This is a genomic window from Arthrobacter tecti, assembly GCF_054511355.1.
The window spans coordinates 55,456-112,641 of record NZ_JBTNCT010000010.1 but is presented as its reverse complement, the minus strand read 5'-3'; the positions used below and the strand labels follow the sequence as shown (position 1 = coordinate 112,641).

Sequence of the window (57,186 nt, the reverse complement as noted above, 5' to 3'; positions counted from 1 at the left end):
ATACCCATCGCCAGGAAGTGGTCCCTTTCGAGCGCGCTGACTGCTCCTGCATCGGAAGATCGCATCGCTTCAAGCAACTTGGAGCCCTCCCATCTCGACGCCGTCAATCGTGATCCCCTCGAAGACGCTCTCGAACACGTGTTCAGGGAATGCGACTGAGTACACTCCGTCCGGGCCGCCATCACGGCCGTAATGCGGCCCGCTGAGAAAGTTGGCGAAGCGGAGTTCCTCAATGGCCCTCGCGCATTTGAAACGGCTAAGTTTTGTCCCGCGTTTCGCCGACTTCAGGGAAATCAATGGCGCCTTCAGGAAGTTGCTCGATCGCTGGTGTAAGTGGCAAGCCACCGCGAACGCATCGTCGCTCACATTCGCTCCCGCCACTTTCCCGCGCCAAAGATCCAAAACGCTGATCCGAACGGGTGGTCTATTGCTGTCCTCGGTCGATTTGAGGATCAAGTACATGGAATACCTTTCAAGTGTTGATGCGAGAAACCGCGGTTCATTTGACGTGCCGCCAGCGACGGCGTGCGAGAACCAGATGAATGATTGATTGGGCGACCCCATACTGTTCGGCTAAGGTGCGTTGGCTGATGTGGCCGGGAACGTACGCAGCCCTAATCTCCCTGACCAGGTCGTCGGTCAGCTTGTGGGCATGATGCTGCTCCCCTCGGAATGCGGGCATGCGAAAATCCTTCTTTGGTGAATCGGTGTGAGGCGCTGACTGGGATCGCACGCCAAAGGTGGTCAAAGGCTTTCAAAGGTGATCAGTTGCGGAGGCCGCATAAGGACGTACTGAGCCATCCGTATGCGGCGCGCAGGCATAGCAAACAAGCCCCAGTGTGGGACTATCGAACTGACTATTGCGGCTCTCTCACGTCGTTGACGGGTATTGCCAGCACAGCGAAAAGAAGAAAGCCCGTAGGAATTTCAACCGGCGCGGACACCACGAGGAGGACGGCGTGGCCTACACCAAGAATGCATCTGACGGGACGCGAGGCTGACGCCTCGCTGGCCTTGACCGGATGAAGAAGCCTTCACCGAACCAAAGAACCTGAAGTAGTTAACGTGTTGCTGTAGTTGACACCTTGGAGGGGCCTTCGGCCCCCAAAAGCTTTCTACCCGTAAACGCGTCAACTAGTTGAAGTAGTTACTGCGTCAACACAGTAGAAGCTCGCTAACGCTCGCTTTGAGTCAACAGGTTGCCGGCGTCAACGCGTTAACTGTTCTCACAAGAACTAAGGATGTGAGTTTCACGGGTCTGCTCACATCAGGGCTGAGTGGCCTTCGTCACTTCTACCAATAGGGTCGAGTAGTTACTGCGTCAACACAGTAGAAGCTCGCTGACGCTCGCTTTAGTGTTAACACGTTGCTGCGTCAACACTCTTGCTCCCCCTCCTTAAGGTTCCCCCTCAACTTGCTCTCATAAGAACTGAGGGTGCAAGAACTGGCACTTCCTTGCTCGTCCCAAATGTGGCCTTCGTTACTGCGCTGAAAGTGTCAACTCGTTAACTAGTTCTATACGAACTAAGGGTGTCCATTTTCTGGAAGTCGGACATGGCCCGGAAGTGGTCTTCCTCACGCGCAGTAGTAGCGGTCGATAGGGTGATGAGATGAATGAGTTGCTGCCTGCGCTGGTTGGGCTCGCTGGCGTTGTGGTAGGTGGCACCATCCAGGTCATATTCGCTGGCCGCCAAGCGCGCGATCAACATGCGCGCGAAATCCGCCGTGAGGTTGCTGAGTTTTCGGCAGCGGTCAGCAACTACCTGAATGCACTCGATAGTGCGACCGAGTATCAATCCCGTGAGCACTCAGATGGCCCATCAAAGGAGCGAGTCAAGGAAGCCCAGGCCGAGATTGCGGAGATGCGCAAAGAAGCCCTGATTCGGGGGAACGAAGCTCGCAACTGTTGGGGATTGGCGTGTCGCGGATCAAACTTCGAATGTGGTGCACGAGTTGCATGAGCTTGCTGCCAGCCTGCAGTTCATGTTCATCCGGCCTGAACCCGCCCTCGATCGGCGCGAAGTGTCTCGCTGGGAAGAAGGAAATCATCTACGCCTTTAACATCTTACTGGCGATGGTGGCTCCCAGACGACTAGACAGGTTCGTGCGTTTCCGCTCGGCAGCATCTGCTGACAGGCACCTCGATAACGCGGCAAAACGAAGGCGATGATGCCCAGTCGTACATCTCCTCGAAGGTCATCTCCTCCTGCCACCTTGATGGTCGCCGACCAACCTTACTCAGGTGACGAAAAAGTGACGAAGAGGTGTAGAAATATGGGTATATCGTGGTGATACATAGAGAATAGTGTTTGTCAATCACTGCCCGCTATTCATCCAAAGAAGGCCGCTACTCCCTTGCAAATACAGGGAAGTAGCGGCCATTAGTCGAGTGGAGCTTAGGGGAATCGAACCCCTGACCTTTTCATTGCGAACGAAACGCTCTACCAACTGAGCTAAAGCCCCGCAGAGTCAAAGATACCTCAGCCCCACCTCCGGGAACCAAATGTCGGAGCCCGGTTGTACGCTCGAACCATGCAATCCGCCGCCCCAGAAATCCGCGCGTGGCCGGCACTCTGGTCCCTCGTCATCGGGTTCTTCATGATCCTGGTTGACTCCACCATAGTGTCCGTCGCTACCCCGGCCATCATGGAGGGACTCAACGCGGATATCGACAACGCGATCTGGGTCACCAGCGCCTACCTGCTGGCCTACGCGGTACCACTACTCATCACAGGACGCCTCGGGGACCGCTTCGGCCCGCGACGCATCTACCTCGCCGGCCTGACCGTCTTCACCCTCTCAAGTGCGCTCTGCGGGTTCGCCGGAACCATCGAACTGCTGATCCTCGCCCGCGTCCTCCAGGGCCTTGGCGCCGCCCTGATGACACCGCAGACCATGTCCGTCATTACCCGCATCTTCCCGCCGGATCGCCGCGGTTCGGCCATGGGGCTTTGGGGCTCCGTGGCGGGCATCGCCACCCTCGTCGGACCGGTCCTCGGCGGCCTGCTCGTGGACTCCCTCGGCTGGGAGTGGATCTTCTTCGTGAACGTGCCTGTCGGCGTCGTCGGCTTCTTCCTTGCCTACCGCCTGGTGCCGAAGCTGAGCACCACCAGCCACAGCTTCGATCTCCTCGGCGTGGTTCTCAGCGCAGCCGGCATGTTCTGCCTGGTCTTCGGTCTCCAGGAGGCCGAGAGTTACAACTGGGGCACCATCGCCGGACCCATCTCCGTATGGTCGCTGATCATCACCGGGGCGGTGCTGTTCACCGCATTCATCGTGTGGCAGCGCTACAACCGCAAGGAACCACTGGTTCCGCTCAGGCTGTTCAGGGACCGGAACTTCTCGCTCGCCAATACCGCGATCTCCGCCATGGGGTTCACGATCACCACCATCAGCCTGCCGCTCATGCTGTACGCGCAGAACGTCCGCGGCCTCTCCCCCACGGAAGCGGCGCTCCTGCTGACGCCGATGGCCGTGATTTCGGGCGCACTGGCACCGTTCGTAGGCAAGCTCGTACAGCGGGGAAACCCGAAGTACATGGCCATCTTCGGGTTCGCCGGCATGGCAACAGCACTCTTCTGGCTGGGGCTCATTCTCGCCCCGGACACTCCTATCTGGCTCCTCCTCCTGCCGATCGCGCTCGTCGGCCTGTCCAGCGCCGGCATCTGGGCGCCCGTCTCGCTCACCGCCACACGCAACCTCGCGCCGTCGCTCGCCGGCGCCGGATCCGGGGTGTACAACACCACCCGCCAGGTCGGCGCCGTCATCGGCAGCGCCGGTATTGCCGCCATGATGCAGGCACGGCTGGCCGCCAACGCCGCCACTGAGAACGCCGACAATGCCGCAGGCTACTCCGCGGCAATGGGGCAGGCACTTCTGTTGCCCGCCGCCATAGTGCTAATCGGCCTCCTCGCCGCACTGTTCTTCGCCCGCCCCGAACAACACCAGGAATGGGCTGCGGACAGGGAACCCGCCGGCTCAGTATCCGGACAAGGGTAGTTGCCTGCTACAACCACCGGTACGCTCAAACCATGGCTGACAAATTCGCAACCGAAGACACCACCACCGAGAAGACAGAGCCCGACGCCGTCAAGGAAGTCAGCGACGACTTCGTCGCCCGGCAGCACACGGCACCATCCGGCCTCGCCTACACCACCACCACGGGGCGGCTGGTGCTGCGTCGCGAGGAGATCAAGGACGGCAAGTCCGAAGGATTCAAGCCCAAGGCGGAGATCTTCGTAGTCGCCTATACCAAGGACGACGCCGAACAGAACCGCCCGGTAACGTTCGCCTTCAACGGCGGGCCGGGCTCATCCTCGGTATGGCTGCACCTCGGCCTCCTCGGTCCGCGCCTGGTCAACTCCGGCGACGTCGGCTCCATGACGCCCCCGCCCTTCGGTCTGGTCGACAACCCCGAATCCCTCCTCGAACACAGCGACCTCGTGCTGATCGACCCGGTCAGCACCGGCTTCTCCCGCGTCATCGAAGGCGAAAAACCCGACGAATTCCACGCCTTCATCGAGGACCGCGACCTCGTGGCCGAAGTGATCCGCCTCTGGACCACACGCAACAACCGCTGGCTCTCCCCTAAGTACCTGGTCGGCGAATCCTACGGAACCCTTCGTGCCGTGGCGGTTGCCGGCCGACTCTTCGACGCCTACGGCATGGCCGTCAACGGGCTGGGCCTCATCTCCACGGTCCTCAACATGTCCACGCTCCGTTTCTTCCCCGGCAGCGACACACCCTACGCACTCCATGTACCCACCTACGCAGCCATCGCCCACTACCACGGGCGCCACCCGGGGAGGGAACTGACCGACGTCGTACGCGAAGCCGAGGAGTTCGCGGCCCGGGACTTCGGGTATGCGCTCAGCCAGGGAGCGCGACTCACCGAAACAGAGTACGACGACGTCGTCGCACGCCTGAGCGCCCTCACCACCCTCGATGAGGCATTCATCCGGCGTACCAACCTGCGCTGGGCCTACCACGAATTCGCGGCGGAACTACTTCGCGCGGACGGCCTGGTGGTCGGCCGGATCGACGGCCGGTTCACGGCACCGCCAGCGAACCTGCAGTCGTCGTCGTCAAATGATGACCCGAGTATGCGCGCCATCACCGGCCCCTTCGCCGCAGCGATCAACCACTACCTTCGGGCGGAGCTCGGTTACGAGAATGATCTCCCCTACGAGATCCTGACCGCCCGGGTTCACCCATGGAGCTACCGCACGTTCGAGGGAGCACCGGTTGACGTAAGCGAGGTGCTGGAGCGGCTCATGGTCCACAACCCGGCCCTCCGCGTCCACGTTGACTACGGTTACCAGGACGGAGCCACCCCTCACTTCGCCGCAGAGTACGTCTTCGCGCACATGAAACTCGACGAGCAAGCGCGTGCACGGATCTCGCACCACTACCACGAAGCCGGTCACATGATGTACCTGAAACCCGAGTGCCGGCTCGCCCAACTCGAGGCCCTGAAGGAATTCGTCACCGCCTGAGTCGCCAGGATGATAATCAGCGTGCTTACTATAGAGGTGGAATACCTCAATGAAAGGCGGACATCATGCTGAAGAAAATCCTTTGGGCACTGGCATCGGTAATCGCGTCGAAGGTTCTCGGCAAGCGTCGGAACGGCCAGACCAACACCAAGTACTCACGCGGCAAGTCGTACGGCAAGAAGCGGCGTTAGCGGCTTCCCTGTAGCGGGTCAGCGCGTGGCGAAATGCGTCCACACCGCAAGAATCCACGCGCTGCCCGCTATGCACGCGAGCACCAGTTCCACCAGGATGCCCACACCCATGGCCTTCAGGGCCTCGCCACTTGATGTGACCGCCGCGCGAAAGTCCCGCAGCCGCGCCGACTCACTCAGGACCAGGCCGACCACGAAGCCCACTACCAGCCCCACCACGGGAATGACGAACATCCCAATCACGCCAAGAATCAGACCCACAGTGATGGACCGTCCCGGAATCCTGCGCTGACGCAACTTCCTCCCGGTCAGGATGGTCCCGGCGAGCAACCCCACCAGTGCGCTTACTCCCCCGACGCCGAGCGCCACCCATCCGGCAGCGCTTTGCACCGTCAACGCCCAACCCAACAGCGCCGCGATTATCAGGATGCTCCCGGGCAGGATCGGAATCACCACTCCCGCAACTCCAACACCGATCGCAAGCCCACTCAGCACGGTGACGACAATCTCCCAATCCATGCTCCCAGTCTGCCACCGCGAGTTGAACGCCCTTGTGACCTGCACAGGTGAATACTAAGGTTACTTATGAATTCGCCTTCGGGCCTGACATCAGGGAGGCATCAATGAGCACGCCAGCAACAGGGAACAACGATCGGGATAATCACCCGAAACACGTCGATGAATCGGCCGCGCCGGACGCCGGGACCCCGCGTGACGCGAACCGGCCGGACGCCGGAACCCCGCGTGACGCGAACCGGCCGGACGCCGGAACCCCGCGTGACGCGAACCGGCCGGACGCCGGAACCCCGCGTGACGCGAACCGGCCGGACGCCGGAAGCCCGCGTGACGCGAACCGGCCGGACGCCCGCGACTCGAACGATCGCGACCACAATCCGGACCGTACGGAAACCCGCGCGATGAATGTCAACAGGAACGACGACGACGCCACCCGCCAGCACACCGCAGCGGTACCGGTTTCACACTCCAAGGATGCCGATGGCCACCACGCGAGGGACCGGCGCCTGGATCCTGACCGGGACGACCGGGACCGCGACCGCGACATCACGCCAGTACCTGCGGGCGCGCAACGGGACGCACTCCACCAGCGTGAGAAGGAAACGTTCGGCGGCATGAAGTTCGGCGCTGCGTTCTTCGGGTGGCTGACTGCGACAGGCATGGCTGTCATCCTCACGGCGCTGGTCGCTGCAGCGGGTGCGGCGTTCGGCCTTTCGACTAACACCAATATCAACGAAGCAACCGACCAGGCAGCACAGGACCCACAAACCGTGGGAATCACCAGCGCAATCATCCTGCTCGTGATCCTGCTGCTCGCCTATTACGCGGGCGGTTATGTGGCCGGGCGGATGGCCCGCTTCAACGGCGCGAAGCAGGGCATCGCCGTCTGGCTGTGGGCAATCATCATGGCAATCGTCGTGGCGGTCCTTGGCATCATCTTCGGCGCGCAGTTCGACGTCCTTGCCAACCTGAACAGCTTCCCCCGGCTGCCCGTCAACGAAGGCACGCTGACCACGGCAGGGGTCATCGCCGTCGTCGTCGCTTTGCTTGCGGCGCTGGCAGGCGCTGTCCTCGGCGGCCTGGCCGGTATGCGGTACCACCGCAAGATCGACCGCGCCGATTACGAGGCAGTCGACAACACCCGCTAGCCAAAACGGGAAGTTTCGTGCGGGTCTGGTGGGCTTCAACGGCGGGAAGTCGCCAGATCTGCACGAAAAATCCTAAGTGACCAGGGCCTGGGTTGAGTTGACCTTCAGCATCGCGTTAGCCCACCGCATCTGTCGCAGCGTCTGCGGGTGACACTGCTTGGTCACCTCGAGCAGGTCGGTGTGCTTGATCCCCTGCGCCGCCTGCGCCAGCATCTCCCAGTCCGCCGAAACCCCTGAAGCTTTCATATAAATCTCGCGTAGATCCCGGAGCATCAGCAGAGCCGGAGTGCCGCGCCGCCCAATGAGGTCACTGCCCTTCTCGCGGAGCTTCTCGGCAAGATTCAGCTCGTGTTTGGGTTCAGGATCGAGGTCCTGTCCGTACTGCTTCCCGATCTCAGCGATCTCCCGGACATGATCCTGCGACCACTTCGCGAGGTCCCGTCCCAGGTGGTAGATCTCGTGATCCACCTTGTTCCGTTCGGAGACCTGGAGCAGCTCGATCCCGAGGTCATTCTCCGATCGGTGCAGTTCGTGAAGTACCAGGCCCAGCTTCATCGTTTTCCTCCTGCTTCCCCGCCGTTCAGGCTTTCCTGTACCTCGGCATTGCGCGAGCCCTTGGTTTCCCTGCCGATCGGGCGAATAGGGGCGGACGCCGTCGTCGTTGGTGCCGCTGATGGCCCCTTGCCGGACTTGAGCCGCTTGATGCTGGCCGCGGCCGTCTTGAAGATGGGCTGTTTCGACGCCGGGTCCCAGTCCGTGATGGTCAGCTCGTTTGCTGCCCTCCCGGCCTTTCCCGGTTTGTGCCCTCCCTTGGTGTCCCAGTACCCGTAGTGGAACGGCATGAAAAGTACACCGTTTCGGATGCCACTGATACGCACGTGTGCCTCGACGGCGCCGCGGGGCGTGGCCACCCTTGCGAGGTCGCCCTCCTTGATGCCGTACGCCTCCGCGTCCGCCTCGGACATCTCCACCCAGACTTCCGGTGCGGCGTCCTGGAGCTGCGGCGCCCTGCCGGTCTTGGTACGGGTATGGAAGTGGTACAGCGTGCGGCCGGTGATGAGCTGCAGCGGGAAGTCCTGGCTCGGGATCTCGTGCGGCGGCAGGTAACCGGCTGCCTTGATCACCGCCTTGCCGGATGGGTTCATGGCCTTGTACTCGTCCGGTTCCAGCGGAGCGCCCGTCACCAGGTCCCGCCCGTAGCTTTCGCAGTACTCCGGTGAGCTCCAGAACCGGCCATCGACGTAGATGCGCTCGGTTCCCTCGGGGTTCTCCTCGTTGCAGGGCCACTGGATTCCGGAGCCGCCGCGGAGCATTTCGTAAGTCATGCCTGAGTAATCGCACGGGCGGCCCTTCGAGCATTCCTTCCACGCCTCGAACGCCGATTCGGGGTCATTCCACTTGATCAGCGGCTGGCCGTCCTTGTCCCGAAGGTCCAGGCGGCGGGCGTAGTCCAGGAAGATATCGAGGTCCGGCTTCGCGTCGCCGGGCGGATCCACCGCCTTCTCCGACAGGTGGACGGTGCGGTCCACGTTGGTGAACGTGCCGGTCTTTTCGCCCCAGGTTGCGGCGGGAAGTACGACGTCGGCCAGTTGCGCGGTCTCGGACAGGAAGATGTCCTGGACCACCAGGAACAACCGGTCCTGCTCGAGGATTGACCGGACGCGCTGCAACTCCGGTAATGATACGGCCGGGTTGGTACCGCTGACCCACAACATTCGGATGGAGCCGTCCTCCACATATCGCATCATCTGCATCAGGTGGGTGGGCGGCGAATAGTGCGGGATCTCCATCGGATCCACGTTCCACACCCGCGCGAGGTCCTCGACATGGGCGTCATTGGACCAGTTCCGGAAGCCCGGGAAGTCGCCGTCGCCGCCGCATTCGCGCGTGTTCTGCGCGGTCGGTTGGCCGTTCATCTGCAGGATCCCGCAGCCGGGTTTGCCCAGCATGCCGCGGATGATGTTGACGTTGTTCACCTGAACGGCAGCTGCTGTTGCCTGGTTCGACTGGTAGAAGCCCTGCAGCACGGTAGAGAGCAGCCGCTCCGCGTTGCCGATAATCCGGGCCGCCTCCCGGAGCTGTTCAGCCGGCACGTCGCAGATAGTCTCGACCACCTCCGGCGGATACTCCTTGACCCGCTTCTGAAGTTCGCTGTAGCCGACAGTGTGCGCTTCGATGTACTCCGGATCAACCCAGCCGTTCTCGATGATCTCGTGCAGCAGCCCGTTCATCAGCGCAACGTTGGTTCCCGGCCGCGGCGCCAGGTGAACCGTCGCCGCCTTCGCCACCGGGGTCAGCCGGGGGTCAACGCAGATGATCTGCGGAGGATTGGGGCCGGCGAGGCGGTCCAGGACGCGTGTCCAGAGCACAGTCTGCGTTTCTGCCATGTTGTGCCCATAGAGGGCGATGACGTCTGCGTGGTCGATATCCGTGTAGGAACCGGGCTGCCCGTCACTGGCGAAGGACTCCTTGAGGGCTGCCGCGGCGGTCGCCGTGCACAGCCGGGTGTTGCCATCCACGTGGTTGGTGCCGAGGCCGCCGTGCGCCAAGACGCCGAGGGTGTAGTACTCCTCCGCGAACAGCTGCCCGGTCGTGTAGAACCCGATGGCGCTCGAACCCTGCTCATCGAGGAGGTCCTTCGTGCGTCCGACGATGCGCTCCATCGCGGTATCCCAGTCCGTTTCCACGAGCTTCCCGCGTTTACGGATGAGCGGTTTCGTCAGCCGATCAGGGGACGAGTTCGCCTGCCAGCCATAGAGGTCCTTCGGCCCCAACCGGCCATGGTTCACGCGGTCTTCGGCCCTTCCGCGCACGCCCGCGATGCGGTCGCCCTTCACCGCGATGTCCAGCGCGTCACCGTTCGAATGCAAAATGGATGCGGTCTGCACCCACCGGTCCACGTCCGCCGGTTTGAGGCCCTCCTCCAGGTGCATATCCACCCGTACGGGCCAGCTTTCCCCTGACCCGTACGGGGTGCGTGTCCCCCACGGCTCGGCTATCCGGTCCTTGCTGCTCATGCAATCGCCTCCAGTTCGTCAGTAACTCAGTGACTCAGTGGTGTTCGCTGGCTGGAACCAGCGCCGTCGGTTGGTGGATCCTTTTCGACCGTATCGGAGCGCTCTGGGCGGAACAAGGGACCTCCGTGCCGCCAGAGAGCCGGGATCCCGCATGTTTCCGCCTGAGCACCCGCAGCGAATGCCCCGCCGTCGCGAGCTTCGATCCGGCGTACGGAACCCCGCCGGTCAATCGCAGTCCCAGCGCCAGCCACACAGTGACCGCACGCTCGAGCACCCACCCCGGTGCCCACAGCGCGGAGGTCGCCGGATAGACTGCCCGGCCGCCCCGTCGTCGTCGTCCGTGTTCCGCCAGCGCCACTGCAGCGAGCGCCGCATACGCAAGCAGGGCACGACGACGGCGGGCAGCCAGCGCGAGCAGCGGAAGGAAGCTCAGCTCGAGCAGGAGTCGGGGCGGTTGCGCGAGATCGTCGTAGGCGTGGCGGACGCGTTGGCGCAGGAAGTGGCGCGGGGAACAGGGGAGCCGGCCGACGAATACGTCGTCCGCCCGAACCTCGACCCCGCCCACCGCGCGCACGGTTCGCAGCAGCTCAAGGTTCTCGAAGAGAACGTCGCCGTCATAACCGCCGGTGGCCATCAGTGTGGACCGCCGCACGGCCAGTGTGCCGGGATAGTCGGAGCCGAGCGCCCGGTTCAGCAGCGAGCGCGCCGTGTCCCAGCGGGCATGCCACGGCAAGGCGAGGAAGTAGTTCTGCGGGCGTACGACGTCGGCGCTGTCCAGGAGGGCGACCACCTTGCGGAGGGTGGCGGCGTCGTAGCGGACGTCGTCGTCGGCTATCACCACGCGCTCGCGCGAAGTGTGCTCGAGTCCCGTCAGCACGCCGGCAACCTTCCCGTTGCGGCAGGAGAACACGGGCCGCAGATGATGCACCCCCGGCGGGAAGGCGGCCGCGTGACGGGTAAAGAGTTCCCCGAGCGACCCGTCCACCACCACGACCTCCGCCTCGAGAACCATCACCCCCAGGTAGGCGGCGAGGTTGTCCAGACCCGAGTCCTCCGTCCAGCGGAGGGGGAGGAGGTAGGCCGCCGGTTCGGTCATGCCGCGGCGGTTTGCCGTGTCCGCAAGGAAGACCCGCCCTTTTCCCAGGCGTCCAGGAGCTGCGTTCCCAGCATGCCGTCCACCGCGAGGGCGGCAGCGGCTCCGAAGTAGACGTCCTCGAGCAGTTCCGGTTCGGCCTCCACGAGTCCGCCGGCGAGGTCACGTCCGGCGATCTGCTCGTGCACTGCGTCAGCCTCGACGTGCTCGTCGAAGTACCAGGTGACGTCCTCATCGAAGCCCAGGCGACGGAAGCCGTTGCCATAGAGGCGGTTGGGTTGCGAGGACGTCATTTCGTACGCGGCGAGGTGGCCCACGATCGCACCGCGGAGCCGCCGGTTCAGGCCGAACAGCGACATCATGTTGTTGTTCGCGAGGGTGAGGGCGGGGACGGCGTCCAGGTAGTAGCCGTAGCGGTCCTCAAGCCCGACGCCGCGCATGGTCTGCGCGAACAGGGCGGAGTGCATGCGGTCCGGGCGGCCGCCGCCGTACTCGTCCGCCTGGATCTCGACCATCGCGGCTTTGGCGCGCCCGCGCAGGCGCGGGATGGCCCAGGTATGCGGGTCGCCTTCCTTGAGCTGGTAGATGGACTTGTGGATGAGCCACTCGTGAGCCTGCTCAAGCGTGGCCTTCTTGGCAAGGAATCGCGAGACACTCGGCCCGTTATCCGCCGCGGTGAGTTCGAAGAGGACCGAGGCAACGCCGTCGCTGTCCCGCGGCTCCAACGGTGGCAGTTCGACGGCGGCGCGGAGGGCGGCCTCGAAGTCGCGTTCAATGTCACGCCTAACGCCAATGAGCGCCGGCTCCCACTCCCATTCGGGATCAGCGCCGTCGATGCCGCTGTAGTGCAGTTCATACAGGCAGAAGAGGGTCAGCTGCAGATCCTCATCGGACAGGATGTTGGGTGTGGATTCGAGGGCCTGATGGACTGCGGCACGCAACGTGGCGACGTCGTCGTCGTTCGGCGCTTTCGGCAGGATACTAAGGAGCGCCTCGCTGGCAGCGCCTCGCGCTTGGGGACTCTTCATGGCTGTACCTTCCTACCCGGGACAACGTCGTCGTCCTCGTTCTGCTTCGATACTAAGCCTACTGTGTATCGGGTCGCCTGTGGTCGGAACGTTCTCCGGACGATTCGATGCAGGTTTGGGTTGAGAATCGGCCGGAACATCGGCGTGGCGCATCCGACACGCTGCGCAAAGGCCCCAATCCTGCACAGAATCGCCGGGACCACTGACTTCGACCGCACAAACCCGTCGGCGCCACCCCTACGGCAGCAATCAGCCCGCCGCACCTGGGGCACGGCGGGCTGTCTGTGACGAAGCGCTTACTCCTTCTTCAGTTTGTCCTGCACACTCCCTGCCATCTTCTCCATCTTGTTTGGAAGCTCCGTTGTTCCGTAGAACCGGGAGTCCGGGTGCGTAGGCGGCGGCATCGGGGCGCTCGTGGTGGGGCCCTCATGGTAGCTGAACTCGCCGAGCCCATCCGGGGTTGGCCCGGAGGCCCAGGAACCTTCGGATGCAGCCTTGCCGTCGGAGAAGTTCTGGTACTGGTAGGCCACGCTCCGTTCCTCCTTCTTGAGCGGGAAGTTACTCGGCACCGGCAGGTTCTCCGAGCCTTCCTCCTGCAGCTCGCGCGCCGCGGCCAGCCACTGGTTCTGGTGCATGGTGTCCCGTGCGAGCAGGAAGGAGAGCATGTCCCGAATCCCGTGGTCGTCGGTCATGTGGTAGAGCCGTGCCACCTGGAGGCGGCCCTGCATTTCCGCATTTGCGTTGGCTGTGAAGTCGGCCAGCAGGTTGCCGCTCGCGGTGATGTAGCTGCCGGACCACGGGTTGCCCATGCTGTCCACCGGCCGCGCCCCGGCGCCGGCCACGATGGCCTGCTGCATGTCGGTACCACCGACGACGGCGGCAATCGCCGGGTCGGACTGGACGGCGTCGTCGGTAATCCCGACAGGGGCCTTCTCAAGCAGCTGCGCGATCATGGTCGCGAGCATCTCGACGTGGCCGAACTCTTCGGAACCGATTCCGAAGAGGAGGTCCCGGTACTTGCCGGGAATGTGGGTGTTCCATGCCTGGAAGCTGTACTGCATGGCAACAGTGATTTCACCGTACTGGCCGCCGAGGACTTCCTGTAGCTTCCTGGCGTAGACGGCATCCGGCTTATCCGGAGTGGACTTGAACTGCAATTCCTGTTTGTGAAAGAACACGGATAAACCTCCGCAATCATGGTTCCAGCCCTGGATAAGCCAACTCATCTGTACGGGCTGGGGAGCATGGAACCGTTGTCTTTCGACGCTAACTTCGCTACCCCTCAAATGGGAAGTAATAAGCCAGCTTATTTTTTTCCGGGTGGGTTCCAAGTTATTTCGAAGGTCTCTCAGCGATTGTGGAAGCAGCAGGAAGGACGGCCCGAGACCACCGTTCCAACCCGCTGGCGCTGGCATTGCCGGAGCCCCCCGAGCGGGACCGTCCGTTTCCCCGACTGAGGCGGTCCCGCCCGGGAATTACTCCCGGGCGAATACCCCCTACCACGCGCTGCGCCTGGCACGCGTCGAGCGGGCGCTGAGCAACGCATTTTCCGCGCTAGGGGCGTCGCCGGCGCCCGCTCGATTACGTAGAAGAGTCAAGGCGTGGGACTGCCCCCGTTGACGTTGAGCGTCTCCCCCACCACGTAGCTCGATTCCGATGACGCGAGGAACACGTACGCCGGCGCCAGCTCGGTTGGCTGGCCGGCGCGGCCAAGCGGCGTGTCCTTGCCGAACTCAGGCAGCGCATCCTTCGGCTGTCCGTCAGAGACCTGCAGCGGCGTCCAGAACGGACCCGGAGCAACAGCGTTCACCCGGATTCCGCGCGGTGCCAACTGCTGCGCAAGGCCCTTGGTGAAGTTGTTGATCGCGGCCTTGGTGCTTGCGTAGTCGAGCAGGGTCGGCGAGGGCTGGTACGCCTGGATCGATGTCGTGTTGATGATGCTCGAACCCGTCGGGAGATGTCCAAGCGCCTCACGGGTGATCCGGAAGAACGAGTAGATGTTCGTCTTGAACGTGTGGTCCAGTTGCTCGTCATCAAGGTCCTCGAGCTTCTCCACGGCAATCTGCTTGCCAGCGTTGTTCACGAGGATGTCGAGCCCGCCAAGCCCGTCCACTGCCTGCTTCACGAGGTCCTTGCAGAACTGGGCGTCCTTGATGTCGCCGGGCACCTTAACCGCCTTGCGGCCGCAATCCTCGATCAGCTGGACAATCTCGTCGGCGTCAGCCTCTTCCTCGGGAAGGTAGGAAAGTGCGACGTCGGCTCCCTCGCGTGCGAAGCCGATCGCCACGGCAGCACCAATGCCGGAATCGGCGCCGGTGATGAGGGCCTTGCGGCCCTCAAGCCGACCGGTGCCGCGGTAGGACTGCTCACCGCGGTCGCTTTGCGGGGTCAGATCACGGTCAAGGCCCGGTTCGGGCTGGTCCTGCTTCGGTGGGGAGATCTCCGGGAATCGCGTCACCGGATTCTGGAAGGTGTACTGATCGCTCATGCGTTCCTCCTGCTGCTTGTTGTTCACCCTTGAGGGCAATCTGCTGTACAGCTAGGCTCTGTGCTATTCCTAAGCCTGCTTATCACACTAGAGCGGACGGGCCGAGGCCTCAAGGGCCTTGAGCCGGCACCGAATGGAAAGGCTCGCCCATGACCACGACCATTGGTTTCCACGCATCGCACGAACAGATACCGCCGGGCCAACTACTTGCCGACGTGCAGCTGGCTGAGCAGGCCGGGTTCGACGCCGCGATGTGCTCGGACCACTTCGAACCCTGGTCCGCAACGCAGGGCTATTCCGGGTTCGCCTGGTCCTGGCTGGGAGCCGCGCTGGCCACCACAAACCTTCGCTTCGGCGTCGTAACCGCCCCCGGCCAGCGTTACCACCCGGCGATCATCGCCCAGGCGAGCGGCACCCTGGCGAGTATGTTCCCTGGAAGGTTCTGGGCTGCGCTAGGCAGTGGAGAGAACTTGAATGAGCACATCACCGGCGATGCGTGGCCGGAGAAGGCGGAGCGGCAGCAGCGCATCGAGGAATGTGCGGACATCATCCGGAGAATGCACGACGGCGAGGAAGTCACCCACGATGGGCTGGTCACCGTGCATCAGGCACGGCTATGGGACGCGCCGGAGGTCAAGCCGCCGCTCATCGCTCCCGCGGTGAGCGTGGAGACGGCGGCGCGCAGCGCCCGCTGGGCAGATGGACTCGTGACCGTCAACCAGCCGCACGAGAAACTCACCGAGATGATCCACGCCTACCGCGAGAACGGCGGGAAAGGAAAGCTCATCCTTCAGGTCCACCTTTCGTGGGCGCCAAGCGAGGATGAGGCGCTGGATCTGGCGCGGACCCAGTGGGCCTCGAACTGCGTGACACCGCCGACCACCTGGGACCTGACCCGGCCCTCGGACTTCGAGAACGCTACGAAAAGCCTCGACGAGGAGAAACTGCGGGCAACTGTCCAGATATCTTCGGACCTGTCGCAGCACGCACAGCAACTGCGGGAGTACGTCGACCTCGGCTTCGACGAGTTGTACCTCCACTTCGTCGGCACAGAGCAGAAACCGTTCATCGAAGCGTTCGCCGAGCACGTTCTGCCTGAGGTCCGCTGATGCGCATCACCGACACAGCTGACCTCTGGTGGAAGAACGCGGTCATCTACTGCCTGGACATTGAGACCTTCTGCGATTCCGACGGCGACGGCGTGGGCGACTTCTCCGGCGCCGCCCAGCGCATGGACTACCTGGCCGAGCTCGGTGTGACCTGCGTCTGGCTCATGCCGTTCTATCCTTCACCGCAGAAGGACGACGGGTATGACGTCATGGACTTCTACGGTGTCGACGGCCGGCTCGGCACCCTTGGGGACCTGGTGGAGTTCATCCGCATCGCGAAGGACCGGGGCATGCGGGTGATTGCGGACATCGTGGTGAACCACACCTCGGACCAGCACCCCTGGTTCCAGCAGGCGCGCTCCTCCAAGGACAATCCGTACCGCGACTTCTACGTCTGGCGCTCGGAGGAACCGCCCGATACGTCCAAGGAGGTTGTCTTCCCCGACAAGGAGAACTCGATCTGGAACAAGGACGAGAAAACCGGGGAGTGGTACCTGCACCGCTTCTACTCGCATCAGCCGGACCTCAACGTCTCCAATCCAGCGGTTCGCGACGAGATCGCGAAGATGATGGGCTTCTGGATGGAGCTCGGACTTTCAGGTTTCCGGGTGGACGCCGTGCCCTTCTTCCTGGAGACCATGGGGACGCCCGAGGATGAAAGCGGAGATCCACACGACTACCTCCAGTCGCTGCGCCGCTTCCTTTCGAGGCGGTCCGGCGACGCCGTCCTTCTCGGCGAAGTGAACCTGCCATATGAGAAGCAGCTGGAGTTCTTCGGGGACGCTGCGGATGAACTGAACATGCAGTTCGACTTCATCGCCATGCAGCAGCTGTACCTCTCGCTCGCCCGCGGGGATGCACGGCCGCTCGCCTCCACCCTGGAGGCGCGGCCACCGATCGACCCGGACAACCAGTGGGCGACGTTCGTCCGCAACCATGACGAGCTGACCCTGGACAAGCTCAGCGATTCCGAGCGGGAGGAGGTGTTCGCGGCATTCGGGCCGGAAGAGCGGATGCAGGTCTTCGGCCGTGGCCTCAAGCGCCGTGTCCCGCCGATGATGGGCGGGGATCTGCAGCGCATCAAGATGGTCTACTCGCTGCTGTTCTCGCTCCCCGGGACGCCCGTGCTGTTCTACGGCGAGGAAATCGGGATGGGCGAGAATCTCGACATCGAAGGCCGGCTCGCGGTGCGCACGCCGATGCAGTGGACCGACGAAGACTCCGCCGGTTTCTCCTCTGCGCCGCCGGACAAACTGGTCGCCCCACTGGTCAGCGGGGAGTGCGGGCCCGCCAAAGTGAACGTTGCGGCGGCACGGCGGGATCCGGCGTCGCTCCTTGGTTTTATGGGAACGCTGATCCGCCGCTATCGCGAGTGCCCGGAGCTCGGCTGGGGCGAGTTCCAGCTCATCGACCAGCCGAATCCTGCCGTGCTGGCTCACCGATCCGTCTGGGAGGGCAACTCGGTGTTCCTGCTGCACAACTTCGCCGCGGAACCTGCGACCGTGACCCTTAATTTGGACGACGACGACGTCCCCGCCGAGGGCGGTCTACTCACCGATTTGCTGCAGGACAGCAGGCGCTCGATCTCACCCGGTGAGGATCTTGAGCTGGAGCTCGAACCCTACGGATTCCGTTGGCTCCGGGTACAGAAGCCCGGCACGGGACGGCTCTGGTGACTAGAAGATGGTGGCGAAGAAGCCGGCGCCGATACTGACTACGAGGGCGACGACGAGAAGCCAGACAATGGGCGTGCGGTACCTGTTGATGAAACGCATCATGATGAACCCAGTCTACGGGCGGGTTCCCGGTGAGGAGGAACGCTGATGAGTGAGAGCAACCTGGACGAGGTTTGGCCGGAGTGGAAGGAAGCGGTCAATATGACCGCTTCCCAGCTCGAGAATTGGTTGGATACGGATGAATCCAGGGAGGTGGGCCAGAAGGACGACGGCGGGGAATCCGTTGGTCACGCCTCCGGCCGGCGGATCATCGAGCTGCTGCACAAGAAGAAGGCGGATCTCACCGACTCGGACGTCGACCACATGCGGAAGGTGGTCGGGTATGTGCATCGGCACCTGGCGCAGAAGCCGTCCTCCGACATCGAGCACTCGAAGTGGCGTTACTCGCTGATGAACTGGGGGCATGACCCGCTCGAGTAGCGGGAGCCTGCCTTCGTCCTCCATGCACCTATCCAACGGTTCCGTTGCCTTCACGCGTGATCCGTAGGGTCGATCCAGCCCCATCTGCGGTAAGGCAACGGATCCGATGCCTCCCAGCGGGACGACGCCGTCGTCGTCGTACTAGTCCTGCCTGGCGAGGGAGTCCCGCTCAGCAGCCAGGCGCTTCAGCCCCTCAGCCGGGCGGATGGGTGTGGGCCAGCGGGGCTCGAGGTGGTCGCCGAGGGTTACGTTGCGGAGGCGCCGGCCGAACATCGGGATGACCCATTCGCGGAGCCAGACCGATTCCTGGTGCAGCCACTCGCGTGCGGTGACCGGAATCCGGGGATGCAGCGGCTTGGCGGTGAGGCTGTGGTCGACGCCGAGTACCCGCAGAACGTGGGCGGCCATGTTCTTGTGCCCGGCGGGTGACATGTGGAGGCGGTCGGCATCCCAGAACCGAGGGTCGTGGTATTCGTCGAAGCACCAATAGTCCACGAGAAGCGCACCGTAGTCCTCGGCGATGCGGCGGACGTGCTCGTTATAGGTCCAGTTCCGGCGGCGCATCGGCTCGAGCATAGGGTGCAGGCGAACATCGAACCCGGTGAACAGCAGCGGCCTCGCCCCGGCAGCCGCGATACGCGAAACCATCTCCTCATAGCGCTCCATGAGCGGAGTCAGGCTGGCACGCAGTTCGAGGATGTCGTTGCCGCCGGCATAGACGCTCACGACGGTCGGGTGCAGATCAAGCCCCCTTTGGAGCTGCTCGTCGATGATCTGCTGAAGCCGTTTGCTCCGGATAGCGAGGTTGGCGTATCGCCAGCCCGGGTCCTGTTTGCTCAGCTGCTTCGCAACGCGGTCCGCCCAACCGCGTACGTCGTTAGGGTAACGGGCATCCCAGTCCCCCACCCCTTCGGTGAAGGAATCCCCGATCGCGACAAACAGTCTGGACACGATTCAACGGTAGAAACGAAGAACGACGGCGATGCATCGCGCCCGCGTCTCGCGAGAGAAGTTGGGATGAATTTGAAACACCACCCATCCACGCCGCGTAGGTGTCCGAATTGCTCATGACACGGTCTCCGCGGCGCCCTCATTTTTGCGCCGCCTTTGTAGCAGGGGGTGAGCGATGCAGCACGGAAAACGTTCGCTGCCCGCTGCTTTCCGTGTCCTTTTTGCTTCTTTGACGGTCGCTTTCGGTTGGCTCCTGTTCGGAGCAGTGGCGGCAAATGCCGACGACGGCGGCGGCCTCCTCGGACCCCTTACATCGCAGGACTCTACGGCTGGCTCGTTGTTGTCGGACTCCCTGTTGGAGCCCGACACTTCATCCGAGACGAGCTCCAGCCTTGTCGGTGGCCTGCTTGAGCCGGTTGAAGAGACCCTGGGCGAAGTCACCGAGGTGACTGACGCCGTCGTCGAGCCCGTGGAATCCATTACCGCACCCGTAACCGACGTTGTAGCTGACGTCGCGGAGCCGCTCACACGCGTAGTTGGCCGTGTGACCGCGCCGGTGGTCGAAGTTGTGGAGGACCTTCCGGTTGTCGGATCGGTCACTGGGCCGGTTGTCGACGCTGTCACTGAGCTGCCGGTTGTTGGTCCCGTTGTTCCCCCGGTGGTCCAGCAACCGGCTCCAGTGATCCCCGCACCTGTTGCGCCGGCTCCTGTTGCGCCTGCGCCTGTTGCACCTGCTCCTGTTGCACCTGCTCCTGAAGTCGTTATTCCGGTTGAGCCCGTAACTCCCGCTCCCGTTGCGCCGGTGGAGGTTGCGCCGGCTGACGAATCCTTGGTTGATGAGCGCTCAACTGTTGCCCCCGGCGCCGAGCCGGTTCTTTCTGAAACTTTCATTCCGGCACCAAGCGTTCATGCAGCGAGCAGCACGGTTGCCGCTGACGTCGCTGATGATGTTGCGGCGATTCAGGCAGCAGTGAATGACCGACCTGGCTTCCCGATCGGAGATCCGGGCGCGACGCCCTCGGCCGCACCTGCCGGTTCTTCGTCGTCGTCGGGATCTTCGTTGCGCACGGCAGCAGATTCCGGTGGCAGCGCACCCGCAGACCTCCCGAACGGCTACTTCTCAGCTTCCATCGCAGGCAGTGCATCCAATGCCGCCGACGATGAAGATCTTCCCCATTCCCTAGCCTCGGAGCACGGCTTCTCCCCTGATTGATGTGGCCTCCGCTGCGCCTTTGTTGTGCAGCAGACGGTTTTTCCGATGCCATTTCCGGCATTCGGCACATCAATTCAGTAAGGGAAATAACCATGAACTCGTTTGTACGCAAGGGGCTTTGCAGCACCCTTTTTGCCGGCGGGATTCTGCTCTTCGGAGCGGGCGCCGCATCAGCTTTGGACCTCGACAGCGATCAGGGCCTCCTGGCCGATACGGGCATCAACCTCGAGGTCGGTGCCACGGTCGAGAGCGTTGTCGAAAGCGCTCTTGAGGGTGAGGATTCTTCCTCGGAGGGCAGCCTGACCTCGGATCTCGGCCTGGGACTGGCAGCTGACGCGAATGTCGACGCCGCACTCGAAAGCACCGTTGAAGGTGACGACAACTCCTCAGAAGGCAGTCTCACCTCAGACCTCGGCCTGGGACTCGCAGCTGACGCGAACGTTGACGCCGCACTGGAAGGCGCTCTCGAAGGCACCGTAGAAGGCGACGACAACAACACCGACAGCAACCTCACCTCAGACCTCGGCCTGGGACTCGCAGCTGACGCCAACGTCGACGCCGCACTCGAAGGCACCGTAGAAGGTGAGAATTCCTCCTCGGACTCCAGCCTGACCTCAGACCTCGGTCTCGGTGTCGCAGCTGACGCCAACGTTAACGCCGCACTCGAAGGCGCTCTCGAAGGCGACGACAACTCCTCAGAAGGCAGCCTCACCTCAGACCTCGGCCTGGGACTGGCAGCTGACGCCAACGTCGACGCCGCCGTCGAAAGCACCGTTGAAGGTGACGACAACTCCTCAGAAGGCAGCCTCACCTCAGACCTCGGCCTGGGACTGGCAGCTGACGCGAATGTCGACGCCGCACTCGAAGGCGCTCTCGAGGGTGAGGATTCTTCCTCGGAGGGCAGCCTGACCTCGGATCTCGGTCTCGGTGTCGCAGCTGACGCGAACGTCGACGCCGCCGTCGAAAGCACCGTTGAAGGTGACGACAACTCCTCAGAAGGCAGCCTCACCTCAGACCTCGGTCTCGGTGTCGCAGCTGACGCGAATGTCGACGCCGCACTCGAAGGCACCGTAGAAGGTGAGAATTCCTCCTCAGACTCCAGCCTGACCTCAGACCTCGGTCTCGGCGTCGCAGCTGACGCCAACGTCGACGCCGCCGTCGAAAGCACCGTTGAAGGTGACGACAACTCCTCAGAAGGCAGCCTCACCTCAGACCTCGGCCTGGGACTGGCAGCTGACGCCAACATCGACGCCGCACTCGAAGGCACCGTCGAAGGCGACGACAACAACACCGACAGCAACCTCACCTCAGACCTCGGCCTGGGACTCGCAGCTGACGCGAACGTCACCGGAGCAGTCGACGCCGCAACCGAAGGCGATGATGAGAGCAGCAACGAAGACCTCGACGACCTCCTCGATGAACTCGAGAACCTCTTCGATGAGCTGGAAGAGCTCTTCGAAGACTTCGAGCTCTTCTCCTAACCAGAGCGCATGATGTCGGGCCGGTGGGCAGCCACCGGCCCGACTCCGCGCGTTCAAGAAGTAGTGCGCGTTCGGGGAATAGCACCAACGATTACAGCGCTCCACCCTGCATGACTCTCCAATTGGCAATCACGGGTGCAACAGGACATGTTGGCGGAGAAGTGGCGCGCCGCCTGTCGGCGGCGGGCTTCGAACAGAAGCTCTTCGTGCGCGACCCGGCACGGGCGCCTCAGTTGTCAGGCGCCCGCATCGCGACAGGCAGTTATACGGACAAGCAGGCCGCGATCGATGCACTGCGCGGAAGCGAGATCCTCTTCATGGTCTCCGCCTCGGAAGCTGAAGACCGCGTCCACCAGCACCGCACCTTCATTGACGCCGCTGCAGAGGCCGGTGTCCAGCACATCGTGTACACGTCTTTCCTCGCCGCCGCGAAAGATTCAATCTTCACCCTCGGCCGCGACCACTGGGCCACAGAGGAGCACATCCGCCGCTCCGGCATGGACTTCACATTCCTGCGTGACAACCTCTACCTGGATTTCTTCCCGCTGTTCGCCGACGACGACGGCGTCATCCGCGGTCCCGCAGGTGACGGCCGGGTCGCTGCCGTGGCACGGACGGACGTGGCGCGCGCCGCCGTCGTCGTACTTCAAGACCCCGACGCGCACGGTGGGAAGACATATGATCTCACCGGCCCGGCGGCCCTCTCGCTCGAAGAGGCAGCGGCGACGATCACGAGCGTGACCGGCCGTAACCTTCGTTACGAGGAGGAGACGGTCGAGGAGGCCTACGCCTCGCGCGCCGATTACGGTGCGCCCTCATGGCAGCTCGACGCGTGGGTCAGCACCTACACCGCGATCGCCTCCGGCCAACTGGCGAGGACGACGACGGCGGTACGTGACCTGACGGGCTCGGCGCCCCTGACACTCGATGCACTATTGAGGCAGTAAGACGAAGCCGTAGTCACCCGGCTTCCGCGGCCGATGAGGGCGATCCGAAAATGTCGTAGGCGGGTGATTGACTCTTTCTATGAACAACGGAAGCGGAATGACCCTTGAGGATGCCTACGCCGAGGCGTCCCTACACTGGTCTGAGGTTCCGCTTGCGTATGTCTTGGATCCCGAAGGAGCCGAGGAACCGGATGCCTTCTCCCGCGAGCCAGCACAGGCTTCAGCCGAGAACGCTTCAGTGTTTGGGCTGGTGGGCAGGCTACATGACGTAGCCTTGTCTGATCAGCCCGAGAGCCTGTCGGACACGTTGGAACGGCTTCGGGCCGCAGACCGTTTGGAATCGTGGGCTGCCGCACGTAAAGCCGCGCTGATCGCACGGGTGTTTCATTCCGTGCGAGGTCACGAGCTCCGGACCGGGGACGCTGATCCTCGGTTTGCCTTCACCGTTGCGGCGCAGGAAATAGCGCCATTGCTGCGGGTGCCTGGACGGACAGCGCACAGGATGCTCGGGGAGGCGTTACGGTTGAGCGAGATCCTCCCGGGTACGTGGCAGGAGCTCGACCAAGGCAAAATCAGTGCAGTCCAGGCGCAGGTCATTGTGGAGGAATCCGGGTCCATTCCCGATGAGGCAGTGGCCACGTTCGAAGCGAGTGTCCTGCAAACCGCCGGGACCATGACGCGCCCCAAGCTGACCCGCGCATGCCGGCGGCTGCGCGAGGAACTGCACCCGGAATCGATCGCCGAGCGCCGGTCACGGGCGGTAAAGGACAGAACCGTAACCATTGCCCATGAACAGGACGGGATGGCATGGCTGGGCGCGTACCTGCCCGCTGAGCAAGCGCATGGAATTTTCAACCGGGTCGACTCCGCAGCACGCTCCCTCCAGGGCCCCGAGGAGCCCCGTACCCTGTCCCAGCTACGAGCTGACGTCTTCACCGACGTGCTTACCCACACGTGCACAGGCGATCCGAAGAACGGCACCGGCTTCCGCGGAATAGGCGCGAACGTGTTCGTTACCGTCCCGCTGATGACGCTGCTCGGCAAGAAACGAGCCGACTGGCAGGAGGCACGCGCTGGACACGTTCCAGACGACGTCCCCCTCAACGGCGCGCAGTCATACGACAACTGTTTAACCAGTGGCGGTTCAACCGGTGACAGGCCAGAGGGCGCCAGCGCGGAGACTCGCCCCAAGGACGCCGGTTACGGAAATACCAAGGTTGACGGCGGTACTGGTCCTGAGGGTGCACCTGATCTCGCCGGTTGTGTGAACGGATTGCTGGACGGTTACGGGCCGATCAGCCCGGAGACGGCACGCAACCTGGCCGCGCATGCACCGAGTTTCACCAGAATCCTTGTGCATCCGGAAACCGGCGCCGTCCTCAGTGTTGGAAGGGACAGATACCGGCCGCCCAAGCATCTGCAGGACTGGGTCCGGATCAATAATCCGACCTGCATTCATCCCGGATGCAACCGCTCATCCTGGTCGTCCGAACTTGATCACACCACCCCGTGGGCACACGGCGGGAAAACAGAACTCGGGAACCTCCTGCCCCGGTGCAAGCTCCATCACAAGTTGAAAACTGAAGGCATCTGGCTAGCGAGGCAGGGCAATCAAGGCGTACCGCATGTCACCTCACTCGGCGGAGAGACTTATACCGCCGTGCCCGAGCCACCGCCGCCTTTCTAGTGTGCCGAGTTCTAGCGGTGCCCAGTTCCAGCGGTGCCCAGATGAGCGATACGGTCCTACCGAAAAACGCTTGACACCATCAGCGAATCAGGTCTATCTTCTTAATCAACCAACTCGTTTATAAAGGATTAGGTTGATCATGAACGATGACGAGCTCCTCGACCGGGCCTTCCTGGCACTGGCCGACCCTGCCCGTCGACGCATCATCGCCCACCTCAGCCGGGGTCCTGCAACAGTCAACGAGCTGGCCGAACCATTCAGCATCACCAAACAGGCGATCTCCAGGCACATCGGGGTTCTGGAACAGGCGGGTCTGGTCACGCGTTCGCGCGATGCCCAGCGCCGTCCCGTGCACCTGAACCCCGCGAGGCTGGAGTCGCTGACGGCGTGGATTGACCAGTACAGACTTGTCCGTGAGAGTCAGTTCCGCGCGCTCGACAACCTACTCGAAACCAAAACAAGCACAGCCCGCGAGGGCCCTTCACGCAAGGATCAATCATGAGCAACGCACTCAAACTCTCAGTGCCGGAAGGCGCTCCCTTCATCGACTATGAGCGGGAGTTCGATTACCCGGTCGGGGCCGTCTTCGAGGCCCACAAAGACCCAGCGATGATCTCGCAGTGGCTCGGGCCGCGTGGGCTCCAGATGGAAATCGACCACTACGACTTCCGCACCGGCGGTAGCTACCGCTACATCCATACCGGGCCCGACGGCGCCGCGTACGGCTTCAGCGGTGTGTTCCACACCGTTCGGGAAAACGAGTTCGCAATCCAGACCTTCGAGTTCGACGGCTATCCCGACGTCGTCAGTATCGAATTCATGACGTTCGAGGATCTGGGCGGCGGGCGATCGAAGGTGGTCGGGCACTCGGTGTATCCCAGCCAGGAAGCCCGCGACGGCATGGCGCAATCCGGAATGGAGGGCGGAATGAGCGAAGGCTACGAGCGGCTGGACGAACTTCTTGCGAGCCGCACCTGACCCATCCGGTGCCAACACGTGCGTGCTTCTCCTCGGAAGACTGCAGCGAACCGGCAGTTACACCGGGGCATGGCACAACGCGGGACACGCTATGACAGCAGGAATGGCGCTGGGGGCGATCGGTTTCCTGGCTGAGCGCCAGTCCCGGGGAACGCATAGGCTCGAAGCATGCGCAAGGACTTTTCCCGGGATAGCTTTTCCGACGCCCAGTTCTATCAGCTACTGACCGCGACAGTGGTTCCGCGTCCCATTGCATGGGTCGCTTCACGCTCCGCTGCGGGCGTCGACAACCTCGCTCCCCACTCCTTCTACACAGTTGCTTCGGTAAAACCACCGGTCCTACAGTTCACGTCGGTCGGTTGCAAGGACACCCTGAACAACATCCGCGAAACCGGTGAATTCACGGTCAATCTCGCAACCGAGCGATTGTTCGAGAAGGTGAATGCCACCGGCACCGCTTTTGGCCGGGACGTAAGCGAGTTCGACGCCGTGAACCTCACCCGTGAACCCAGCCTCACGGTTGCAGTCCCGCGCGTGAAGGAATCGCCGGTCTCTGTTGAATGTCTGCTGAACCGGATAATCCCAGTTGGTGATTGCTTCATTGTCCTGGGCGAGGTGTTGCACGCCGCGGTCGACGAGGATGCACTTGAGGACAATCATCCTTTAATCGGAAAACTCCAGCCGCTTTCGCGTCTCGGTCGGGACGAGTGGGGCACAGCCGGCGAGATCCGCCGTATCGCCCGAATCCGGGCAGAGGAATGGCCGGGACACTTCCGCGGCTGAACAATCATCGCGGAAGTTCCCCGGCCTTTTTCCCGAGCGTGTGGAGTCGGATCAGCCGATTCCGAGCTGGACGAAAATGAACCACACCAGCAGCGGCACGACCGCGATCATCGCGATTGCCCAGAGCAGCAGCGCACGGAAGAACATCCGCTCGTCCTTCGGCTGAGCGCTGGCCATCAGCAGCGCACCGCTGGTGGACATCGGGCTGACGTCCACCACGGAGGAACTGATGGCGACGGCGGTGATAACGCCGATCGGGGTCAGCATGGGATCCATGGCAATCGGCGTGATCACCGGGCTGATGACGCCAAGCGTTCCGGTGGTCGACGCGAAGGCCGAAACCATACCGACAACGTAGCTGGTTACCAGTGCGGCAATGGATCCGTTGCCCAGGCTTTCAATGCCGGCCTGGAGCTCATCGAGGGCACCCATCGCTTCCAGCATGCCTACATAGGTGACGATCCCGGTGACCAGGATGATCGCGCTCCACGGCATGTTTTCCAAGGCCGGCTTCTGCACGCCCGGGTTCACGGCGATAAGAACAAGCGAAATGATCAACGATGCGACGCCGACGTCAATGCCGAACACGGTTGTCAGGACCAGGAGCGAAACCAACGCAACGAGGGTAAGGATTCGCATCGGCGTGACGGGCACCTTGGTGATCGTGCGTGTCTCCAGGCGGGTGGCCGTGAGCGTGCCGGTGCCTGCAGGTGATCCACCGCCGGCGGGCGCGCCGCCGTCGTCGTTCACGGATGGGGCGCTGCTGTTGCTCTCGCCGCGCTTGGCGGCGCGGCGCTTCATGATGGCCTGAATGAGCACATAGGCGATGACGGCGAGCAAGGCGTTGAAAAGGAAACAGTAGAGGAAGAGTTTCCCGGAATCGCCCGAGGCTCCAGCGCTGTCCAGCATCTGGTTCCCCAGTACACCGAACGGGTTCACCGGAGAAAAAGCTCCGGCGTTGGCGCCCTGAACAATGACGAGACCCATGGCGAGAGTGCTGATGCCAAAGCGCATGCCCAGCGCGAGCGCCACAGGCGCCACAATCGCAATCGCTGCCGGAGTGAAGGCCCCGGCGGCCGCCAATGCGGCGGTGAGCAGGAACATCAGGATCGGCACGAGAATCTTGCGGTCTCCGGCAAGCCGTTCGCACCAGTAGGCCATGAGGTCGATGGTGCCGGTCACGCGAACGATCGCGAAGAGCAGCGTTGCACCGACGAGGATGAAGAAGAGCCCGGCGGGGAAGGCGCCGATCACTTCCTTGATGTCGAGCCCGGCGACCAGCGGGCCGACGATGAATGCGGCGACAAGCGCGATCAGACCGGCGTTGACGCGGGTGAACGATCCCCATGCAAAGGCGGCGATCAGAACGAGGAAGGCGATGAGGGCAAGTGACATGATGTGGTCCTACTTCTTCGCCGGAACAAGGTCACCGGCGAGCAGACGCCCGGCACCCGAAATTGCCGGTGCATGGCCGAGAGCTTTGAGGATCTCATACGTCGTGGCGACGGCCGCCGTGATGACCGGAACCCCAAGCTGATCTTCGGCAGTCTGAACCGCGGCGAGCGACGGCATCTGCACACAAGCAGACAGAATGACGGCGTCGACGCCTTCCCGGTTGAGTGTCTGGGCGATCCCGGGGAGCTGCTGCGGGTCCAGACGGCCAACCTCGAGGTTGTTGTCAACGGACAGGGAAACCGAGTCGACTACCTCGATGCCGGCGCCTTCGATGTATTCGCACACCGTCTGGGTGAGCGCGGGAACGTATGGAGTAATCATCGCGATCCGGCGCGCGCCGATTTCCTGGAGGGTGCGCACCAGTGCGCCGGCGCTGCTGGTCACCTCGGCCGGGTGGCCATTATTGGCGGCAGCGCTGGAGATTGTTTCCTCCGATCCGACGTGGGCGTTCGTGCCCTGCGCCATGACGGCGACAAGGCATGCGTAGGCGATGACGTCGACGTCGGCGTCCGAAACGGAAGCGGCGCAATCAGCGGCCTTGCCCACCATGGCGGCAAGCTCTTCCCGGTTCACTTTCTTCATGCCGGCGCGTGCCGAGTGGAAGGTGTAACGGTGCCCGGTGGCCTCCGACTGGCGGCGGAACAGTTCCGGCAGTTCGGTTTCCATGGTGGTGTTCGAGCTCGGGACGATAAGCCCGACCCGGGAGGTGTTGGCCGGCGCCTGGACCGGTTCTGTTTCGCAGCATGCGGCAGCGGTGTTCATATGCGTCCTTCACGACGTTGTGTTTGTAAGCCCAGACTGCAAACCCGTCTGGTGGGTTGTTATCCCATAATGTGGGTTCCATCACGATATGTCAAAGTCTTCCTCGCTCCGCTACTACGATGGACGCGTCGATTCCCGCTCGAAAGGCCTCCTCAGTGGCAGCAGAAAGTTCCCGTGGCGCGGCACCAATCCTGGTGTTGCAGAAGATCAGTCAGATCCTCGACTGCTTCACACCCGAGTCGCCTGAGCCGACCCTGCAGCAACTCGCCCGGCAGACCGGGCTGCCCTCAAGCACCTGCCAGCGATTGGTGCAGAGCATGGTTCACGAGGGTTACCTGGACCGCGACGGCGACCGGTACCGGATCGGCATCCGCCTGGTTCGATGGGCTTCGACGGGAACCACTGGAATGGACATCGTCCAACTCACCAAACCGATCCTGCAGAACCTGCGTGATGAGACAGGCGAAACGGCGTGCCTGTACGTGCGCGACGGCTCCTTCCGGACGATCGTTTCAGTGGCGGAGACCAGGCATGTTGTCATGCGTCCGTTCACGGTCGGTATGGTGATGCCGATCCATGCCGGCGCACCCGGCAAAATTTTCCTCGCCTACGATCCTGAAGCCCGCCCGACCCTTGAGGGCAATGCACTCTCGAAGTTCACGCCTGACACCCCGGACAGTCTGGCTACGCTCGATCATCAGGTAAAACAAACGAGAGAGCAGGGATATTTCGCGGCGTTCGGCGAACGGCACAGCGACGTCGGCTCAATTGCCGCACCCGTGTTCAACGTCTCCGGGACTCTTGTGGCGGTACTTGGACTCGGGTTCCCGACGCAGCGGGTAACCATGGGGGATGTCGACCGGCTTGGCCCGCTCGTGGCTTCGGCAGCACGTGCCGCGAGTCATGCACTTGGCTTTGTTAGGTCTGCCTAGCAGCAGTGCGGCGTCGACAAGACCGTCAATCCTGCGCGAAGGCCGCACTCCGACGGAGTGCAGGAGTTCCGCCCCCTTATCAGCTCGCCGGATCGTACCCGAACTCACGCACCTCCTGCGCACACCGACATGCCGTCGCGAACTTGGCAGCCCACTCCAGAGCCGCCTCGCGAGAGGCCACTTCCAGCACCGCGTAACCGCCTTCGAGCTGCTTCGTCTGCGCATAGGTGCCCTCAGTCACTGTTCCATCGCCGTCGACCATCACCGGCGGAACGCTCTCATTAATCCCACCGCCAAACACCCACACACCGGCATCCTTGGCCTCCTGCACAACCGCGTGCGAAGCATCCGAAACTGCCTGCATCTCCTCGTCGGGAACAACCATTGCGGCGCTCGGAAACGAGATCAGGTACTTGGTCATCGTGCTGACTCCTTCATTGCGCTACACCGATGATTCACATCTTCGCCGATCCTCCCACCGAAACACAGGTTTCACTGGGAATGTCTAGACACTCCCAGCGAAACGGCCCGTTCATTGGGACGGCGGGTTCGCTGGAACGTCCAGGCCGCCGGCACAAAGCAAACGGTAGTCTCTCGGGCATGACTTCGCCCCCAAGCCCGATCGCCGGATACGAAGACTGGCCCGACGCAATCCGCCGCATGAGCCGGCTCGAAGGACACAGCAAGGCGAGCGCCCAACTCAGCGAGGCGCTTGGTGTACCCGGCCCTATCCCCGAAACTCGAGTTCAGAGCGGACCCGAAACCGTGGTGGACGAGGTCCGGATACGGCAGCTCAGCTGGCAACTCCCCTATGGACCGCCCACACGGGCCCACCTGCTGACCCCAGCGGGAAAGCCAGGAAGACCCGGAAAACAAGGAAAACTCCCCGGAGTGCTGTGGCTCCACTGCCACGGCGGCAACAAGTGGCTCGGCGCCGAGCGGCTGATCGACGACGGCCTTGGCAACAGTCCCGAAGTGAGAGCACTGCAGCAGGAGCTGTATTCGGGCCAGGCCATCGCAAATGAGTTGGCGAAGGCGGGCTTCGCCGTCCTCGTCCACGATTCCTTCACCTGGGGAAGCAGACGTTTCGACCTGAAGGAGACATTAGGGCGCGTAGCCGAAGGCATGGCCGCGCACCGCGCACTGTGGCGTGCAGAGGGCATCCACCCGACCAAAGCAATGGAGTACAACGCGGCCGCGGCGCTGCACGAGAACGTCGTAGCCAAGACCGCCGGCCTGCTCGGGACCAGTTACGCAGGCGTCGTCGCCTTCGAGGACCTCATGGCACTCAAACTGCTGACCACATTCCCTGAGGTGGATAGCGCGAGGATCGCCGTCGGCGGCTTCTCCGGCGGAGGCGGCAGGGCACTGGTACTGAGCGCCCTTGCGCCCAAGGTACGCGCCGCCGTCGTCTCCTGCATGATGACCACTTTCGAGGGCCTCTTTCCCGCCCAGATGGATTCCCACTCCTGGCTGCTTGCAACACCCGGGCTCGGCAGGACATTCGACTGGCCGGATCTCGCCAGCATCAATCCCGGTTGCCGCTACCTCATGCAGTACGCGCGCCAAGATCACCTTTTCACCCACACAGGAATGCACGACGCCGACACCAAGCTCAGGCGCGATGCGCCGGGCCGGTACACAGGGACCTTGCACGACGGCGTCCACGCAGTCTCCGCCGGGATGCTGCGGGAATCGGCCGACTTTCTCAGCGCTTCCCTCACACATTAAGGCACGAAACGTGCGGCTATGTGACACCACGAAAGCACCTGAGAAAACGTTTCCTTGACGTGCGCCGCGTCACACACTAGGGTCGAGTGAAATCCTCGAGAAAGCGTTTTCTCGAGATCACCGGAAGAACCCAACAATCGACAGAAGGTTCACCATGAAGCTCCGAAACGGCACGTGGGCGGCGGCGTCGCAACGCGCCCGCCAATGTGCGGGAAGGACCGGCAATGTCAGCTTTGACTGAGATGTCGCGGCTGAAAAAGGAGCCGCGTGCAAAGAAGCGGAAACTGACCGCCGCCGAGAAGAAGGAGGAGCGGGTCTCCTACCTGTTCCTCGCACCCTGGCTGGTTGGCCTGGCCGTCATCACCGTCGGCCCGATGGCGGCGTCCCTCTACCTCTCCTTCACCGACTACAACCTGCTTCAGCCCCCGGAATGGACCGGGCTGGAGAACTACCTCCGGATGTTCGAGGACACCCGGCTGCAGAACTCCCTCGGGGTGACGTTCCTCTACGTCTTCGTCTCCGTTCCCCTCCAGCTCATCGCGGCACTGGCGCTTGCACTGATCCTGGACCGCGGCATGCGGGGCCTGAGCTTCTACCGTTCGATCTACTACCTGCCGTCCCTGCTCGGTGGCTCCGTTGCCATCGCGGTGCTGTGGCGCCAGATCTTCGGCACGGACGGTCTGATCAATCAGCTCCTGGCACTCGTCGGAATCGAGGGCATGGGATGGATTGCCGATCCCTCCACCGCCCTGGGCACCCTGATGGTGCTCAACGTGTGGACCTTCGGCGCTCCGATGGTGATCTTCCTTGCGGGCCTTCGGCAGATTCCGACGATGTACTACGAGGCCGCGGCCATGGACGGTGCCTCAAAGGTGCGGCAGTTCACCACCATCACCGCCCCGCTGCTCACCCCGATCATCTTCTTCAACCTCGTCCTGCAGATCATCGGAGCGTTCCAGTCCTTCACCCAGGCCTTCGTGGTCTCGGGAGGCACCGGCGGCCCCGCCGATTCGACCATGTTCTTCACGCTTTACCTCTACCAACAGGGCTTCGGCAACTTCAACATGGGGTATGCCTCAGCAATGGCCTGGCTGCTGCTGCTCATCATCGCGGCCTTCACCTTCATCAACTTCATCGCCTCGAAATGGTGGGTGTTCTATGACGACTAATATCGCGCCCCAGACAAGCACCACACCCGCAACTGAGCCAAAGCGAACTGAACCACCGGCCAGCCGGAACAAGCGCAACACCGAGGAACTGAGCGGAAGCACCGGACGCCGCCTCCTCAAGCACCTGCTTCTCACCGTCTTCGGCATCATCATGCTCTACCCGCTGCTGTGGATGCTGGTGAGCTCGCTTCGGCCCAACGATGTGATCTTCCGCGAGGCGGGCCTCTGGCTCGACACCTTCGAGATCAGCAACTACACGGAAGGGTGGAACGCCCTACAGTCACCGTTTGGGCACTACATGATCAACTCGATGATCGTGGTGGTCGGCTCCATCATCGGCAACCTGGTCTCCTGCTCGATGGCAGCCTACGCTTTCGCCCGGCTGAAGTTCCGCCGTCGTAACCTGCTGTTTGCCATCATGCTGATGACGATCATGCTGCCTATCCACGTGATCATCGTGCCGCAGTACATCATCTTCTCCGAGATGGGCTGGGTGAACACCTTCATCCCCCTGGTGCTCCCCAAACTGCTGGCCACGGACGCGTTCTTCGTCTTCCTCATGGTGCAGTTCATCCGTGGGCTGCCGAAGGAACTGGACGAGGCGGCGCGCATTGACGGCTGCGGGCACGTGCGGATTTTCACCCGCATCATCCTTCCGCTGATGATGCCCGCGCTGGCAACCACCACCATCTTCACCTTCATCTGGACCTGGAACGACTTCTTCAGCCAGCTGATCTACCTGACCGACCCCGAAATGTATACGGTGCCGGTTGCCCTGCGCTCCTTCGTGGACAGCACCGCCACCTCCTCCTGGGGCTCAATGTTCGCCATGTCCATCGTTTCCCTCCTGCCCGTCTTCCTGGTGTTCCTGTTCGGCCAGAAGTACCTGGTCAAGGGCATCGCCACCACCGGCATCAAATAAGCACCGCCCAAACGACAGCTCAACGACAAGGAAATTCAATGACGAAATTCTCACGCCCTGTTACCGCCGCTTCCCTCGCCGTCGTGCTCGGCCTGGCCCTGGGCGCCTGCGGAAACGGCGGCAGCCAGTCCGCCGGCGACGGCAACCTCCGCTTCTCCTGGTGGGGATCGGACCCACGGCACGAGGCCACCCAGGAAATCATCGACATCTACGAAACCAACAACGACGCCGTCACCATCTCCGGCGAATTCGCTGACTTCTCGGGCTACTGGGACAGGCTGGCGACGACGACGGCGGGGCGGGACGCGCCCGACGTCATCACCATGGACGAGAAATACATCATGGAATACGCCGGCCGCGGCGCACTGACCGACCTCACGGAACTCGAGAACCTGGACCTGTCCATGTTCCCCGAATCCGCGCTGGACCTCGGCCGCTATGAGGACGGTGTGTACGGGCTCAGCACCGGCCAGAACGCCTACTCGGTCATGGTCAACGCTGACCTCTTCGCCGAAGCCGGCGTTGAAATCCCGGACGACAGCACCTGGACCTGGGACGACTACTACGAGATCTCCGCTGAAATCAGCGAGAAGCTGGGCGAGGTCGCGGGCACTGACTACGGTGCCCTCGACGGTGACCTGCGCATCTGGCTCCGCCAGAACGGCGAAGAACTCTACAGCGAGGATGAGCCGGGCACGGTGGGCTACTCACAGGAGAACCTTCTCTCCTGGTTCGAGCACCTGCTTCACGTCCGCGACACCGGCGGCGGCATCAGCGCAGCACAGTTCACCGAGGCCGCTGCCGGCACCTTCGAGGCGGAGAACTTCCCCACGAAGAAGACGGCCATGGGCTGGTACTGGTCCAACCAGCTCGGCGCCCTGCGCACCGCCACCGGAGACGACATCCGCATCCTCCGGGTGCCCTCCCCCAGCGGCAACGCCGAGGACAACGGCATGTACTACAAGGCCTCCATGTACTGGTCAGTCTCCAGCCAATCGGATGACCAGGCCGCCGCAGCCGAATTCGTGAACTTCCTCGCCAATGACCCGGCCGCGGCGGAGAAGATGCTCGTGGACCGCGGCGTGCCGGCCAACCCGGACATGGCAGCCGCGATTGAACCGTTGCTCGATGAATCCCAGCAGACCGTCGTCTCCTTCCTCGAAGAGATCGAACCCGAGGTCTCCGGCTCCCCCAAGCCCTCGCCGATCGGCGCGGGAACGGTCCAGGAAACGATCGTGCGCTACGTCGGCGAAGTCCTCTTCGACAACCTCACGCCCGAAGAGGCCGCCGAGCAGCTGACCGCAGAAATCGAAGGCATGATCAGCGCAGGCTGACCAGGCACCATTGATCCGGAAGACAGGACAACATGAGATGAAACGATCCTCCCGCCCAACCCGTACGCTTACGGCCGCCGCGGCCGCCGTCGTACTCACGCTCTCACTCGGTGCCTGCGGCAATGGCGGCAGCGCGGAGGCAGGCGACGGCAGCCTGCGCTTCTCCTGGTGGGGCTCAGACCCCCGCCACGTGGCCAATCAGGAAATTATCGATCTGTTCGAGGCCGGGAACGAGGGCATCACCATCGAGGGTGAATACTCGGACTTCGGCGGCTACTGGGACAAGCTCGCGACAACCACAGCAGGCCGCGACGCCCCGGACGTCATCACGATGGACGAAAAGTACCTGCAGGAGTACGCGGGTCGCGGCGCACTGGCTGACCTCAGCACCCTTGAAGGCCTGGACACGTCCAAGTTCGACGACGCCGCCCTGAACCTCGGGCGCTACGAGGAGGGCCTCTACGGACTGACCACCGGGCAGAACGCCTACGTGGTCATGGCTAATAAGGACCTGTTCGCGCAGGCCGGCATGGAACTGCCCGATGACACCACCTGGACCTGGGATGACTACTACCGCATCTCCGCCGAACTGGAGGAGAAGCTCGGCGGAGACGTCGTGGGCACCGACTACGGTGCGCAGGACGTGGACCTGAGAATCTGGCTCCGCCAGTACGGCGAGAACCTCTATAACGACGCCGAACCCGGCACCGTGGGCTACACGCCGGAGAACGTCACGGCGTGGTTCGAGCACCTCCTCGAAGTACGCGACGGCGGCGGGCCGAGCGCCGCCCGGTACACCGAAGAAATGTCCGGCTCCTTCGAAGCCGGCGGCTTCGCGACCAACCGGGCAGCGATGGGCTGGTACTGGTCCAACCAGCTCTCCGCCCTCCGCACGGCCAGCGGCAGTGACGTCACGATGCTGCGCGTCCCATCGGACAGCGGAACCGCAGCGGATAACGGCATGTACTACAAGGCCTCCATGTACTGGTCCATCTCAAGCCAGTCGGATGATCAGGAAGCAGCCGCCGAGTTCGTGAACTACCTCGCGAACAACCCGGATGCCGCAAAGAAGATGCTCGTTGACCGCGGCGTCCCCGCCAACCCGGACATGGCTGCCGCCATCGCTCCGGATCTGGATGAGAACGATCAGGCGGTAGTGGACTTCCTCGACGAGATCCGCCCTGACATGGCCGAACCACCGCTGCCCTCCCCCGTGGGAGCCGGCGGCGTCCAGGACATGGTCAAGCGCTACGTCTCCGAGGTCCTTTTCGACAAGCTCACACCCGAACAGGCCACCGAACAAATGACCGCCGAAATAGAAGGAATGATCAGCGCAGGCTGATCATCCCAGAAACGGAAAACGAACATGCTCGACTCCGCACCCCGGCTGACGCACGGCTCCGGGTACCCGGTCGATGAAAGTACCCGCGTTGCGCGGGTGGCCCTGGTGGGCGTCCATGGGTACGGCGCCAGCCATCTGGAGAATCTCCGCAAGCTGGAGAACGACGGCGCCGCCCGCCTGGTTGCCGTGGCGGACCCCCGCCCTCCCGCCACCGGGACGCTGGGTGCCGACATCGGCGTGTTCGCGAACCTGGAAGACCTGCTCGCCTCAGGGGCGGCGCCCGACGTCGTCGTCATCGCCACCCCCATCCAGGCGCACGCGTCGCTCGCGCTCATGGCAATGGAGGCGGGCGCCGACGTCTATGTGGAGAAGCCTCCGGTGGCGTCTATGGAGCAGTACAACTCCCTCCTCGCCGCGGCGGAGAAAGCCGGCGTTGCCGTGCAGGCCGGGTTTCAAAGCCTGGGCTCGGCAGCGCTGGACCGGCTCGACGATCTCGTGGCAACGGGAACGCTGGGTTCGGTCCGGGGCGTGAGCGCGCAGGGAGCCTGGGTGCGGACCCGGGGCTATTTCGCGCGCTCGCGCTGGGCGGGAAAGCGAACGCTGGATGGAGTGGACGTGGTCGACGGCGTGGCCACCAATCCGCTTGCCCATGCGGTCGCGACCGCCCTTCGTGTGGCCGGTGCCAGGGAAGCGTCCGACGTGGCTACCGTCGAGACGGACCTTTACCGGGCCCACGACATCGAGTGCGACGACACGTCCACCATCCGGGTTCGGACGGCTCCCGGAACCGTGGTCACGCTCGCACTCACCCTGTGTGCCGCGGAGCAGACGCGCCCAAGCGTCACGCTCCACGGCACAGAGGGTACCGCGGTGCTGTATTACACCGAGGATGAGCTGGTCGTCACCACGGCCGAGGGCGCTGCCAGCGAGCGTTTCGGCCGCGCGGACCTGCTGGCCAATCTGTTCGAACACCGTGCCAGTGGGACGGTGTTGATCAGCCCGCTCGCTTCCGCCGGTGCCTTCATGCGGGTGCTCGACGCCGTCCGGCTGGCTCCGCCTCCCCATGCGATCGATTCCGCGTACGTCACCTGGACCGGCGAGGGCGCTGACGCTCACCCCGTAGTGCATGGGATCGAGGACCTCCTGCAGCGCGCCTGCCTGGCCCAGGCCACCTTCCGTGAACTGGATCCGGGCTGGGCGCGGCCGTCGTCGTCCGTTCGGCTTGTGCTTGGCGGCGGTGAGGTCGGCTCCTACCGGGACGGGACCGACGTCGCGCCGTTCCTCTCCCCGCGCCCCTACCTGCATCCCGTGACCACACGCGGCGGCGTGATTGTCACCGATCATTTCCCCGCAGACCATGTGTGGCACCTCGGCGCCGGGGTTGCCGTGCAGGACGTCAACGGGACCAACCTGTGGGGCGGACGCACGTATCGCCGCGAGGAACAGGGTTATGTGTGGCGCCCGGACCACGGCCGGATCTCCCGGACCGGACTGGTTGAGAACGCCGATTCATTAGAGGAGACCCTGCGCTGGAGCGGCCCCGACGGCGCCGCGCTGCTGCATGAAGCCCGCCGCATCAGCTGGCGCACAGTGAACGACGCCGCGTGGGCCCTCACGATCGATTTCGCCCTGACACCCGCCGGCGACGACACGATAACGCTGGGGAGCCCCGGATCGAACGGCCGGGATGGCGGCGGCTACGGCGGCTTCTTCTGGCGCCTGCCCGCTTGCGAAAACGCTGTGATAACGACGGCGGACGCCTCAGGTGAGGTGGGCGTCCATGGCACGGTGTCCAGCTGGTTGTGCTGGCAGGGCAGCTTCACGGGCCGGCCGGCAACGCTGCTCTTCCTGCCCAATGACAACGCGCCCGATCCCTGGTTTGTGCGTTCCGAGAGTTATCCGGGTGTGGGGCTTGCGCTTGCGTGGAACCGGCCGGTCAGCGTCACTCGAAGTACTCCGTTGACCCGCTCAGTCACCGTTCTCATTGCCGACGGCGCCCTGGACCCCGACGCCGTCCGCATCCTCGCGGCCCATGAAAGGCACCCATGACCACCACCTCCGAGCCCGGGCTTGAATCTTTTGCGGATCCCGTAGCGGATCTCGACGAGCGCGCAGTCAAACGCAGCCGTGTCGTGTCCATCCTGGACCGCACCGGGCACGACTCCCTGCTCCTGACCACCAACACCGCAATGACCTGGTATCTGGGCGGAAGCCGTCTCCATATCAGCCTCGCAGGTGACCCGATCGCGGTACTGCTCGTTGACCGCGAGCGCGACCATCTGGTGACCTTCAACAACGAAGCGGACCGGCTGATGCGCGAGGAACTGCCGGCCGACGTCGTCGTTCATCCTGTTCCCTGGCACGGATCCCTGCACGACGTCGCCAGCCGGCTGGCACCGTCGCGACCGCTTGAGGAAGCAAGCGTCCGGCGTGAGCTGCGCGAGGCGCGGCAGTCGCTCCTGCCGGTCGAGACGGAGCAGTATGCCGTACTCAACCGCGAGGTGGCCGAGGCTCTGACCGACGTCCTTTCGGCGGCTCGACCGCATACCGCCGAACGCGATGTCGCCGCGCAACTGGCAGCCCGGGTGATCGCGATGGGGGCGGAACCGCTGGTCCTGCTGTGTAACGGCCGGGAGCGGTCCGCTTTCCGGCACCCGCTGTCGACGGCGGCACCGCTTGGACGGCGGGCGATGGCCGTGGTGTGTGCGCGGCGTAATGGCATGGTCGCGAATGTGACGCGCTGGGTGCGTTTCGACGGGTCGACGACCGCCGAGCGCGACGCCGAGGCGAGGATCGCAGCCGTGGAGGCGGAAATCTTCGCCGCTACTGTTCCGGGCGTGCGGCTGGACGGGATCTTCGAGACGATCCGCGGCTCATACGAGGTACATGGCTTCGGTGCGGATCAGTGGCGGCTGCACCACCAGGGCGGACCTGCCGGTTACGCGGGCAGGGACCCGCGGGTCACGGCGTCGACCGACGATCCTGTGGTCCTGAACCAGGCGTTCACCTGGAACCCCTCCGGACCCGGGGTGAAGATCGAGGACACGGTGCTGCGGACTCCCGACGGCATTCGTGTGCTAAGCGTGGACGAGCGCTGGCCCACTGTCGAAGTGAACGGCTTGATGCGGCCGGTAACGCTGGAGGTTTAGGGAACCAGCGCGCGGCGACTCACAAGCGTGGGAACCCGCCAGAGCTGCACGAAAAGTTCTTTAAGGATCAGCAGCAGCTACGCTGTGGGGCGTGAACACGGAGCTGACCGAATCCTTGAAGCTGGCAGTTTCCAACGCCGTGGGCGGGCAGGTCACCGCCCTCGAAGGGGTGAAACGGACGCCCCTGGACTACGACGCGTTCCTCGCACACCGCAGCGTGAGCCGCCTACACGGGAACGCGACCGTGAACGGGAAAACCGTTCCGTGGTCGGTGATCGAGAAGCACACCGAAGGACCTCTCCTGGCCACCCCGTACTTGCTGGATAACGGAATCCGCGAGTTCGAAGCCTACGGCTCGGGCGTGCTCGACGACGTCGCCCCCGGCATCGGGACACCGCGAGCGTATGGGCGCCGGCGAAGCCCGGACGGCGGAATGACCCTCTGGCTTGAGGAAATCCAGCACGAGGGCGCCCGGCCGCTGGACGCCAACGCGATCCTCGCTGCCGCACACGATCTTGGTGGTATGGCCGGCCGGTGGGCCGGCCGCGAGCTCTCGGAGCCCTGGTACTTCACGGGTTGGATTGACCGCCACAGCCAGCCCGAAGCCGTCGAACAGGGACTCGCGAGACTACGCCGCGCACACCCGGGTGCGGTCGCAGGTCTCGGTGACCAAATGCCCAAAGCCGCGAAACTGGTCCTCGCACAACGGCGGTGCCGGGAGATCCTTGAATCCCTCCCGCACACCCTCTGCCACCACGACGCCGTGGGCGCGAACGTCTTCTCCACCGAGGCCCGGACGGTCCTGATCGACTGGGAATCAGTCGGCCCGGGCCCGGTGGGAGCAGACCTCGCCTCGCTCCTCTTCGCCTCCGTACGCCGCGGCGATGCGCTGGCCAGCGTCGTGGCGCCGATCGTCGATGCTGCTTTCGAGCGCTACGCCGAGGCTCTCCGCGCGGAGGCACGCCACATCACCGTCGCTGACATACGCCGGGGTTTCGACGCCGCGGTGGCGCTTCGCTGGAAGCTGGCCGCCGACGTCGTCGAGGGCTTTGAGAAGGGCCAACCCCCGCGGCGGGGAAGTCTCCCACACGAAGATCCGGCAGTCGCGCAGGAGGAATTGATCGTCCTGGTGGACCTGATTCTCAGTTCAGCCGACCGGGCGCTCAGCGCCTGAGCTTCAGCCCGAGACCTGGCTGGCCGCTCACCGTAAGTCCGGCCTCCGTGATGCTGACCGGCGACGGACCGGCCAGGACGCCCAGCTCGGCCAGGGTGGCGCCGTCGACCGCTTCCACCCATGCCGTTTCAGCGAGCGTGGAGGCAAGCTGCCCTGAAAGCTCGGGAAGCAGGTGCGGCGCGACAGCAATGCTGTTGGCCCTCGCCAACTCAACGATGCGCCGGAACGGAGTGATCCCGCCAACCCGGACGATGTTGGGCTGGATGATGTCCACGGCGTCGGCCTCGATGAAGTCGCGGAACCGGTAGATGGTGTGCACGTTTTCACCGAGCGCGATCGGGACGGGAGTGGAGCGTCGCAGCCGCCGGTAGGCAGAGAGGTCATCGGCGCGAATGGGTTCCTCAAGCCAGTGCAGGCCGTATTCGCCGAGCCGGTCGAGCGCCCGCAGCGTGGTGGGCAGGTCCCACCGCTGATTGGCATCGATCATGAGCGCCCGGTCGGGGCCGATGACGTCCCGGACGGCGGCAATCCGCTCGGCATCCTCGCGCAGGTCCGGCTTGCCCACTTTGACCTTCACGGCCTGCCTGCCTTCGGCGACCCACCGCTGGACCTGCTCAAGAAGTTCCTCAAGGCTGTAGTGCAGGTTCACTCCCGATCCGTACACCGGCACAGCCTCACGACGCCGGCCCAGCAGGTCCGGCACAGAGCAGCCTGACTGGCGCCCGGCCAGATCCCAGAGCGCGAGGTCGACGCCGGCCATGGCGATCGTGGTCAGGCCTCCCCCGCCTGCCTCATGGAGACGGGCCCACAGTGCGTCCCAGACCGGCTCTGCCTGCGCCGGCAATCCCACAACAAACGGGGCGATGTCATGCTCCAACAACGCCAGCACGGCGTGCGGCCCGATGGTCGGCGTCCAGGAGAAACCGTGGCCCACGCCGTCGTCGTCGGTTGTCACCGTGGTGGCCAGGAAGGAGTTCTCCTGCACATCCGCTCCCCAAGGGCGGGGCAGCGGCACAGTGATGAGGCGGGCGGAGAAGCCCGTGATTTTCGGGCTCATGCGTTCACAAGCTCACGCCCGGCGGCAAGGATGCCCTTGAGTTCCACGAGTTGGCTCTCCGTCGGGTCGACCAGCGGCGGGCGGACGGAGCCGGCGTCGAACCCGTCCAGCCGGAGCCCGGCCTTGATCAGCGAGACGCCGAAGCCGGGGGTCTGGTCCCGCAAACGCACCAGCGGCGCGTAGAAGCCCTCGAGCAGACGATGGCGGACAGGTTCATCCCCGTCGATGTAGGCGCGGTAGTACGCGGTGGCAATTTCTGGCGCCATCGCGAACGCAGCCGAGGAGTAGAGCGGAATCCCGAGTCCACGGTAGGCGCCCTGGCTGAGCTCAGCGGTCAGCAGGCCGTTGAAGAACTGGAAGTCCGTGCGGCCCGTGGCAGCGACCGCGGACACGATCTCCTGCGCCAGGCCGACGTCGCCCACGCCGTCCTTGAACCCGATCACCTTCGGATTGGCGGCCAGACGGGCAACGGCACTGGCTGTAACCGCACCGTTTGCCCTGTGATAGATGATGACCGGCAGGCTCGAGGCGGCAGCGATGTCCTCGACGTAGGCAACCAGCCCGTCGGTTGGCCCCTTGACGAGGTAAGGGGGTAGCACGAGCAGCGCATCGGCCCCGGCCTCCTCGGCAACACGAGCCGCAGCGCGTGCGTGCCCGAGCGGGCCGCCTGCGCCGGCAATCACCGGAACCTGCCCGTTTACGGCGTTCACGGCGGTTATGACGACGGCGCGGATCTCCTCGATGTCGAGGGCGTGGAACTCGCCGGTACCGCACGCGGGAAAGACCCCTCCCGGCCGGTAATCCAGACGGGACCCGATGTGCTCACGCAGCCTGGCGGTATCCACCGAACCCGAGGCGGAAAAAGGGGTAACCGGAAAGAACAGCACTCCGTTGAACTGCATGACTTACCTGACTTCCTGAATCGCGGCAGCTAACTGCTGGTCTTTTTCACCGGGCAGCTCGGTCCGCCAACTGCGTTTGGGCTCCCAGCCGAGGAGCCTGCGCGCCTTATCGATCGAGAACGCCGGGCTGGTGCCCGTGAGACCAGCGGCGAGCGCACCAACGGCCGGCAGATACTGCGGGATGAGCTCGGACAGCGGCCCGCGTGCCAGGGCATCGGAAGCTCCCACGAAGAAGGTTTCAGCATTGGGGATCCGGTCCATGGAATGCAGCAGTACGTCGAGGAAGTCCGCCACGTCCCGCGCGTCGACATAGTTGAAGACGGCCGGCGCGGACAGCGCCGGATCATCAAGGCGTTCGACGACGGTGTGCCCCTGCTGGGTCGGCGCGCCCGCCCACTCCTCGGGCGAAATGACATAGCAGGGCCGGAACGCGGCGTAACGGAGCCGGTCCCCCTGCGCGGCGGCGAACATGCGCATGGTCTGCTCGGCCAGCAGTTTGGAGAGGGCGTACGCGTTCCACGGCTTAGGCGTCGTCTCCTCGTCGAGAGGGAGGGCCTCCGGCGTCCAACCGGCCGGCGACCCGTAACCCAGCACGGTGGGACTGGAAGCGGTGATGATCCTGCCGACGCCGAGGTCGGTGGCCGCGCCCATAACCTGGAAGGCGAGCTGGCTGTTGGTCTGGAGGATGACCTCCTCGGGCGCGCTGAACGGGACGGCGATCGCGGCAAGGTGCACGACGGCGTCGGGCCGGTGCTTCTCGATGACCCGACGGGCAACGCCGGGGGCCAGCAGATCCACGGACTCCTGCCGAATTTGGGCCGGGAACGCGCCGTCCGGGACCGGCGCGCGGTCTACGGAGACGACGTCGTACCCTGCCTCCGCAAGGCCGGTCACCACGCTGCGGCCCAGCCTGCCGGATCCGCCCGTGACGAGGACCGTAGTCTGTGCCCGCTCAGCCACGGCGCACCTGCCTCTTGTCGGAACGGTCCGCGGCGAGGTCGGCGCCCAAATCCAGTTCGCTGATGTGCACCGGCAGGGACGATTCGAGCGAGGCGTTGCCGGCAATACCGACGGCGACGGCGCGCAATCCGTCCAGATAGCCAGACGGTCTGCCCAGTGGATCCTCTCCGGGTCCCTCGAACAGGTCCGCAAGCAGGAGCGCATCTCCGCCGCCGTGGCCGCCTTCCCCGTTGACGATCGGCACGTCGACGGCGCGTTCCCAGTGGCGCTGGAGGGTGAGTCGCTCGCCGTTGACCCGGACGGCGTCGTCCTCCTCCACCGGCGTGGCACTGGGATCGACCACGTTCTTCTGGTCGGTACTGCTGGACACCGCTGCCCGCTCCACCACCTCGAGTTCGGCCCGTCCGTGGGTTCCGTTCACCGCCACCCGGTAGCCTTCCCAGGGGCTGTGGGCGTTGAGCGAGTAACTGAGCGTAGGCCCGGAGGCGTAATCCACCACTAGCGCCAGATTGTCCTCGATCGTGATGCCGGGGGCGAAGACATCCTGGTCCCGCTGGTAGCCGTCGTGGTGTTCGTTGGCGTAGTAGAGGGCGTTGAGACGCTCATCGTCTCGGAGGTCGAGGGCGAACGGGTCGTCCGTAGCTTCGTCTATAGTGCCGCGCTCCGGGCGATCAGTAAGGCCGCGCCCGGCAGCGTTCGTGTCACCGTAGAAGCGCAGCCCGCCGCTGGCGAAAACCCGCTCGGGAACGTCGTCGATCCACCAGTTCACGAGGTCGAAGTGGTGCGACGCCTTATGGATCAGCAGCCCACCCGAGTTCTCCTTCTGCCGGTGCCAACGCCGGAAGTAATCAGCCCCGTGGACCGTGTCCAGCATCCAGCTGAAATCGATCGACGTCACCTTACCGATGGCGCCGCTCTGGATGATCTCCTTCAGCGCACTGTTGCGCGGCGAGTACCGGTAGTTGAAGGTCACGACGACGTCGCGGCCCGTCTCCTCGATCGCGCGGCAGATCCTCCGGCAACCTTCGGCGTCGATGGTGAGCGGCTTTTCGACGACGACGTCGGCCCCCGCCTGCAGCGCCTCGACGATGTAGTCCGCGTGCGTGTAGTCGGGTGTGGTGACAATGACCCGGCCGATTCCGTTCTCCCGGATGAACTGCGTGAGTTCCCCCGGCGGGAACTGAGCGACCTTCGATTCCGGCGACAGCTCCGCCGCGAGGTCCAGGTAGTACTGGGTCCGCCCGGGATTGGTATCGCTGACGGCCACGAGTTCGGTTGAGGACGCGTGATCGCCGAGCGCGGCACGGACGTACATCTCAGCGCGCGATCCGGTGCCGATCAGCACCACGCGGGTGCGTTCGCTGGTCGATTCCTGCTGTTCAGCAGGAACCGTATGCGGGGCGGTACTCATGGGGCTCCTTCGGTCGCCGGCTTCAGCGATGCTGCAACATCGCGCCCGTGATGTCTATGTGTTCGAGAAAACGTTTTCTGAAAAAGGTTATATGCTTTCTATCAACACACCGGTGTGCCCGTCAACCATTTGTTGCCGGGGCGCCGATCTCCATCCGGGGGAAGGAACCTATGGCCAGGAAAACAGCTAACCGCAGGGTGGGCATCACCGACGTCGCGCAGCGGGCGGGAGTCTCGCTGGCCTCGGTCTCGCGCGTCATGAACGGAAACTTCTCGGTGGACCCGGACATCGCCGCCCGGGTGCGGGCCGCAGCGGCAGAGCTGAACTACCAGCCCAACGCAGTGGGCCGCAGCCTGGCACTCGGGAAGACGGACACCATCGGCGTCGTTGTACCGGACCTCGCCAACCCAACCTTCCAGGGCATGCTCCGTGGGGTAAGCCGCGCGGCCGCGCAGGATGGCTACCGCGTACTGATCGCCGACTCATCGGAAGTGTCCAGCGAAGAGTCCATCCTGGCGGGTGAAGCACGACGGCGGTGTGACGGCGTCGTGCTCTGCGCCCCGCGCATGAATGAGGCGGAGCTTGAGGCGCTGCTTCCCTCGCTGCGCCCGCTGGTGCTCATCAATCGCTCGACGGCTGACACGCAGACGCCCAGCCTCGTGGTCGATTACGGGCAGGGCGTCCAGGATCTGGCAGCGCACCTGGTGACCCTTGGCCACACCAAACTCGCGTTCCTTTCGGGGCCCGAACGAAGCGTTTCCAACCAGGCCCGTCTACAGGGACTGGAGAAGTTCAGCGTGGACCACCCGGGGATTGAACTGGCTGTCCTTCCCGCCGGCTCCAGCTTCGAGTCCGGCCACGGCTCGGCGGAGAGCGTACTGGACGGCGGCGCAACCGGGGTACTGGCGTTCAACGACCTCGTGGCCATGGGGCTGCTCAGCGGCCTCCACGAGCGCGGCATCAGCGTCCCAGGGCAGATTTCGATTACCGGGTTCGACGACATTCCGTTCGCCAACTACACCACGCCCCCGCTCACCACTGCTGCCGTGCCGATCAACGACATCGGCGAGCAGGCCTGGCACGAGATGCGCCGCCTCCTCGGCGACGGCGGAACCGAGCCCTCCCACACCACGTTCCAACCGGAGCTGATACAACGTGGGAGCACCGGGCGCGTACCTGCGTAACTGCCGACCGCGCGGCAGGCAGGTGAACTGTTGCCCACCTGCCCTACCCACGCTTAGCGCGAGGTTTGCCTATCCTCCGTGCTACTCAGCCTGCTCATCGGTGCGGCGGCGGGCCGTCAGTACCTTCACCAGCGCGCCGCCGATCAGCAGCAGCAGCGCCAACCCGAGCACAATGAAGGTTGCATTCGAGGCGCCGGTATCCGGCAGGCCATCGCCGTCGTCGTCGCGCCCGCCATCGTCGTCACCCGGCGGCGGGGTGGGCGTCGGGGTGGGCGTCGGATCCGGTGAGGGCTGGCCCTCAACCGTGACGGATGCCGTGCCGGTGACCACAACGCCCGCTGTGTCTGTGATTTCATAGGTGATCGCGCTCGTTGTGCCAATGAAACCCTCCTCCGGGGTAAACGTGATGGTGCCGTCTGCATTGATGACGTAGACACCCTCCCCCGGAACGGTCAGTGTCTTGCCGTTCGCGGAAACGCTCGCACCTTCCGGCTGTCCATCCGTGGGGAAGTTGAGTGTGCTCAGGTCCCACTCAGCGCCGGCGGAGGGCCGGTCATTCACCAACGGGTTGAACGTGACCGGTTCGCCCATCGATGTGGCCGCTTCATCCGGTGCAGTGTCCGCCGCCGGACCGGCGCCCACCGTGACTGCCAACGAAGCAGATTCCGTCAGACCGTCGGCGTCACTCACCTCATACAGGACCGGCGTCGTCGTCTCACCGCTGAACGCCGAGTCCGGGTCGAACGTCACGGTCCCGTCAGCATTGATGGTGTAGACACCCTCACCTGGAACAGTCAACGTCTTCCCATCGCCTGAAACCGTTGCTCCGCCAGGCTGCCCGTCGGTCGGGAAGACAACGGATCCGGGATCCAACTGGTTGCCGGCGTCGTTACCGAGGACGTCGACCGTGACGGGAGTGTCGTATTCGGTCGAGGCGGTGTCATCCACCACAACCGGGGATAGCGCGACAGTAACCGCGATCGGCGCCTGCGCGGTAACACCGTTGACGTCTGCCACCTCGTAGATCACTTCGGTAGCGCTGCCCTCGAATCCGTCCTCGGGTGTGAAGGTGACTGTTCCGTCTGCATTGACCGTATAGACGCCTTCACCCGGAACGATCAGGGTCTTCCCGTCAGGTGAAACGGTAACCCCGGCAGGCTGCCCATCAGCCGGGAAGATGACGGTACCCGGAACCAGGTCCGCCCTGTCATCGGATAGGTCGTTACCGAGAATGTCGATGTCCACCGGCTGATCCGGCAGGGTTCCGGCTTCGTCGCGGACCGCTACGGGTGCAGAACCAACAGTCATGGTCAGGTTGGCCGACACCGTGACGCCCTCAGCATTGGTCACCTGATATGTGACAGGCTGTCCAGCGTCCGTGAACCCGTCCTCGGGCGAGAACAGAATGCCACCCGTTGCCGGATCGATGGTGTAGACACCCTCACCCGGTACGGTCAGCGTGAGCCCGTCGTCGGAAACGGTGCCCGGCTGACCCGCCGTTGGGAACACCAGTGTTCCAGGATCGAAAGGTTGGTCAACGCCTGTGACGTCGTTGCCGAGTACCGGAACGGTCACATCCGCACCGAACGGGGTGAATCCCTGATCGTCGACGGCGTCCACGAGCGCAGCAACCGTGATCTCCAACGTTCCCGTCGTCAGGGCACCGTTACGGTCAGCAGCACCGTAGAGCACCTCGGCAGCCGTGCCTTCGAAACCAGGAACGGGCTCGAACGTAATCGCACCGGTAACCGGATCCGCGGTGTAGGTGCCCTGATTCGGAACGGTGAGCGTGAGCCCGTCGTCGGAAACCGTCGCGCCCGCAGGCTGACCCACGGTCGGGAACGTCACGGACATCGGATCCATCGAGGTATCCTCGTCGGTCGAGTCGTTTCCGAGAACCGGCACAGTGACCGGAGTACCCGACTGTGTGCGGGCAGTGTCGGCGCCGGCAACAGGTGCGTCACCGACATCGGCAGTAATGGTGCCTGTGGCTAAGCGGCCCTCACCGTCAGTGACCGCGTAGGTGACGGCGCGCGCCTCTCCCTCGAAATCAGCATCGGGTGTGAAGGTGATTTCGCCTGTCACGGGGTCGATCACATAGGTTCCCTCGCCGGGGACGGTGAGCGTCTTCCCATCATCCGAGACCGCCCCGGGCTGGCCCGCCGTTGGGAAGACCACACTTGTCTTATCGAACGGTGCCAGCGGATCTGCCGAATCGTTCGCCAGCGGATCGAAGGTCACCGGTTCACCGAATGAGGTTTCCGGTGTGTCCGGCGTAGCGATCGGATCAGCACCCACCGCGATCGTGATGGTCGACGTTGCAGTTGCACCGTTGCCGTCCGCCACCTGGTAGGTAACCGGCGTTGCGGCACCCGTGAATCCTGCCACTGGTGTGAACGTCACTTCTCCATCCGCGGCTATCACGTACGTACCCTGGTCGGGCACGGTCAAAGTCTTCCCATCGAGTGAGACCGTTCCCGGCTGGCCGTCTGTCGGGAAGACCACGCTGGTCTCGTCGAGCGAGGTCAGCGGATCTGCCGTGTCGTTAGCCAACGGGTTGAGCGTGACGGGCGCGTCCTGGTCACCACGTGCGGTGTCCGGCACGGCCGTTGGAGCAGCCCCGACGGTCACTTCCAGCGTTGCGCTGTCCGTGCCGCCCGTTGCATCACTGACGCTGTAGGTGACCGGCGTTGCTCCGCCTGAGAAGCCGTCCTCGGGAGTGAATTCGATTGTGCCGTCAGGGTTTATTACATACGTTCCCTGGCCTGGCACCGTTAGCGTTTTACCATCCGACGACGGCGTCGCCCCGGCGGGCTGGTTGCCTGCCGGAAACACAACCGAGGTTGGCTCGATTGCTGACGCGGGATCCGCTACGTCGTTCCCGAGCACGTTGATTGGTCCCGTGGGCTCACCGAACGGGGTGTCGGCCTCGTCATTACCTGCGAGAGGCGATTCGCCGACGGCAATCTCAAGTTGCGCGGTGGCAACAGCGCCATTCTCATCCGTTGCCTGGTATGTCACCGGTCCCGCAATCCCAGTGAAACCGGGGGCGGGCGTGAAGGTGATGGTACCGCTGCCGGAATCAACCGCGTACACCCCTTCGCCGGGTACGGTCAGGGTCTTCCCGCCGTCGGAAATCACAGCGTCGGCAGGGAGACCATCGGGGGTGAAGATCACGGACGCGAGATCGAGGTCCACTCCACTGGCGGCGCTGTCGTTGGCCAGCACATCGACCTCAACGGCCGCACCCTCGCTGGTGAACACGGTGTCATCCGTGAGCGTCGGCAGTGGCCCAACGGTAACCGCGATGCTCGCGGTGTCGCTCACGCCGTCGTCATCCGATACCTGGTAGATCACCGGGGTTGCGTCCCCGGTGAACGTTGGAACAGGCGCGAAGGACACAACGCCGGTGTCTGGGTCCGCGGTGTAGACGCCCTCACCCGGCACCGTCAGCGTCCTACCGGCGTCGCTGACGACGGCACCCGCCGGCTGGCCGTTCACGGGGAAGGCAACGCTTTCGGTGTTGATCGGGGCATCCGCCGTGTCACCGTCAATCACATTGATGTCCACTGCGGAACCAGCGGGCGTGGTTGCCTGATCATTGTCCGCCACAAGTGGGTTGCCCACTGTGACACCCAAGAGTCCGACGGCGGTTGCGCCGGACATGGTTGTCACCTGGTAGCTCACGTCCGGTGCGTCCCCGGAATAGCCGGGGGCGGGGGTGAAGGTGATTTCATCATCACCGTTGACGGTGTACACGCCCACGTTCGGCACGGTCAACGTCTTACCGGCATTACTCACAACTGCACCCGCCGGCTGGCCTGCGTCAGGGAACACTACGGAGCCGTCCGTGGGAGGATCCAGCGGGTCGAAATCGTCATTCGCCAGCACATCGGTCGGGGCCGTCGGCGTACCGAAGGCTGTCGTAACGTCGTCGCGCTCGGTGGTCGGAGCTGCGCCAACGACGACGGTGATTTCCGCAGTCGCAGTTGACCCCAGGTCGTCTGCTGCCTGGTAGATGATCGGCGTGGTGGTGTCGCTGAAGCCGTCAACCGGCGTGAACGCAACCTCGCCCGTGACCGGATCAATGACGTAGGTACCTTCACCCGGCATGGTCAGGGTCAGCCCGTCATCGGACACATCCGCACCCACAGGCTGTCCCGTCTCAGGGAAGATCACGGACGTTGGATCGAGAGTCCGGCCAGAAGCAGCATCATCGCCATCGAGAACGTCGATGGGAACCGGGGTGTCGATCGGGGTATTGATCTGGTCATCGTCGAGGACTGGTGGGGCGCCCACCAGAACTGAGAGCGTAGCCGCAGACACGCTGCCGTTGGTGTCAGCAACCTGGTAGCCGATGGTCGATGTGCCGGAGTATCCATCCGCAGGGGTGAACGTCACGTCGCCGGATACCGAATCCACGGTGTAGGTTCCCTGTCCGGTTATGGTGACCGGACCGTCAACCGGCTCCCCCGAAGCGGGGTCAATCAGCTGCACTGTGGCAGGATCGAGCGGAGCGCCGCCGACGGCGGGGTCGTCGTTGTCGAGCACAGGGGCCGTCACGGGCTGGTTGAAGGCCGTCTGCGCGGAGTCGTCTTCCGCCAAGGGCTCGGGGAACACCGTAGCCGTGAGCGTCGAGGAGACCGTGTCACCAACATTGGTTGTGGCCTGGTATGTGACGGGCGTGGCTTCGCCGTCGAATCCGTCCACGGGCTCGAACGTCACCGAACCATCTGCCTGGACCGTCCAGGTGCCTTCGTTAGGAACCACGAAGCTGTCTTTAGCGACGCCATCGGCGGGGTCAATCAATTGGAGCGAACCTGGAACGGCTTCAACGCCAGCCGGACCGAGCGTGTCGTTGGAAAGCAGGTCCGCGAAAGTTACGGTTTCGCCGAACGGAGCATCTTCCGTATCAGGCGTTCCCACCGGGTCAGCCGGCTCAGCAACCGAGACGGTCAGTTGAGCACCTGTGGTGTCACCGAAGGTATTGGTCACCCGGTAATCCACCGGCGGCGCCTCGCCCGTGAAGGACGCGAGCGGTGTAAACGTAATTTGACCGTCTGCGCCCACCGTGTACGTTCCTACGCCGGCAACGGCAAGGGTCTTGACGCCGTTGCCAGCCGAGTCGACGAGCACCACGGATGTCACATCGAACTCAGCGAAGTCGTTGCCTGGGTCATCATTGGCCAGGACATCAATGGTTTGGGCGGTGTTGTAGGCGCCCGTTGCCGGGGTGTCATCGACCCCCGTTGGATCCACCGATGGCGCCACGCTGGTGACCTGCAGAGTCGTGGAACTGGTGTCGCCGTTCGCGTCCGACACCTGATAAGTCAGCAAAGTTCCCTCCCCGACAAAGGTGGGTTCCGGCACAAACGATATGGAACCGTCTGCCGGATCAACGGTGTACGTGCCCTCACCGGCGATCGTGACGGTGGTCTGTGGGTTGCCATCGGCATCAATCAGACGTACCGACGCCGGGTCCAAGGTGCTGTTGTTCGCGGTGTCGTTAGCCAGGATGTCGAGGGTGATGGTCTCGCCCTGATCCGCCGTCGTTTCATCCGGTTGCAGCGTCGGGGGAACCAGGATCGAGAACGTCGTCGGATCATCTCCACCCGCAGCCGCGGGATCGTCCGAGCCGATCGGCGTGCCGTTGAAGTCAGCCACTGCCTCATTCGTCAGGTCGTCGGCAACGGCGTCGTCGTCCACTGTGGCAGAGGCTGTAAAGGTCAGCGGTGTTTCACCGTTTGCGGTCGATGGTGCGGTGATGCCCTGGATAACCAGATCCTGACCGTTGATCGAAACCGTGCCGCCGCCCGGTGATGCGGGCGTGACGCCGTCAGGGTTCCAAGTCAGCCCGGGGGCAATGGTGTCAGTGAAGGTGCCCAACGTGACCGGGCCACCGGTGGGATTGGCGACCGTAAAGCTGAAGGTGATGGTGTCACCCTGCCGTACCGTCGTGGGGTTGGCAGTCTTTGAGATAGCGGGCGGGAGGCACGCGGTGGCGTCAAACGCCTGGACCTGCTGGGCACTGGAGATGTTCTCTCCCGCGTTCATGGCAGGGTCGTAACGCCAGATGGTCGAGCCGGTCGCGTTATTGAAGAAGTACATCCGGCCAAAGGAATCAGTCCATGATCCTCCGGCCGCGGACGGTGGTCCATCCCCTGTGATCCCAGTGACTGCGGCGGACACGCCCGTTGTCGGATTCACTGAGTACAGGGTTGCATCGCCCGTGAATATCCCATAAAGCAGTCCATTTAGAGGGTTGAAGGAGATGTCCGAGAGGATTCGGGAGGCTACCGGCCCGGTAACGGCCAACCGAGTTGCGGGACCTGTCGGGTTCGCGAGATCAACCGATGAAATGGTAATCGCGACTCCGCTGCCGCCACCAAGCCAGATGTACCTTCCCGCAGACGAGACCACTGCTGACGCGTTACCCGCGCTGATCGGCACGCCGTTCAGCGTTGGGCGTCCGAGCACCTCGTAGCCAACTGAGGCATCTTCCCCGAAACGAACAATATCGCCTGCAGGGTTGTTCCCGTAAACGTACCCGTCGAGGGGGTTGTAGCCGATGCCATTGACGTTTTCGGGCAGGACGCCCGAACCGATCGGTGTCCGGTTCACGGTGAGTGTGCCATCAGGTTGCTCGACGAAGCCAAGGCGCTCGAACCGACTTTGCGTCGCCCCTGCGGGCGCACTGACTATGACGCCTTCCGGCACGCACAGCAGGCGTTCCGGCACGGCGAATGCCTGCTGCGCCGGTGCTGCGACCAGCACGCCAGTGACCAGGAGAATTCCTGCGGTGAAGCCCGCAAGCACCCTCGGTGGCCGGTGGTTCCTATCTGCCGCATCGCGGAACGCTGCCCGGAACCCAGTGAAATACCCTGAAACTTGAGACCTACGCCGCACTATTGCTCCCTCACTAGCTTTCCCCAAATGCTGCTTGTTTTCAGTCCTATCACGCAGGTCTTCCGAGGAATAGCTGCTGGAAACTAATACGCTTCGGGTTATATATCCCGGGTGCGAACTCCAGTTCGTATTGCACTTAATGCAAAGCAGACTTATTGTTTCCGAGGAACATCTACAACTGGAGGCAATACAGCATGGCTATTATCGGATTCCTCATTGCCGGACTCATCATCGGCGCAATCGCGCGGCTCATCAAACCGGGCAAGCAGAACCTGGGCTGGGTCGCCACGCTCTTGCTCGGCGTTGTCGGTTCGCTGATCGGCGGCATCATCGCGAACCTGCTTGGCACCGGCGGCATCTTCGAGCTCAACATCATCGGCTTCATCGTCGCCGTCGTTGCGTCCGTGCTGCTGATCGGCGTCGCAGAGTCGATGTCCGGCCGCAAGAACCGCAGCGTCCGCCGGTAAAACGGGCTTACCCTTCACAAAAACTGCCCGCGAGTGCAGGCGCGCCGGTTCGAACCGGCAGCCCTGCACTCACGGGCAGTTTTTGTTGAGCACGGCGCGGGACGAGTGGGTAGGGAGCGATCAGCCTACAGCGCCTTCGCCGCCCCCAGCACCTTCGTCAGCGAATCCTTCGCGTCACCGAACAGCAGCGTGGTCTTCGGCGAGTACAGCAACTCGTTCTCGATTCCTGCGAATCCCGGGCGCATGGACCGCTTCAGGAACACCACCTGCCCGGCGTCGCCCACCTCGAGGATCGGCATCCCGTAGATCGGCGAACCCGGCGAGGTCTTGGCCGCCGGATTGACGACGTCGTTCGCCCCCACCACCAGCGCCACGTCCATGTTCCGGAACTCGGGGTTTACTTCGGACATCTCCTTCAGCGACTCGTACGGCACGTTCGCCTCCGCCAGCAGGACGTTCATGTGCCCCGGCATGCGTCCGGCGACCGGGTGGATCGCGAAGGACACCTTCACGCCCCGGGCCTCCAGCGCATCCGCCAGCTCCGCAATGGTGTGCTGCCCCTGGGAGACCGCGAGCCCGTAGCCCGGTACGATCACCACCCGCTGCGCATACCCGAGCATGACGGCGACGTCCTCAGGCCCGGACGAGCGCACCGGCCGGTCGCTCACCGCGCCGCCTCCCGCCGTCGAACCTCCCCGGAAAGCACCGAACAGGATGCCCGCCACACCGCGTCCCATCGCGGACGCCATGGCACGGGTGAGGATGGTGCCGCTCGCCCCGACCAGCGTTCCGGCGACCAGCAGCAGCACGTTATTGAGCACCACGCCCGACGCCGCAACCGCCAGCCCGGTGAACGCATTCAGCAACGAGATGACAATGGGCACGTCCGCCCCGCCCACCGGCAGCACCAGCAGCACACCGCCCACCAGCCCGAGCAGCAGCAGGACCGTAGCCCACACCACGCTCCCGGTCGCGGTCACGAATCCCGCCGCCACCAACAGAACGACGACGACGGCCGTCATCACCCAGCGCATCCCGCCGAACACGACGGGCCGGGTGGTCATGAGTTCCTGCAATTTCGCAACTGTGACGGCAGAACCGGAGAACGAGACCGCACCCACCACGAGGGTGAAGACGACGGCGGCGCGCACCCAGCCGTCGTCGTGCTCGGCCAGTTCGAGGATGGCCACCAGGGCAGCAGCACCGCCGCCCACGCCGTTGAACAGGGCCACGAGCTGCGGCATCTGGGTCATCTGGACGCGTCGGGCAATCGGCGCGGCAATACCTGCACCGATGATGATGGCCACGAGGATTGCCGGCAGGTTCTCGAGCCGGACCGAGAGGAAGACGGTGACGACCGCGAGCGCAGCTCCCGCCGCGCCGATCAGGTTTCCGCGGCGGGCTGTGCGCGGTGAGCTCAGGCCCTTCAGGGCGAGGATGAAGCACACGGCCACAACGAGGTAGAGCAGGGCAGTTGCCTCGGCGGTAAGGAGGTTCATGCCCCGGGCTCCTTCGGTGACGTTCCGGACTTCGCTGCGTTGTCTTTGGCAGGATTTCGACCCCGGAACATGTGCAGCATGCGGTCCGTGACGACGAACCCGCCCACCAGGTTGGCGGTCGCGAGGAGCACGGCGAGGAGCGCGAGCACCAGCGGCAGCGGCTCGGTGGTCTGACCGGCCACGAGGATCGCGCCGATCAGGATGATCCCGTGGATCGCGTTGGCACCGGACATCAGCGGCGTGTGGAGGGTACTCGTCACTTTCGAGACCACCTCGAACCCGACAAAGACGGCGAGCACCACCACGGTGAGCAGGGTGGGTAGGTCCATGGTCAGACTCCTCTCAGCGCAGCTTCGGTGGGTTGGTGGCGCACCTTGCCCTCGTGGGTGAGGCAGGCGCCGGCAACGACGTCGTCGTCGAAGTCCGGCACCACGCGGCCCTGAACCGTCATGAGCTCCACAAGATTGGCAACGTTCGCGGCAAACAGGCGCGAGGCGTCTGCCGCCATTGCTGAGGCCGCGTCCTTCAGCCCCACCAGGGTGACGTTTCCGCCGATCCCCGGTACGACGACGTCGTGCCCCGCCTTTGTGCCTTCCACGTTGCCCCCGGTCTCGGCGGCCAGGTCGACCACGACAGCCCCGGCGCGCATCCCGGCCACCATCTTGGTAGTCACCAGCAGGGGCGCGGGCCGGCCGGGGATGGCCGCCGTCGTTATGAGGACGTCCGCGGCGGCAATGTGCGGGGCAAGGAGTTCGCGTTGGCGTGCGGCGCGATCCTCGCTCATCTCGCGGGCGTACCCGCCGGCGCCCTCGATGGTGTCGAGGTCGAGGTGGATGAAGGTGCCGCCGAGTGAGGTGACTTCATCGGCGGAGGCGGGGCGGACGTCGTACGCGGAAACCCTCGCGCCCAACCGCTTGGCTGTGCCGATCGCCTGCAACCCCGCGACGCCCGCGCCGAGCACCACCACGCGCGCCGGCGGCACGGTCCCGGCTGCCGTCATGTAGAGGGGGAAGAAGCGGGGGAAGCGGATCGCGGCTTCGAGGACGGCGCGGTAGCCGGCCACGAGGGACTGGGAGGACAGCGCGTCCATGGACTGCGCGCGGGAGATCCGCGGGATCAGTTCCAGGGCAAAAGCTGTGGCGCCGGCGTTCGCAAGAGCGTTCACGGTTTGGAGTTCAGCCGACGGCGAGGCGAGACCAACGGTGATGGTGCCCGGCTTGAGCGCGCCCGCTTCCTCCGGAGTCAGCGGCGCCACATGGCAGAGGACGTCAACCTGGCCGAGGCGGGGTACGACGTCGGCGCCGGCCTCGCGGTAGGCGGCGTCGTCGTGCCCGGCATGGGTCCCGGCCTCGGCCTCGATGACGACTTCCAGCCCCAGTTTGGCGAGTTGGCGGACCGTTGCGGGTGTGGCCGCGACGCGCCGCTCGCCGGGTCTGGTTTCCCGTTTCACTCCAACCAGCACAGCATGTCCCCTTTCGGGCGGCCGGCATCCTTGCCTGGGCCGCTCAGACTTAGCATCACACAGCAGCGGCGGCCTTAGGAACAGACCTGCCTGCGAGTGTTGCGCAATCTTGATGACGGCTGCAATGACGAGGAGCTTCGACGCTGGCGGGTAGCGCGTCCGGCGAGCGTCAATCCCGGATGATGCGGCGCTCTCGTGCAACGGCGATCGCTGCCGTCCGGTTATCCACGCCCAGCTTCTCGTAGATGTGGACGAGGTGGGTTTTGACCGTGGCTTCACTGATGAAGAGTTGTCTGGAGATTTCCCGGTTGGATGCACCGGTCGCGAGCAGTTCGACGAGTTGCAGCTCGCGGGTGCTCAAGGCTGTCACCGGGTTCTGAAGGCGCCCCATCAACCGGGCAGCCACTTCGGGGGCGAGTGCGGTTTGACCCGCGGCCGCGCGTTGGACTGCTTGATGGATCTGCTCGGGTGGTGCGTCCTTGAGCATGTAACCACTCGCCCCTGCTTCGACAGCGGCGAGAATGTCTGCGTCGGTATCGTAGGTGGTCAGAATGAGCACGGGCGGACCGGCGGGTAGCTTTTGGATCTCGCGGCTGGCAGTCACCCCGTCCATGCCGGCACCCATCTGCAAATCCATCAGCACGACGTCGATCCGCTCACCGAGGGTCTGGGCGCGTTTGAGCATCACTATGGCCTCGGCGCCGTCGGCAGCTTCTGCTGCGATGGTCACGCCGTCGAGTTCGCCGAGCATGGCACGTAACCCGGCCCGCACCACGGGGTGATCATCAACCAGCAGGATCCGGATCTCACTCATGGCTTTCCTTGCCGGTGTCCGTTTCAGCATCACCGAGGTGTTCGGCCAATGGCAGACGGATGGCGACGACGGTCCCTTCGCCAGGCGTTGACTCAATATCCAGGCTGCCGTTGAGCGCAGCCACTCGTTCGCGGATGGATATCAGGCCGAACCCGGAACCGTCCGGGCGTTGCGTGGGCGTGCTCAGGGTTTCAGCGGCGTTGAACCCGATGCCGTCGTCGAAAACGTCCAGCGTCACGTCCGATCCCACAAAACTCAAGGAAAGTACGGAAG

General features: G+C 63.9%; 49 protein-coding genes and 1 tRNA gene (1 of these 50 only partly in view). 26 read left to right on the top strand and 24 right to left on the bottom strand.

What is annotated here, in order from left to right; translation table 11 throughout:
• Positions 1–69: 69 nt before the first annotated feature.
• The gene (locus ACX80C_RS12435) at positions 70–462 is read right to left on the bottom strand and encodes a hypothetical protein (RefSeq protein WP_459326791.1); all 393 of its coding nucleotides are present in this window, start codon (positions 460–462) and stop codon (positions 70–72) included.
• A 37-nt stretch (positions 463–499) separates the two neighbouring features.
• A complete protein-coding gene (locus tag ACX80C_RS12430) occupies positions 500–682 on the bottom strand; it encodes a hypothetical protein (protein ID WP_459326790.1) in 183 nt (60 codons plus the stop codon).
• 928 nt (positions 683–1,610) lie between these two features.
• Between ACX80C_RS12430 and ACX80C_RS12425 the strand changes: the two genes are divergently transcribed.
• On the top strand, positions 1,611–1,961 hold the full coding sequence (locus ACX80C_RS12425) for a hypothetical protein (protein WP_459326789.1): 351 nt from the start codon (positions 1,611–1,613) through the stop codon (positions 1,959–1,961).
• A 429-nt stretch (positions 1,962–2,390) separates the two neighbouring features.
• Here the strand turns inward: ACX80C_RS12425 and ACX80C_RS12420 are convergent.
• A tRNA-Ala gene (locus ACX80C_RS12420) sits at positions 2,391–2,463 on the bottom strand.
• Positions 2,464–2,532: 69 nt separating this feature from the next.
• Here ACX80C_RS12420 and ACX80C_RS12415 point away from each other — a divergent pair.
• From ACX80C_RS12415 to ACX80C_RS12405, 3 genes are all read left to right on the top strand, one after another.
• On the top strand, positions 2,533–3,999 hold the full coding sequence (locus tag ACX80C_RS12415) for a DHA2 family efflux MFS transporter permease subunit (protein WP_459326788.1): 1,467 nt from the start codon (positions 2,533–2,535) through the stop codon (positions 3,997–3,999).
• 32 nt (positions 4,000–4,031) lie between these two features.
• Positions 4,032–5,495 (top strand): S10 family peptidase, encoded by a 1,464-nt coding sequence (locus ACX80C_RS12410; protein ID WP_459326787.1) that lies wholly within the window; start codon positions 4,032–4,034, stop codon positions 5,493–5,495.
• Between the two features lie 65 nt (positions 5,496–5,560).
• The gene (locus ACX80C_RS12405) at positions 5,561–5,686 is read left to right on the top strand and encodes a hypothetical protein (protein ID WP_459326786.1); all 126 of its coding nucleotides are present in this window, start codon (positions 5,561–5,563) and stop codon (positions 5,684–5,686) included.
• Positions 5,687–5,704: 18 nt separating this feature from the next.
• Here the strand turns inward: ACX80C_RS12405 and ACX80C_RS12400 are convergent, their stop codons facing one another.
• Positions 5,705–6,205, bottom strand: a complete 501-nt coding sequence (locus tag ACX80C_RS12400) for a DUF456 domain-containing protein (protein WP_459326785.1) — start codon at positions 6,203–6,205, stop codon at positions 5,705–5,707.
• 104 nt (positions 6,206–6,309) lie between these two features.
• Here ACX80C_RS12400 and ACX80C_RS12395 point away from each other — a divergent pair, with 104 nt between their 5' ends.
• On the top strand, positions 6,310–7,350 hold the full coding sequence (locus ACX80C_RS12395) for a hypothetical protein (RefSeq protein WP_459326784.1): 1,041 nt from the start codon (positions 6,310–6,312) through the stop codon (positions 7,348–7,350).
• Between the two features lie 72 nt (positions 7,351–7,422).
• On the opposite strand, the gene ACX80C_RS12390 is transcribed toward ACX80C_RS12395, so the two are convergent.
• From ACX80C_RS12390 to ACX80C_RS12365, 6 genes are all read right to left on the bottom strand, one after another.
• Entirely contained in the window at positions 7,423–7,905 is a 483-nt protein-coding gene (locus ACX80C_RS12390; protein ID WP_459326783.1) for a hypothetical protein, read from the bottom strand.
• On the bottom strand, positions 7,902–10,367 hold the full coding sequence (locus ACX80C_RS12385; protein ID WP_459326782.1) for a molybdopterin oxidoreductase family protein: 2,466 nt from the start codon (positions 10,365–10,367) through the stop codon (positions 7,902–7,904). The genes ACX80C_RS12390 and ACX80C_RS12385 overlap by 4 nt, the downstream gene beginning before the upstream one ends.
• 34 nt (positions 10,368–10,401) lie before the next feature.
• Positions 10,402–11,463 (bottom strand): glycosyltransferase family 2 protein, encoded by a 1,062-nt coding sequence (locus ACX80C_RS12380; RefSeq protein WP_459326781.1) that lies wholly within the window; start codon positions 11,461–11,463, stop codon positions 10,402–10,404.
• A complete protein-coding gene (locus ACX80C_RS12375; RefSeq protein WP_459326780.1) occupies positions 11,460–12,488 on the bottom strand; it encodes an iron-containing redox enzyme family protein in 1,029 nt (342 codons plus the stop codon). The genes ACX80C_RS12380 and ACX80C_RS12375 overlap by 4 nt, the downstream gene beginning before the upstream one ends.
• A 296-nt stretch (positions 12,489–12,784) precedes the next feature.
• Positions 12,785–13,666, bottom strand: coding sequence for a manganese catalase (locus ACX80C_RS12370; RefSeq protein ID WP_459326779.1), 882 nt, complete (start codon positions 13,664–13,666; stop codon positions 12,785–12,787).
• Positions 13,667–14,082: 416 nt separating this feature from the next.
• Positions 14,083–14,976 (bottom strand): SDR family oxidoreductase, encoded by an 894-nt coding sequence (locus tag ACX80C_RS12365; protein WP_459326778.1) that lies wholly within the window; start codon positions 14,974–14,976, stop codon positions 14,083–14,085.
• Positions 14,977–15,125: 149 nt separating this feature from the next.
• On the opposite strand from ACX80C_RS12365, the gene ACX80C_RS12360 reads away from it, so the two are divergent.
• The 3 genes from ACX80C_RS12360 (at position 15,126) to ACX80C_RS12350 (ending at position 18,241) form a co-directional block, all read left to right on the top strand.
• A complete protein-coding gene (locus ACX80C_RS12360) occupies positions 15,126–16,085 on the top strand; it encodes a TIGR03885 family FMN-dependent LLM class oxidoreductase (protein WP_459326777.1) in 960 nt (319 codons plus the stop codon).
• A complete protein-coding gene (locus ACX80C_RS12355) occupies positions 16,085–17,761 on the top strand; it encodes an alpha-amylase family protein (protein ID WP_459326776.1) in 1,677 nt (558 codons plus the stop codon). The genes ACX80C_RS12360 and ACX80C_RS12355 overlap by 1 nt, the downstream gene beginning before the upstream one ends.
• A gap of 147 nt (positions 17,762–17,908) precedes the next feature.
• The gene (locus ACX80C_RS12350) at positions 17,909–18,241 is read left to right on the top strand and encodes a DUF3140 domain-containing protein (RefSeq protein ID WP_459326775.1); all 333 of its coding nucleotides are present in this window, start codon (positions 17,909–17,911) and stop codon (positions 18,239–18,241) included.
• A 141-nt stretch (positions 18,242–18,382) separates the two neighbouring features.
• Here the strand turns inward: ACX80C_RS12350 and ACX80C_RS12345 are convergent, their stop codons facing one another.
• Positions 18,383–19,192, bottom strand: coding sequence for an SGNH/GDSL hydrolase family protein (locus ACX80C_RS12345; RefSeq protein ID WP_459326774.1), 810 nt, complete (start codon positions 19,190–19,192; stop codon positions 18,383–18,385).
• Between the two features lie 175 nt (positions 19,193–19,367).
• On the opposite strand from ACX80C_RS12345, the gene ACX80C_RS12340 reads away from it, so the two are divergent.
• The 7 genes from ACX80C_RS12340 (at position 19,368) to ACX80C_RS12310 (ending at position 26,281) form a co-directional block, all read left to right on the top strand.
• Positions 19,368–20,405 carry a hypothetical protein gene (locus ACX80C_RS12340; RefSeq protein ID WP_459326773.1) on the top strand — a complete coding sequence of 346 codons (1,038 nt, stop codon included), beginning with the start codon at positions 19,368–19,370 and terminating at the stop codon, positions 20,403–20,405.
• Positions 20,406–20,497: 92 nt separating this feature from the next.
• Positions 20,498–21,886, top strand: a complete 1,389-nt coding sequence (locus ACX80C_RS12335) for a hypothetical protein (RefSeq protein ID WP_459326772.1) — start codon at positions 20,498–20,500, stop codon at positions 21,884–21,886.
• Between the two features lie 110 nt (positions 21,887–21,996).
• Positions 21,997–22,833 carry an SDR family oxidoreductase gene (locus tag ACX80C_RS12330; protein WP_459326771.1) on the top strand — a complete coding sequence of 279 codons (837 nt, stop codon included), beginning with the start codon at positions 21,997–21,999 and terminating at the stop codon, positions 22,831–22,833.
• A gap of 79 nt (positions 22,834–22,912) precedes the next feature.
• Positions 22,913–24,520, top strand: a complete 1,608-nt coding sequence (locus ACX80C_RS12325) for an HNH endonuclease signature motif containing protein (RefSeq protein WP_459326770.1) — start codon at positions 22,913–22,915, stop codon at positions 24,518–24,520.
• A gap of 139 nt (positions 24,521–24,659) precedes the next feature.
• Positions 24,660–25,022, top strand: coding sequence for an ArsR/SmtB family transcription factor (locus ACX80C_RS12320; protein WP_459326769.1), 363 nt, complete (start codon positions 24,660–24,662; stop codon positions 25,020–25,022).
• Positions 25,019–25,498 (top strand): SRPBCC family protein, encoded by a 480-nt coding sequence (locus tag ACX80C_RS12315; RefSeq protein ID WP_459326768.1) that lies wholly within the window; start codon positions 25,019–25,021, stop codon positions 25,496–25,498. Before ACX80C_RS12320 ends, ACX80C_RS12315 begins: the two co-directional genes overlap by 4 nt.
• Positions 25,499–25,666: 168 nt before the next feature.
• Positions 25,667–26,281, top strand: a complete 615-nt coding sequence (locus ACX80C_RS12310) for a flavin reductase family protein (RefSeq protein ID WP_459326767.1) — start codon at positions 25,667–25,669, stop codon at positions 26,279–26,281.
• Between the two features lie 51 nt (positions 26,282–26,332).
• Here the strand turns inward: ACX80C_RS12310 and ACX80C_RS12305 are convergent, their stop codons facing one another.
• The gene (locus ACX80C_RS12305) at positions 26,333–27,676 is read right to left on the bottom strand and encodes an SLC13 family permease (protein ID WP_459326766.1); all 1,344 of its coding nucleotides are present in this window, start codon (positions 27,674–27,676) and stop codon (positions 26,333–26,335) included.
• A gap of 9 nt (positions 27,677–27,685) precedes the next feature.
• Positions 27,686–28,498 carry a maleate cis-trans isomerase family protein gene (locus ACX80C_RS12300; protein ID WP_459326765.1) on the bottom strand — a complete coding sequence of 271 codons (813 nt, stop codon included), beginning with the start codon at positions 28,496–28,498 and terminating at the stop codon, positions 27,686–27,688.
• 155 nt (positions 28,499–28,653) lie between these two features.
• Here ACX80C_RS12300 and ACX80C_RS12295 point away from each other — a divergent pair, with 155 nt between their 5' ends.
• Entirely contained in the window at positions 28,654–29,430 is a 777-nt protein-coding gene (locus ACX80C_RS12295) for an IclR family transcriptional regulator (RefSeq protein WP_459326764.1), read from the top strand.
• A gap of 79 nt (positions 29,431–29,509) precedes the next feature.
• Here ACX80C_RS12295 and ACX80C_RS12290 read toward each other — a convergent pair whose 3' ends face one another.
• Positions 29,510–29,851: a YciI family protein gene (locus ACX80C_RS12290; RefSeq protein WP_459326763.1), complete on the bottom strand. Its 342-nt coding sequence runs from the start codon at positions 29,849–29,851 to the stop codon at positions 29,510–29,512.
• A 179-nt stretch (positions 29,852–30,030) separates the two neighbouring features.
• On the opposite strand from ACX80C_RS12290, the gene ACX80C_RS12285 reads away from it, so the two are divergent.
• The 8 genes from ACX80C_RS12285 to ACX80C_RS12250 all read left to right on the top strand — a co-directional run bounded on the left by ACX80C_RS12285 (position 30,031) and on the right by ACX80C_RS12250 (position 40,251).
• Positions 30,031–31,161 (top strand): acetylxylan esterase, encoded by a 1,131-nt coding sequence (locus ACX80C_RS12285; protein WP_459326762.1) that lies wholly within the window; start codon positions 30,031–30,033, stop codon positions 31,159–31,161.
• 224 nt (positions 31,162–31,385) lie between these two features.
• Positions 31,386–32,330 (top strand): carbohydrate ABC transporter permease, encoded by a 945-nt coding sequence (locus ACX80C_RS12280; protein ID WP_459326761.1) that lies wholly within the window; start codon positions 31,386–31,388, stop codon positions 32,328–32,330.
• Positions 32,320–33,252, top strand: a complete 933-nt coding sequence (locus tag ACX80C_RS12275; RefSeq protein ID WP_459326760.1) for a carbohydrate ABC transporter permease — start codon at positions 32,320–32,322, stop codon at positions 33,250–33,252. The genes ACX80C_RS12280 and ACX80C_RS12275 overlap by 11 nt, the downstream gene beginning before the upstream one ends.
• A gap of 38 nt (positions 33,253–33,290) precedes the next feature.
• On the top strand, positions 33,291–34,586 hold the full coding sequence (locus ACX80C_RS12270; protein WP_459326759.1) for an ABC transporter substrate-binding protein: 1,296 nt from the start codon (positions 33,291–33,293) through the stop codon (positions 34,584–34,586).
• Positions 34,587–34,623: 37 nt separating this feature from the next.
• On the top strand, positions 34,624–35,928 hold the full coding sequence (locus ACX80C_RS12265) for an ABC transporter substrate-binding protein (RefSeq protein WP_459326758.1): 1,305 nt from the start codon (positions 34,624–34,626) through the stop codon (positions 35,926–35,928).
• Between the two features lie 24 nt (positions 35,929–35,952).
• Positions 35,953–37,977: a DUF6807 family protein gene (locus ACX80C_RS12260; protein ID WP_459326757.1), complete on the top strand. Its 2,025-nt coding sequence runs from the start codon at positions 35,953–35,955 to the stop codon at positions 37,975–37,977.
• Entirely contained in the window at positions 37,974–39,077 is a 1,104-nt protein-coding gene (locus ACX80C_RS12255) for a M24 family metallopeptidase (protein ID WP_459326756.1), read from the top strand. Before ACX80C_RS12260 ends, ACX80C_RS12255 begins: the two co-directional genes overlap by 4 nt.
• Positions 39,078–39,168: 91 nt before the next feature.
• The gene (locus ACX80C_RS12250) at positions 39,169–40,251 is read left to right on the top strand and encodes a phosphotransferase family protein (RefSeq protein WP_459326755.1); all 1,083 of its coding nucleotides are present in this window, start codon (positions 39,169–39,171) and stop codon (positions 40,249–40,251) included.
• Here ACX80C_RS12250 and ACX80C_RS12245 read toward each other — a convergent pair.
• From ACX80C_RS12245 to ACX80C_RS12230, 4 genes are read right to left on the bottom strand one after another with little or no spacing between them, the layout of a single operon-like run.
• Entirely contained in the window at positions 40,241–41,308 is a 1,068-nt protein-coding gene (locus tag ACX80C_RS12245; RefSeq protein ID WP_459326754.1) for a mandelate racemase/muconate lactonizing enzyme family protein, read from the bottom strand. The two genes, ACX80C_RS12250 and ACX80C_RS12245, sit on opposite strands and share 11 nt — an antisense overlap.
• Positions 41,305–42,210 (bottom strand): 5-dehydro-4-deoxyglucarate dehydratase, encoded by a 906-nt coding sequence (locus ACX80C_RS12240; protein WP_459326753.1) that lies wholly within the window; start codon positions 42,208–42,210, stop codon positions 41,305–41,307. Before ACX80C_RS12240 ends, ACX80C_RS12245 begins: the two co-directional genes overlap by 4 nt.
• Positions 42,211–42,213: 3 nt before the next feature.
• Positions 42,214–43,170: an NAD-dependent epimerase/dehydratase family protein gene (locus ACX80C_RS12235; RefSeq protein ID WP_459326752.1), complete on the bottom strand. Its 957-nt coding sequence runs from the start codon at positions 43,168–43,170 to the stop codon at positions 42,214–42,216.
• Complete coding sequence (locus tag ACX80C_RS12230; protein WP_459326751.1) at positions 43,163–44,581, bottom strand: Gfo/Idh/MocA family protein; 1,419 nt, start codon at positions 44,579–44,581, stop codon at positions 43,163–43,165. Before ACX80C_RS12230 ends, ACX80C_RS12235 begins: the two co-directional genes overlap by 8 nt.
• 170 nt (positions 44,582–44,751) lie before the next feature.
• Here ACX80C_RS12230 and ACX80C_RS12225 point away from each other — a divergent pair, with 170 nt between their 5' ends.
• On the top strand, positions 44,752–45,765 hold the full coding sequence (locus ACX80C_RS12225) for a LacI family DNA-binding transcriptional regulator (protein WP_459326750.1): 1,014 nt from the start codon (positions 44,752–44,754) through the stop codon (positions 45,763–45,765).
• A gap of 81 nt (positions 45,766–45,846) precedes the next feature.
• Here the strand turns inward: ACX80C_RS12225 and ACX80C_RS12220 are convergent, their stop codons facing one another.
• Entirely contained in the window at positions 45,847–52,539 is a 6,693-nt protein-coding gene (locus tag ACX80C_RS12220; RefSeq protein WP_459326749.1) for an Ig-like domain-containing protein, read from the bottom strand.
• A 326-nt stretch (positions 52,540–52,865) separates the two neighbouring features.
• On the opposite strand from ACX80C_RS12220, the gene ACX80C_RS12215 reads away from it, so the two are divergent.
• Entirely contained in the window at positions 52,866–53,138 is a 273-nt protein-coding gene (locus tag ACX80C_RS12215) for a GlsB/YeaQ/YmgE family stress response membrane protein (RefSeq protein WP_459326748.1), read from the top strand.
• Positions 53,139–53,263: 125 nt separating this feature from the next.
• Here the strand turns inward: ACX80C_RS12215 and ACX80C_RS12210 are convergent, their stop codons facing one another.
• From ACX80C_RS12210 to ACX80C_RS12190, 5 genes are all read right to left on the bottom strand, one after another.
• On the bottom strand, positions 53,264–54,637 hold the full coding sequence (locus ACX80C_RS12210) for an NAD(P)(+) transhydrogenase (Re/Si-specific) subunit beta (RefSeq protein ID WP_459326747.1): 1,374 nt from the start codon (positions 54,635–54,637) through the stop codon (positions 53,264–53,266).
• Complete coding sequence (locus ACX80C_RS12205) at positions 54,634–54,966, bottom strand: NAD(P) transhydrogenase subunit alpha part 2 (RefSeq protein ID WP_459326746.1); 333 nt, start codon at positions 54,964–54,966, stop codon at positions 54,634–54,636. The genes ACX80C_RS12210 and ACX80C_RS12205 overlap by 4 nt, the downstream gene beginning before the upstream one ends.
• A 2-nt stretch (positions 54,967–54,968) precedes the next feature.
• Positions 54,969–56,099 (bottom strand): Re/Si-specific NAD(P)(+) transhydrogenase subunit alpha, encoded by a 1,131-nt coding sequence (locus tag ACX80C_RS12200; protein WP_459326745.1) that lies wholly within the window; start codon positions 56,097–56,099, stop codon positions 54,969–54,971.
• Positions 56,100–56,268: 169 nt separating this feature from the next.
• The gene (locus ACX80C_RS12195; RefSeq protein WP_459326744.1) at positions 56,269–56,913 is read right to left on the bottom strand and encodes a response regulator; all 645 of its coding nucleotides are present in this window, start codon (positions 56,911–56,913) and stop codon (positions 56,269–56,271) included.
• A protein-coding gene (locus ACX80C_RS12190; protein ID WP_459326743.1) for a sensor histidine kinase crosses the window boundary here: on the bottom strand, positions 56,906–57,186 show its 3' end. 1,033 nt of this gene lie beyond the right edge of the window; the window shows 281 of its 1,314 coding nt (coding positions 1,034–1,314); the start codon falls outside the window, past its right edge — the gene reads right to left on this strand; its stop codon occupies positions 56,906–56,908. Before ACX80C_RS12190 ends, ACX80C_RS12195 begins: the two co-directional genes overlap by 8 nt.

Excerpts from the sequence above, each read along its gene's own strand:
- ACX80C_RS12435 (WP_459326791.1), bottom strand. The coding sequence starts at position 462 with ATGTACTTGATCCTCAAATCGACCGAGGACAGCAATAGACCACCCGTT.
- ACX80C_RS12430 (WP_459326790.1), bottom strand. The coding sequence starts at position 682 with ATGCCCGCATTCCGAGGGGAGCAGCATCATGCCCACAAGCTGACCGAC.
- ACX80C_RS12425 (WP_459326789.1), top strand. The coding sequence starts at position 1,611 with ATGAATGAGTTGCTGCCTGCGCTGGTTGGGCTCGCTGGCGTTGTGGTA.
- ACX80C_RS12415 (WP_459326788.1), top strand. The coding sequence starts at position 2,533 with ATGCAATCCGCCGCCCCAGAAATCCGCGCGTGGCCGGCACTCTGGTCC.
- ACX80C_RS12410 (WP_459326787.1), top strand. The coding sequence starts at position 4,032 with ATGGCTGACAAATTCGCAACCGAAGACACCACCACCGAGAAGACAGAG.
- ACX80C_RS12405 (WP_459326786.1), top strand. The coding sequence starts at position 5,561 with ATGCTGAAGAAAATCCTTTGGGCACTGGCATCGGTAATCGCGTCGAAG.
- ACX80C_RS12400 (WP_459326785.1), bottom strand. The coding sequence starts at position 6,205 with ATGGATTGGGAGATTGTCGTCACCGTGCTGAGTGGGCTTGCGATCGGT.
- ACX80C_RS12395 (WP_459326784.1), top strand. The coding sequence starts at position 6,310 with ATGAGCACGCCAGCAACAGGGAACAACGATCGGGATAATCACCCGAAA.
- ACX80C_RS12390 (WP_459326783.1), bottom strand. The coding sequence starts at position 7,905 with ATGAAGCTGGGCCTGGTACTTCACGAACTGCACCGATCGGAGAATGAC.
- ACX80C_RS12385 (WP_459326782.1), bottom strand. The coding sequence starts at position 10,367 with ATGAGCAGCAAGGACCGGATAGCCGAGCCGTGGGGGACACGCACCCCG.
- ACX80C_RS12380 (WP_459326781.1), bottom strand. The coding sequence starts at position 11,463 with ATGACCGAACCGGCGGCCTACCTCCTCCCCCTCCGCTGGACGGAGGAC.
- ACX80C_RS12375 (WP_459326780.1), bottom strand. The coding sequence starts at position 12,488 with ATGAAGAGTCCCCAAGCGCGAGGCGCTGCCAGCGAGGCGCTCCTTAGT.
- ACX80C_RS12365 (WP_459326778.1), bottom strand. The coding sequence starts at position 14,976 with ATGAGCGATCAGTACACCTTCCAGAATCCGGTGACGCGATTCCCGGAG.
- ACX80C_RS12360 (WP_459326777.1), top strand. The coding sequence starts at position 15,126 with ATGACCACGACCATTGGTTTCCACGCATCGCACGAACAGATACCGCCG.
- ACX80C_RS12355 (WP_459326776.1), top strand. The coding sequence starts at position 16,085 with ATGCGCATCACCGACACAGCTGACCTCTGGTGGAAGAACGCGGTCATC.
- ACX80C_RS12350 (WP_459326775.1), top strand. The coding sequence starts at position 17,909 with ATGAGTGAGAGCAACCTGGACGAGGTTTGGCCGGAGTGGAAGGAAGCG.
- ACX80C_RS12340 (WP_459326773.1), top strand. The coding sequence starts at position 19,368 with ATGCAGCACGGAAAACGTTCGCTGCCCGCTGCTTTCCGTGTCCTTTTT.
- ACX80C_RS12335 (WP_459326772.1), top strand. The coding sequence starts at position 20,498 with ATGAACTCGTTTGTACGCAAGGGGCTTTGCAGCACCCTTTTTGCCGGC.
- ACX80C_RS12330 (WP_459326771.1), top strand. The coding sequence starts at position 21,997 with ATGACTCTCCAATTGGCAATCACGGGTGCAACAGGACATGTTGGCGGA.
- ACX80C_RS12325 (WP_459326770.1), top strand. The coding sequence starts at position 22,913 with ATGAACAACGGAAGCGGAATGACCCTTGAGGATGCCTACGCCGAGGCG.
- ACX80C_RS12320 (WP_459326769.1), top strand. The coding sequence starts at position 24,660 with ATGAACGATGACGAGCTCCTCGACCGGGCCTTCCTGGCACTGGCCGAC.
- ACX80C_RS12315 (WP_459326768.1), top strand. The coding sequence starts at position 25,019 with ATGAGCAACGCACTCAAACTCTCAGTGCCGGAAGGCGCTCCCTTCATC.
- ACX80C_RS12310 (WP_459326767.1), top strand. The coding sequence starts at position 25,667 with ATGCGCAAGGACTTTTCCCGGGATAGCTTTTCCGACGCCCAGTTCTAT.
- ACX80C_RS12305 (WP_459326766.1), bottom strand. The coding sequence starts at position 27,676 with ATGTCACTTGCCCTCATCGCCTTCCTCGTTCTGATCGCCGCCTTTGCA.
- ACX80C_RS12300 (WP_459326765.1), bottom strand. The coding sequence starts at position 28,498 with ATGAACACCGCTGCCGCATGCTGCGAAACAGAACCGGTCCAGGCGCCG.
- ACX80C_RS12290 (WP_459326763.1), bottom strand. The coding sequence starts at position 29,851 with ATGACCAAGTACCTGATCTCGTTTCCGAGCGCCGCAATGGTTGTTCCC.
- ACX80C_RS12285 (WP_459326762.1), top strand. The coding sequence starts at position 30,031 with ATGACTTCGCCCCCAAGCCCGATCGCCGGATACGAAGACTGGCCCGAC.
- ACX80C_RS12280 (WP_459326761.1), top strand. The coding sequence starts at position 31,386 with ATGTCAGCTTTGACTGAGATGTCGCGGCTGAAAAAGGAGCCGCGTGCA.
- ACX80C_RS12275 (WP_459326760.1), top strand. The coding sequence starts at position 32,320 with ATGACGACTAATATCGCGCCCCAGACAAGCACCACACCCGCAACTGAG.
- ACX80C_RS12270 (WP_459326759.1), top strand. The coding sequence starts at position 33,291 with ATGACGAAATTCTCACGCCCTGTTACCGCCGCTTCCCTCGCCGTCGTG.
- ACX80C_RS12265 (WP_459326758.1), top strand. The coding sequence starts at position 34,624 with ATGAAACGATCCTCCCGCCCAACCCGTACGCTTACGGCCGCCGCGGCC.
- ACX80C_RS12260 (WP_459326757.1), top strand. The coding sequence starts at position 35,953 with ATGCTCGACTCCGCACCCCGGCTGACGCACGGCTCCGGGTACCCGGTC.
- ACX80C_RS12255 (WP_459326756.1), top strand. The coding sequence starts at position 37,974 with ATGACCACCACCTCCGAGCCCGGGCTTGAATCTTTTGCGGATCCCGTA.
- ACX80C_RS12245 (WP_459326754.1), bottom strand. The coding sequence starts at position 41,308 with ATGAGCCCGAAAATCACGGGCTTCTCCGCCCGCCTCATCACTGTGCCG.
- ACX80C_RS12240 (WP_459326753.1), bottom strand. The coding sequence starts at position 42,210 with ATGCAGTTCAACGGAGTGCTGTTCTTTCCGGTTACCCCTTTTTCCGCC.
- ACX80C_RS12230 (WP_459326751.1), bottom strand. The coding sequence starts at position 44,581 with ATGAGTACCGCCCCGCATACGGTTCCTGCTGAACAGCAGGAATCGACC.
- ACX80C_RS12225 (WP_459326750.1), top strand. The coding sequence starts at position 44,752 with ATGGCCAGGAAAACAGCTAACCGCAGGGTGGGCATCACCGACGTCGCG.
- ACX80C_RS12215 (WP_459326748.1), top strand. The coding sequence starts at position 52,866 with ATGGCTATTATCGGATTCCTCATTGCCGGACTCATCATCGGCGCAATC.
- ACX80C_RS12210 (WP_459326747.1), bottom strand. The coding sequence starts at position 54,637 with ATGAACCTCCTTACCGCCGAGGCAACTGCCCTGCTCTACCTCGTTGTG.
- ACX80C_RS12205 (WP_459326746.1), bottom strand. The coding sequence starts at position 54,966 with ATGGACCTACCCACCCTGCTCACCGTGGTGGTGCTCGCCGTCTTTGTC.
- ACX80C_RS12195 (WP_459326744.1), bottom strand. The coding sequence starts at position 56,913 with ATGAGTGAGATCCGGATCCTGCTGGTTGATGATCACCCCGTGGTGCGG.